Source organism: Sodalis sp. RH22 (genome assembly GCF_047324165.1).
GTDB lineage: Bacteria > Pseudomonadota > Gammaproteobacteria > Enterobacterales > Enterobacteriaceae > Acerihabitans.
Genome location: NZ_CP178731.1, coordinates 2,358,565 through 2,416,235, shown reverse-complemented (window position 1 = coordinate 2,416,235; position 57,671 = coordinate 2,358,565). Strand labels below are relative to the sequence as shown.

The following is a 57,671-nucleotide window of genomic DNA, read 5'->3' as shown; positions in this document are numbered from 1 at the left end:
CAGACGGATAATTCCATCCTGTCGCTTTGTGCTGGCAATGTTGAGCAGGCAGTAAACCGAGCCATTCAGTTTGCCATCCAATTCGCTGGCAGTGGCGAAGCGATTGTTGAGTTGAGTAAGAAATATGAAATTGCGGCATTAGACTCGCAAGGCATAAGCGCGTTAATGGCGGCGGTCCAAAGCGGCAATATGCGCCTGGTTGATTTCATCCGCTATCAACAAAATGTTGGCCTGGCCCCGGCTGATAAGTCGCCGGAGGACATAGTGGAAGAATTGGCCGCTACGGCGCCGGGAATGGGGACATATACCAGTGGCAACGTTACTCCATGATAATTCCATTCTCATCCAATCCCTGATTGAGCGACTCAAGGCCAGCCAGGGAACGGAGCTGACGACGCTATACAACGAATTGCGCACCTCATCCGGCTATGTGCTGCAAGAATATGATGGCGTCATCAATACGATGGGCCAGCGTGATGAAATATCGAAGCAGCTCGCCAAGGCTATGTATAGCCCGGTGGATGAGTATGCAAAGCAGCTTTTAGACTTGTGCGATCAGCTTTCCGGCGACGTCGCACAGCTTGAGCATAATTCTCTGGCGTCCATTCCCGGTATGCCGGGCCTCGTCGTGCCTGACACGGAGAAGATTATCAGGCAGGTCCACAACCGCCCGATGTCTATTCGTAATTGGCGCGGAGAGCTATTACTCGATCCGTTCATCAAAGATTGGGAGTCACTCACTCTCACCGCTGCAAATAACGCCGTTTTGCGGGCATGGCGCGAGGGGCAGACGATACAGCAACTCACTACTGCGCTGCGTGGAACAAGAGCGCTAAAGGGCGCTGATGGGATCATAGGCCAGTATGTTAAGAATGCAGATGCGATAGCCAGGACCTCCATTCAGCATACGGCCACGGTAGCGCGCGAGGCTTTTTTCGATGCTAACGGCGATGTGGTCGATAAGGTCCAGTTCGTCGCTACGCTGGATAGCAGGACAACGGCTGTTTGCCGGTCCCTCGATGGCCGTGAATTCCACGTTAACGCTGGCCCGCGGCCGCCGCTTCATATCCGGTGTCGAAGTACAATTATTCCTGTGCTGGCTGATTCTGCGCTAAACGACATCCTGAGCGAAGGCGAAACGCAGGCGTCTGCCGGCGGCTATGTCGATTCGAGCGAAACCTATTATCAGTGGTTATCTCGTCAACCTGATGCACAGCAAGATATGATTTTAGGCAAGGCTCGGGCCACGCTACTACGTGATGGAGGGCTGAGTGCTGAAAAATTCGCCGCTTTGCAGCTGGATAAGAATTTCGAGGCACTCACTCTGGAGCAGATGCGTCAGTTAGCACCGGAAGCATTCAACCGCGCCGGAATTTAACCAAACCACATCATTACAAGGTCGCCATTGTGCGGCCTTTTTTATTGCCCGCAGTCCGAGACTGCAACATCTAACCCGAGGTTATAGATGCTTAAGTTCAAACTGACTAAAGAAGAATTTAATGCGCTCGAAGATTCCGCCAAGGCCATGTATGCCGAAGCTGGCGAGGGATATCAACTTGCGATTGAAGGGATGCCGGATCTAACTGGCCTGGAAAAAAAGAACTCCGAATTGCTCGCTGAAAAGAAAGCTGAGCAGGAAAAGCGCCGCCTGGCTGAAGAAGAGGCCCGAAAAGCCGCCGAAGAACAGGCCCGTAAGAAAGGCGATCTCGATACGCTCGAAAAGAGCTGGGCAGAAAAGCTTTCCACCCGCGAAAAGGAGTTGTTAGCGCAGATTGAAGAACGCGACGGCAGGCTGCGGACTCTACTAGTCGATAACGTCGCTCAATCCCTGGCTACTCGCCTGGCCGGCGATAGCGCGGCTGTTCTCACGCCACATCTTAAGTCCCGCCTGGTTGTTGAGGACGGGAAGACGCGGATTCTTGACGCTGAAGGCAAACCCTCAGCATCGACGCTTGAAGATTTAGAGAAAGAGTTCCGAAGCAACAAGCTTTTTGCACCAATCATTATCGGCAGTAAGGCATCCGGTACCGGCGGTAACGGTAGCCCGACGTTCGTCAGCGGCGACGGCAAAAAATGGAGCGATTACACCGAAGCCCAAAGGCTTCAGTTATTCAAAGAAAATCCTGACGAGTTTAAACGACTCGCAGCAACACAAAACACTTAAGGAGTCGCCGAATGGCTACCACTCGTCTTACTGATATTTTCGTCTCGGACTATTACCAGACCATTGCGCCGGTAAATAGCCCCGAGAAAACCGCCGTATATAACTCCGGCATTATCACCCGTCTGCCAGCGCTGGATGCAGTTGCCCAAAACGGTCAGGGAACCGCGACTGTCAGCTACTGGCAGGATCTGGACGCAGACGAAGCACCTAATGCGTCCAACGATAATCCGGATGATTTGGGTGAGGTTGGCAAGGTAACCCAAGGCAGCATGAAAGCCCGCACGCTGTACCTGAACAAGGGGTATGGCGTGGCCGACCTGGCCTCTGAGCTGGCAAACAGCGATCCGATGACGCAGATTCGTAACCGCTTTGGCACCTACTGGACTCGTCAATGGCAGCGTTATTTGATTGGCGCAGCGCGTGGCATTATCGCATCCAATATCGCTAATGATGACGGCGATATGGTGGTTGATGCCGGCGGCTCGCTGGCCGAGTCTTTCCAAGATGCTGCCTTTACCGCTGGCGATGCCGCCGACCAGTTCTCGGCAATCGGCGTGCATTCGGTTGTGATGAAACAGATGGTTAAAGCCGACTTGATCGAGTATCTGCGTGATTCAGACGGCAATATCATTCTCACCACGTATCTGGGTAAACCGGTGTTCATGGATGACAGCCTGAAAGATAACTCAGGTCAGTTCCTTTCCGTGTTCTTCGGCTCCGGCGCGTTCGGTTATGGCGTGGGTTCTCCGCATACGCCTGTCGAGCTTCAGCGTAAGCCTGATGGTGGTAACGGTGGTGGCGCCGAGGTGCTGTGGGAGCGCAAAACCTACATTATTCAGCCTGCTGGTTTCTCTTGGATTGGCGAAGATGATCCGAACCTGTCCCCGACCTATACCCAGATGGCCGTAGCAGGCAATTGGGACCGGGTATTCGACCGTAAGCAGGTGCCTTTCGCCGCCGTTTTGTCTGGCGGCGCAGGCTCATAATCATAGAGGGGCTCCGGCCCCTTTTTTCATGAGAGGGAAGCATGGAGGTTATGATCGATGGCGTTGCTTATTCACCGCAGGCTAAAGCAAGTATCGGAATTGCCATAACTACCCACAACCGGCCTGACGTATTAAGGCGTGCAATTGAGCAGCATAAAAAGCATTACCCTGATGGCGCGGTAATGGTCGTCGTTGACGATGGCTCATCACCGCCCGCAGTCGTACCAGATGGTGTAAGACTGATTCGCCATGAGCAATCGTTAGGGATTGTGGCTTCCAAAAACGCTAGCCTTGAAGCGTTACTGGCTATCGGGTGCGAGCATTTATTCCTGTGGGATGATGACGCATGGCCTATCGCCGATAATTGGCAGGTGCCTTACATAGAATCTCCTGAACCTCACCTGGCTTACCAATTCCTTGATTTATCTGGGCCGAAAAAGCTGAAAGACTTGGCTGTTTTGTACCGCGATAACAAACACGTCGCCTACACCGGACAGCGTGGGGTGATGCTCTATTACCACCGGTCGGCAATCGAGAAGGTCGGCGGCTTCGACCCGATATACGGGCGCGGAATGTACGAGCATTCAGATCTCGCCTTGCGAATTAATAATTCAGGACTGACGACGTGGGCATTTGCCGATGTCGTTGGCTCTGAAAAGCTGATTCATTCGCTCGATGAACATGAGTCCGTCGAACGGTCGGTGCCGAAGCACAACCGCGAAGAGTTAGTCCGCCGTAACGTGACAATTCATAACGCACGGCGTGATGCTGGCTTCTCCGGGTATGTCGAGTACCGGAAACAACGTGAAATTGTGATAACCACGCTACTGACCAGCCTGGCCGACCCGCAACGCGGACAAAAATTACCGGCAAGTGCTGCGCTTCTTAGCGCTTGGGCAGCGTCTATTAATGGCGATGCTGTTGTGCTTGCCGATGAACTGGAAACGCCGCCTGATGGCGCTGAGCTTGTCAGAGTCGCCAAGGTGGACATGAACGTTTACTTTCGCCGCTGGCTGCACATCTTCCAGTATCTGCGCGAGCACCCGGAATACCGTTTCGTCTGGTGTACCGATGGTACTGACGTAGAAATGCTTCACTCGCCCTGGGATGAAATGGAACCGGGGAAAATCTATGTCGGTTCGGAGCCTAAGACATACGCCGACGAATGGGCAACAAAATTCCACCCCGAGCGCCTTTACGCTGAATTCATCGCAGCGCACAAGCATGAGCCCATGCTGAACGCTGGTTTGCTCGGCGGCCTGCGCGATGACGTGATGGAATTTGCGCATCACATTATCAGGCTTTTCTACCGCATCGAAAGCTACCGATTCTGGAAGACGGAACAGGCAGGCACAGCAATTGGCGACATGCTCGCGTTCGGTATCGTGGCGAAAAGCTTTGGCGATCGGATTGTCACTGGGCCTCGCGTCCATTCCGTGTTTAAAACCGAGGGCATCGGTAGGGAGTTCGCGTGGTTCAAACACAAATAGCATTTGCCGTTGTTGGTCATCATGCCCGCCGTGAAATGGCAGAAAGGTTGGCTGAAACACTTGGCGCGCACCTGCTAATTGATGAAGGCGACCATGGAGCGAACTGGAATCATCGGCGCGCCAATGAATGGGCAGTCGAACAATCTAAACGCGTCGTGATATTGGAAGACGACGCGATCCCCGTAGCCGGGTTTAAGGAGCTGGCTGCCGATTGGTGCGCAAAACATTCCGACGACCTCCTTAGCTTTTATCTTGGCACCGGCAGACCAAGGCACTGGCAGAGCATCATCAAAAAGAAGCTTGCCGCCGAGAAGCCATTCATCACCCTGCCAACACTTATACACGGTGTTTGCTACAGCATCCCGCCGCAGCACATAAGCCGAATCATTGAAAAGTGGCCGCGTCACTTGGCAGCAGATTATGCAGTCGGCAGTGCTTGGGGGCGAGATGTTATTTATCCCTGCCAATCCCTGGTTGACCATGCCGACGGCGTTAGCGTTGAACGGCATCCAGACGGCGAGCCGAGAACGGAACGGCGCAGGGCGTGGAAGATGGCCGACATGACGAGGGCATTATGATTAATACCGATCCGACTTCACCAGATTTCAACAGCTACGCCAGCGTGGCAGACCTTGACGCGTTTGCGGTTGCACGCGGCTACACTATTCCGCCCACAAACGAGGTGAAAGAGCAATTACTCATGCAGGCCATGGATTACCTGGAGGGTATGGCTTGGCGAGGACTTCCGCTCGATCCTGGGCAGCCGTTGCAGTGGCCGCGCAGCAAAATTTACGCCGGCGGTGTCGTATTGACCGGGATTCCCCGACAGCTCATCCAGGCCCAATGCCGCCTTGCTGTAGAGGCGCAGACCATCGACCTTATGCCATCCTATTCTGGCGGTGGCGAGGTTGTGCAGGAGGCGGTTACAGGCGTTGTCAGTGTTTCATATGCCGAGGGTAGTAGCACGTCCACTCCGTACTTTGCCTGGCTGCCGGGCATGCTTCGCGGCCTTATCGGCGGCGGCTCATCAGTTAACTTTGACGTAATGCGGGGGTGATATGGCAGCTTTTTATCCCCGCATGCAGGCCACGGCCACTCGGTTGCTGACGAAGTACGGCAAAACAATGTCCCTGGAGCGCGCGGGTAGTGCAACAACCGACCCGGTCACTGGTGACGCAGTGACACAGCCGGCGCAATCCTTACCCGTCATTGGTGTTGTGCAGGACTTCAATCGAATCGAAGTAGACGGAACCACAATTCTTTCCAGTGACAAAAAAGTCACCATTACCGCGGCAACAGCTCCACTTATCGGAGACATGCTGCATGACGGTACAACAAAGTGGCGGATCATCAATATTAGCGACAAAACACCGGCTGTCGTGACGCTCTGCTATCAGTTGCAAGTGAGGCGCTAATGGGCTTCTCTGCGTCGATAGGCAAATGGGCTGGAGAAACAATTACTCGCACCGAGAATGTCGGCAAACAGGCAGCCATAGCGTTATTTCGAGGCGTCATACTTGATACGCCGGTCGATACAGGGCGGCTGCGGGCTAACTGGCAGGCCACTGCTGATTCGCCAGTATTCAGCCAGCTTGCATTGGATGATAAAGACGGCGCGCAAACTGTCGAGAAAATGACTACGGTCGTGCTTGCACAGGGCCAGGATTTCACAGTCTACATGACAAACAGCCTGCCTTATGCCCAAGTCGCCGAGTACGGTGAGTGGAAGGACAAAAACGGCAACCCAGCTAATGGTCCGCACACTATCGGTGGTTACTCCATTCAGGCACCGGCCGGTATGGTGCGCCGCAACATGACCCGCATCAATACCAACCTCAACAAGGCTATGTTACTCGTTAAGTGAGGCTACCCCGTGAAGGACATTTCCTCTGCTCTGCGCTCGCGCATGATAGCGGCAGCCGCCGCGTTGTCTTTGCCGGTAGCTTGGCCGCTTGAATCATTCAATCCTCCTGATGGTGACTACCTGCGATTTTACTTCACCGCGGCCGGAGACAATGCGCTGTCGTTCGGTCAAGGCGGGCTTGATTCCATATCGGGATTTATGCAGGTGGATGTGGTTTGCAAAATCCGCGCCGGTGTCAACGGCGTAATGCTCTCTATATTCGACACGCTGCGGTCGCAATTCAAAATTGGTACCGTGCTTACCTACAACAATACCCGCGTCACTATCAAAAACCGCGACTACACCGATCCGCAGTCTGTTGATGGCTGGGCGGTCGCTCATCTGACGTTCTACTGGTCATCATACGAAACACGGAGCTAAAAATTATGGTTATGCTAAACGTGGCCGGCGCCAAGCAGGTCGATTATTACATCGTTGCCGAAACCGTTGAAGGCACTACTCCGGTGACACCTGCATTTAAGCGCATCCCGAAAAAGCCGGGTGAAATTACGCTTACTCGCGATGAATTGAATTCTGAGCAGGTGCGCCGCACCCGAAAGGTTTTATTTTCAGGCCGCGGCTCTGAGAGTTCCACCGGCACGCTGAATACCGAGTTCGCATACGCCGATTTCGATCTGCTACTGCAAAGCTTGATGTTTAACACCTGGGCCGGTGATGTGCTGACAATCGGAACGACCAAACGGCCATTCACGCTGGAGCGCAAGCAGTACGACATCAATACGCTGCGCCGCGCCCCGGGTTGCCTGGCTAACTCCCTTGCGCTGACAGCCGCACCTAATGCCATTGTTTCTGCTGATTTCGGCATCATGGGTGCGACGGTACTCTATAACCAAGCGCCAATCGCCGGGGCAACGTATTCAGAGCCCGATAATAACGACCCGTTCGACTCCACCGGCGAATCGTTCACGCTGACCGCGACGATCAAGGTTAACGGTGTCGCATCGAACGCCGTGACCTCCGTATCTCTGAACATGGACAACGGCATTTCTCATGCGCATGTCTACGGTCAGCGCTCTGTTGCTGCTAGCGGCTCAACTAACGCGGCCACGACCGGGTCTATCACCTTCCTCTACCAGAATGAAGACCTGTCGCAGATGTTTTACGACCATTCAGATGTTGAGCTGGAATTCACCCTCAGCGGCCAGGGCGGGGCATATACGTTCCTGTTACCGCGCATTAAGTTTACGTCCGAAGCCATTGCCGAAGCTGATGCTTTCCAGGCGCTGACATTTGATTTCACCGCTTACGAAGACAAAGATACCGGCATTCTATTGCAGATCACCCGCGCCCCTGTCGTTCAAGGCTCATAACCTGATAGCCCGGTACGCCGGGCTGCCCATGGAGATTTAAATGAAATTAAGCGATTTCGCCACGCGCACCGAAGCCAATGAAGGCAAAAAGCTGTACCTGCTGCTGCCTGATGGTACGCCCACCGAGGAATATTTGCTGGTTCGTGGTGTGGACAGCGACGAATTCCGGGCCGCCAAGACCGCCGCAAGCCGCGCTGTGTTCGAGCTGACCCAGGAACAGTTAAAAGATAAAGCGTTCGTGCATAAATTCGATGAGGAAAACGAATTCAAGCAGTTTCAGGCAATGATCATCGGCTGGTCATTCGATGAAGAATTTAATGCCGCAAATCTGAAATCATTGCTCACCGAATCCCCCTATATCAAGGACCGCGTCAATAACTTCTCGGCCAACCGGGCGGAGTTTTTCAAAAAAAAGCCGCCGGTCTCGTCCAGTACACCGGATACCAGCGAAAACTCGACAAGCGGCAAAAAGACGGCAAAAGCCTAAGAGAGCACTATCAGGCCGCGATGAAACTCGGCATCACGCCAGATGCCATGGTTAACCCGCCAAGTCTGCCGGATGGCTCTGGCTATCTCTGGGGCTGGTTCATCGACCTGATGCGCGGGTCGGGCGGCGAGCTGACGTTTTCCGAAGTGAAAGCCTGGACGGAGTTAACCGGCAACCGGCCGACCCCAGCGGAAGTCGAAATCATTATGGACATGGCCTTTGAGGTCATGAAGGACATACCTAAGTTATAAAATCCATTTAAGAAATTTTCAAAAGAATTCTAAAATTTTGATAAAACGCATTTTTTCCCAATCACTTTCACTCGATAGTAATTCTTAAATTTATTAAGTGGGGGTGACATGAAAGTAAAAATAGTTGGCGTAATCGGCAAAGGGGATTTCGGTAAAGAAACTGTCACTATGCAAGTGCTAGAAGATTGCGATATAGTAAAATATGTGATTTTCGATAACACATATAAAAATAATGGGAATATTTCTGATAAATATAGACATTCTTACTGGTTCCCAAGTAAGAAAGTTAAGGCAGGAGATGTCGTCACGCTTTTAACTCAGACTGGAAAGAATACTGAAACAAAATTACCTGATGGAACCCCGGTTCACATGTTTTATTGGAATCTTCGAGAAGCCGTCTGGAATGATGATGGTGATATAGCCGTCTTACTTGAAATTGCCGATGGGCAGGCTTTCCATGTAAAATAGTGTAAGTTAATTAACAGATTAGTATCTGCATACAACCCACTCCGGTGGGTTTTTTATTACCCGGAGATAAGCACATGACGCAAGAAACAGCCGGCTTAACCATCAAGGTTACGCAAGACGGTGTTGCAAAGGCCGCTGATGCGCTTAATGATTTGACGGCGGCGGCCGTCAAAGCGGAAGGTGTGGCCAGCAATCTTGCGTCAGAATTCGCCTGTACTGACAAAGCCGCTCGCGCCGCTGCGGCCGGCGGTTCTCTGTATCAGCGCCAAACTGAGCAAATGAATCGCAGCAATGCTGCCGCAAGTAAATCTATCAACGGCGTAACGTCTGATTTAGCTTCACAACAAGCGGCTTTGCAATCTCTTCTTGGCAAGATTGACCCAGTGGTTGGAGCATATGGCCGCCTGGATGAAATGGAGAAGCAGCTTAAGGGATTCAATGCATCCGGTCTGCTCGCCGATGATGATTATGCCGGTTATGCCGAAAAAATTAACACCTACCGGGTCCAGTTAGAGCAATCTGCCATGGCCGCAACCGCGGGCCATAAAGCTGAAGCCGCGGCAGCGCGAGAAGCTGCCCAAGCGGAAATGAAAGCTCAAGCGACCAAAGAAGCTTTCATCGCAAGCCTGCGTATGCAGTCTGAAACCATGGGCATGACCACTGCCGAGTTGCTGCAATACAAGGCCGCTCAGCTTGGAGTTACCGCGCAAGCATCGCCATACATCCAGAAGCTCTACCAGCAGGATGGCACCGTTAAAGCGGCAACGCTGAGCACTAAGCAGTACGCCCAGGCAATGCGCATGCTGCCTATGCAGATGACCGACATCGTTACCTCCCTAGCATCAGGCATGCCGGTATGGATGATAGCCATCCAGCAGGGCGGGCAGATTAAGGATTCGTTCGGCGGCATCGGTAACGCTGCAAAGGCACTGATCAGCTATATCAATCCTGTAACGATTGGTTTGGGTGCGCTCGCCGGGGTCGCGGTAGCCGTGGCTCTTGCCTATAAGCAGGGTAGCGATGAAACCACTGCTTTCAACAATGCCATAACTCTGACCGGCGGCTATGCGGGTAAAACATCCGGTCAGCTTGAGGATATGGCAAAGTCGATAAACTCATCTATCGGCACTACCTCAGCGGCAGCTAAAGCGCTGACATCGGCGTTATCTACCGGCGCATTCAGCGGCGACTCACTGCAAGAAATCGGCAAAACCGCTGTAGCCATGCAAGTGACTACCGGCAAGGCGATTGATGAGTCAATAGCCGACTTCAAAAAACTATCCGATGATCCGCTGCAAGGCTCGGTAGCGCTGAACAATCAGTACCATTATCTGACCCAAGCGGTTTACGACCAGATTTACGCTCTCCAACAGCAGGGCAATACCCAGGCAGCGCAGAAGGTTGCCGAAGATGCCTATGCCTCAGCCATGCAAAGCCGCGCTTCAGCCATCCATGACAACCTAGGATTCATTGAGAGCGGTTGGCAGGCCGTATGGAACTCCGCTAAAGGCGCATGGGATGCGATGCTGGGCATTGGCCGCGAGAAGTCGCTCTCTGAATTGCTGTCCGAAGCGCAGAAGACGGCGAACGGTTACCAGATGGGTAAACTTACCGTCACTGGCGGGCCGCAGGCGCAGGCGAATGTATCCATCCTGCAAAGAGCGTTAGATCTGCAAAAAGACGTTACTGGCGCGCAAGCCATAGGCCGGGAAGAACAAGACCAGGCAATCAAAGCACAGGGTTATGTAAACACGCTGACCGAACAGTCCCTCAGCAACGCCCAGAAGCGCACCAAGGAACAACTCGCGCTGACGCGCGCCATTCAGCAGGGCGCAAAAATCAGCGCGGCAGAAGAGGCCACGCTTCGCAAAAACATTGATGACCGATATAAAGATCCAAAAACACCGAAGGCCAAAGCTGTTACCGACGACCAGGCCACCAGGACGCTGTTGCAACTCAAGGAACAGCAGGCAGCAATGGAAGGTGAGGTCGCAGTAAATGACAAGCTGACGAAGGGGCAGCAGGATTTAGTTTCCTTCAATCAACTTATAGCCGATTTGAAAAACAAGCAGATCCTTACCGCTGACCAGAAAAGCCTTTTGGCGAATGAGTCGGAATTAAGGACGCAATATGAAGTAAATTCCGCGCTGTCGGTTAGGGTAAAACTCCACGCCGATTTGCTGAAGCTTCAAGAGCGTACCGCGCAGCTCAACGAGTCGATGGCGTCGGCTTATAGCGGGGCCGGGGATCAGTACCAGCGGCAACTTAACGCCTACGGCAAGGGCGACAAGGCTGTCGAGCGCACGGATAGCACGGCCAGCATCTACAAGGAATACCAGCGCTACCAGGAGCAGCTTGATAAGGCCACGCCGAAAGAACTATTAGGCTCGGATGCTTATAAGACGGAAACGGCCAATATCAAGACCCAGCTCGACGCCCGTTTGCAGCAGCAAAGCGATTATTATGCTCAACTCGATGCACTTCAGGGGGATTGGACGAATGGTGCCACCGCGGCGTATCAAAACTATATCGACTCTGCGAAGGATATCGCCGGCCAGACGAAAGAGGCTTTCACCAACGCCTTTGGCAGCATGGAGGAGGCATTGGTTTCGTTCGTCACTACCGGAAAGCTAAGCTTCCGCAGCTTCGCAACGTCTGTGCTTGATGATATGGCGCGGATCGCCATTCGTACCGCTTCGTCCTCGGCGCTTTCCAGCATATTCGGATTTGTGGGTAGCGCTGCTTCAGCTTATGCCGGTGGGACAACCGCGAGCACCGGATCGGCGGGGGCTTATTCAAGTGCTGCAAATAGCAGCCTTAGCTTTAATGCCAAAGGTGGCGCGTATGATTCCCCGGGCCTCAGCGCCTACAGCGGGCAAGTGGTCAGCAGGCCTACCTATTTCGCGTTTGCCAGTGGCGGCGGCGTTATGGGTGAGGCGGGGCCGGAAGCGATCTTACCACTCACCCGCGATTCGAGTGGCTCCCTGGGTGTTCGGGCAAAAGGCGGTTCGGCAGCAGCAATGACGTTTGCTCCTACCATCACATTGACTGTCGATCAACGCGGCAATGACAACGACCAGCAGCAGCAAAACAACACCTCGCTTCTGAAGGGATTGAGCAAGTTGATGGACGCAAAGTTGGCTTCTTTCAAAATGGAAATGACACGGCCTGGGTTCAATTAAGCGGAGCATGCTATGTACGAGTTTAAATGGATACCAGACCAAGAGGGGACGACCGCTAAGGCTCAACCAAAGATCCGCCTCGTCACCTTCGGTGATGGGTACGAGCAGCGGCAGAAAAATGGGATTAACCACGATCTGCGCAGCTACTCGTTGTCCTTCACTGGCGATGCCGACTACATTAAGGAAATACTTGATTTTCTCGAGGATAGAGGCGGTGTTGAGGCGTTCATCTGGAAAGCGCCGGATAAGTGGATCAATCGCACTTTCAAGGCCACGGATTGGTCATACCCCCTGAACGGGATATGGGAAACCATAACAGTGACTGTTCAGGAGGTGGTGGCTTAGCAGCGAAGCGGATCCGGTTGTTTATGAAGATTCCTAAACTATCGCATATACCTTCTGGTAACGATCATGCAGCGATTAAGTCAAACATAGCCTTTATCATGATGCTAAATGGTTGACATCGTGCTTTAAACGTCCACGAACGTGCATGCAAATAACACAAAATGAACGCTCATGGACTTGCGGGGATTACAACTGAGGTAATACACTGCGTATAGATAGCAAGAGCTATCGTATCTGGGATGGTTCCATTCTAGACGGGTATTCGTTGGAGAAATTTATGATTATTGGCATCACGGCGATGGCGGCGACTTTTGCATCCTTGCTATCTGACGCGCAAGCGGCAGTTTTTGGTGCTTTCAAACCTCTCGTGGCAACGGGCTTTGTTAGCCAGAGGGTTATGACAGTTGAAGATGCATTTGAGCGTTGTCAGCGTATTCGATTCTACTCTGAAAAGATACGAGCATCGGCAGACGAAGGACTTGCACACCTAGCGGCGATTCGATCTGGTGAGATTAATGTTAGAGATTTGCCAGAAGGTTTTATCTTAACGCTGGCCACTCTATCCGAGTCGACAACGAATGGGATTAACCTCCTTAATGATATGTTTGACCAAGCTGAAAAGTCAGAGTTTTGGGTAGGACATGTCACCATGCTAATGCCCATCAGACGTGAAATGTTAAGAAACTTGGCAGTTTTAAGAAATTGTGCCAACCAGATTTCTGTTGAAATCATACAATCAAATGAAATTGTTGATAACTCAAAAATTATTGATGATGCACCTTTGGATTCAAATGTCAGAGAGTTAATTCGGAAATCACATTTACTCCTAAACGTAGGGACGCCTCGTTGGTTATAGCATGGTATATGTCAGCATCACTGACGGCTTAAGAAGCGATCAAACTGCGCAGTACTTTGCGAGTATGCTTGCAAAGAATCTGTCAGGCCTGCCGTCATCCCCACTTTTTGGCGCAAGAGGTGGGTTCGAGCGCAACCGAGCCTCAGTCGAAGCAGGTATAGAAAAATTTCATATACGAATGCCAAATACCAAGCCATGGGCTTCGAACATTTCATTGAGTAGAAGGACCAGCAATAATTACCTTGTATTTGCTCGGCATTTCTATAAAGATAATTACTATCAAATACTTGCACTTATATCCCCTAATGCACACCAGCGCATTGATGACATGCTACCGGCACTTATTGAGTTGGCTGAAAAATATTTCATCGAACTATCTGATAACGAACTGGCAAACCTTCAGCACTTCACTTGTTAAATGACGCATTTTGCGTTTCTTTGCGTCCCCCTGGTGATATGCTGTTGCGAAATGTAACGGGCGGGGGAAGGGCGTGAAAAGACTGGCCATTGTTGTATTGGCTGCTATTACTCTTGCGGGCTGCAATCCTAGCGGAAGCGATGCCGTCAGAGTTGCAAAAACAGAGATGTCATCTGGCCTTAAAGATCCGGATAGTGTGCAATTCAGAGATGTATTTTTTCATCCAGATAAAGAACAGCCAAAATCAGGGACCAGCGGGTATGTATGCGGGCAATTGAATGCAAAAAATTCTTATGGAGCATATGTAGGTTTTGAAAGATTTTACATTCATATTTCAGCCAAAGCTAAATGGTTAATGCCTCTTCTGGGTATTTCATACGATGTTGGTGATGCAGGGATGGTCGATGACGGTGATAAGGTGCAAACCAGACTCGATAAACTGTTAATGTACACAGCAAGATGCGAAAAATAAGGAAAATGTAAATGAGAAAAATTATATTTTCATTCATCATTCTACTCCTGTCATCTTGTGCTACGGTGAGTGATTTGCGGGAAAACGCCCCGATAGTTACCGGAGAAAGTAGTAAGTCATCAAGCGATTATGCCGCTTGTGTTGCCGCGAAATGGGGTGAAACTCATTATACAGTTACCTCAGTGCCAATAAAAAATGGCATTGCCATTATGTTGCCCAACTCGACGGCAGGAGTTGATGCAGTAGTTGATATTGTTAATGTCGATAAAGGTGTATCGTATAAATTATATGAGCGCGCTCCGTCACTGACACCGAAACGGATAGACGACGCCATAACTAGCTGCAAATAATAAATCTCATCAGCTACAAATATAACCCGGCCACCGTGCCGGGTTTTTTTATGGGAGTAATTCATGCGAGACATCCCGGCGTCAATGCGAATTGATGTCACACAGATAGAGCAGCCTGCGGAACTGGATTTATATGAAGTCGATCTAACAGAGTACGGCGGCGATATCTACCGATTTCATTCCGGCATGAATGAAAGGTTGCAACCGGTTGTATGGCAGGGCCATACATATCAGCCTTATCCGGTAGAGGCGTCGGGCTTCGAGGTCAGCGGTACTGGTACCAGTAACCGGCCAACGCTGACGCTTGCCAATATCAGCGGCCTTATCACCGGTATCAACCAAGATTATGACGACGCAGTGGGCGCCATTGTTACCAGGCGGCAGGTGTATGAGCAATACCTCGACGCGGTGAACTATGCCAACGGTAATCCCCAAGCAGATCCGACGATGGAGGCCGTGACGCGTTACATCATTGAGCAATGCTCCGGCCAGCAAACCGAATTCGTTACATACACCCTATGCCTACCAAGCGAGAGCGACGGCGCGCTGTTGCCTACGCGCACTATCCTGGCGGACGTCTGCCCCTGGGTATATCGCTCGGCAGATTGCAGCTACACCGGCGGCGCGGTGGCTGATGAGTTCGACGTTCCGACATCGGACATCAGCAACGATAAATGCGGCAAACGCTTAAAATCGTGCAAGTTACGGTTCGGTAGCGCTGGCGTCCTCCCGTTCGGCGGCTTTCCGGCAGCGAACAAGATCAAATAGCAGGCTCCCATGATAGAAGATGACATTTTGGCTCACGCCTCGGCTTGCGCTCCGGCAGAGTGCTGCGGTTTGGTTGTGTCCGGCGAGTATTTCCCGTGCCGCAATATCTCCTCCGATCCCAATAATTATTTTGAAATCGACCCGGTTAGCTGGGCGGCAGCGGAGGACAAAGGCGAAATAGAAGCCATTGTCCACAGCCACCCTGGCGGCGTGCCATTTCTCAGTGAGGGCGACCGGGTAGCTCAATTTCAGTATGGGATGCCTTGGTGGCTAGCTTGCGGTGAAACCATACGAAAATTCCGCCCCGTGCCGCCTCTGCTGGGCCGCAAGTTTGAACATGGCGTGATGGACTGCTACACGGTCATGCGCGACGCCTATCACTTGTGCGGCCACGATTTGCCCGACTTCGAACGCCCGGATGATTGGTGGGAAGGTGAGCAGGATTTATACATCGAAAACATGGAGGCTGGCGGGTTTTCCCGGCTGGCTGATGATGCTGAAATTCAAGTCGGTGACGTTTTCCTGATGTGCCTGGGTACCACTGGCCAGAACGTCCCGAAAGCCAACCATTCCGCCATCTACATTGGCGATCAATTCATCCTACACCAACGGCCAAACACACTCAGCAAGCGCGATGTTTACGGCGGGTATTGGCAGCGATTCACTCATTCAGTCTGGAGATATAGCGCATGGCAAAAGTCAGATTTTACGGGGATCTCAAACGATTTGGCAGCGTCTTCCAGCTTGAGGTAGATACGGGCGCGGAGGCAATTCGGGCGTTGCTCTTCCAAATCCCTGGTCTGCGAAAGCACCTTAGAGAGGGTCGCTACAAGGTTAGGGTGGGTGAGAACAAGCTCGACATGGACACGCTGGAGAAAGGCATGCATGTGCGGCTGAAACAAAATACTGAAATCAGGATCACCCCGGTGGTAGCCGGCGCGAAAAATGCCGGCCTTTTCCAAACCGTACTCGGGGCGGCCCTAATCGCAGTCGGCGTGATTGTCGGCGGAATGTCGTTTGGCCTCGCAGCGCCAATAAGCGCAGGCCTGATTTCAGTAGGTATCGGCCTTATGGCCGGCGGCGTCGCCCAGATGCTAACCAAGACTCCAAAAACAAACTCGTCCTCATCCAGCACAGACAACGGCATAGCCAACAACTATTTCTCATCACTTGAGAACGTAGTCGGTCAGGGTGATCCGGTGCCGCTGCTCTACGGCCGCATGCGCGTAGGCTCGCATGTCATTTCCCAGGGCATTACCACTGATAAAACGGAGTAGCGCATGGGCGGCAGCAGTAGCGGCAGCAGCAAAACAGAATCGGCGACTGAGAAGCCCGATAACCTGAAATCACTCCAGCAGCTAAAAATAATCGATCTGATATCAGAAGGGCCCATTTACGGGCCAGTGGACGGGCTTAAATCTGCTTATCTCAACGATACTGCGGTTGTCGATGCGAACGGCAACGAGAATTTTACCGGCGTCGCTATGAGTTGGGTGAGCGGCACCCAGGACCAGGCATATCTCCCCGGCTACTCAGACGTTGAGAACGAAATCGGCGTCAGCACCCAGCTTGTTTATGCGACGCCAATTGCGCGCACGGTGACGGATTCGGATGTAAACCACATTCGCTTATCTCTGGGCGTGCAGTCGCTGCTACAGCAAAACGGTAACGAACTTGGGTACGCAACGGTCAACATGCTTATCCAGGTACAAAACACAGCGGGTGGCTGGGATACCGTTAAAACAGTTACCATCACCGGCAAGACCACGTCGCAGTATCTTGAGGCTCACGTCATTGACGCGCCGGCGCACTCGCCCTGGTCGTTCCGAGTCTCTCGTGTTGAGGTAGATAGCACGTCGAGCCAGTTGCAAAACTCGACCTATTTCAGCAGCTACACCGAAATCATTGACGCCAAGCTGGCTTATCCCAACAGCGCGGTTATCGGCACCACAATTCAGTATACCGGCCAGTTCAGTGGCATCCCGACACGCACCTATGACATGAAGGGGCTAATCGTTAAGGTGCCGGACAATTACGACCCGGTGGCACGGACTTATTCCGGTATCTGGCTGGGCACTTTTAAAAACGCCTGGACGAACAATCCGGCATGGGTTTATTACGACCTGGTCACCAATACCCGGTATGGCTTAGGCAAGCGCCTTGGGTCATTTGGCTGCGATAAATGGGCCTTGTATGCCATTGCACAATTCTGTGACGCCCTGGTAGATGATGGTTTCGGCGGACAAGAGCCGCGCTTTACTTGCAACACGTACATCACGGACCAGCGGCAGGCTTATGACGTGCTCTATGATTTAGCGTCAAGCTTCCGGGGGATGCCAGTCTGGGATGGTCTGCAGATGACCGTCGTTCAGGACAGGCCCAGTGATCCGGTGTGGAATTATACCAACGCTAACGTGGTGGATGGAACGTTCAAATACGCCTCCAGCGCCCGCAAGGCGCGCCATACCGCTATCCAAGTGGAGTGGGTTAACCCGAATAATGACTGGGCCTCGGATTTTGAGTATGTCCCAGACGATACGTTGATTGGACGCTATGGACTGAACGTGACGAAAGTCACCGCGTTTGGCTGTACGTCAAGGGGACAGGCTAACCGGGTAGGGCGGTGGATCCTCAAAACGGAGCAACTCGAAACCCATACGGTAACGTTTGATGTTGCTCGTGAAGGTCTCAACAATCTTCCCGGTGATATTGTCACCGTCGCGGACAATGGTTATGCCGGTGCTCGCATGGGTGGCCGCGTCATAGCTTTTTCAGGGACGTCAGTTACGCTTGATGCGCCAGTTGAGATAGCATCAACAGAAACGGCCTACTTCTCGTATCTGAACGCCTCCGCTGAAATGGTGAAAATCCAGATCAACGCGCCGGTGTCAGGGGCTGTTATTACGCTGCATAGCGCGCCGGCGGGCTTGAAGAAGTGGGGCATCTTCACTATTTCAAAAAGCAGCCTGGCAACCAGGCTTTTCCGCTGCCTGGCGATAACCGATAACGTTGACGATGGTACCTACAGCATCACAGCGCTGGAGCACAACCCGCATAAACAAGCCGAGGTAGACGAGGGCGTCTTATTCGATGACCCAACCACAACGCTTTACGGCAGCTCCATACCGGCCCCGGAACACATTTCTATCGATGACTCTGTGGCGAATGACGTTTACCAGATCCGCATTACCTGGGACACGGCAAAAATCTACACCGGCATTACTTTTAATCTGAAGCTGGTGCGCCATGACGCCGGCGGCGATGTGGTTGTAGTCAGGGCCAACACAGCGGACATGGAATATACCGTGGGTAACCTTTCCCTGGGTAGCTATACGGTTTATCTCCGGGGCATGAACGCTGCCGGCCAGCTCGGCGAAGAGGCCGAAGTCGATATGACCATTGGGCCGCCGTTGGCTCCGTCCTCTTTATCGCTCTACAGCACCAATTTCAGCATTAAGATTGTCCCGGTTGTAAACGGCGTGGTGACGCTCGGCACCCGGTATCAGTTCTACCGCGGGGCCAGCCAAAGCGAAGCCTTGGCAATGGCGAATTATGTCGGGCAGGGGTACGAATTCCTTGATGATGGACTTAAGCCGCAAACAACATATTGGTATGCGGTGAGGGCATTCAATAATGTCGGTAAATCAGCATTGGTAACTGGCAGCATCGCTACCAAAAAAGACGCCACTGACATCATGACCGTCATCAGCGACGCCATACCTGATATTGAATGGGCACGAAATCTATCACAGGAAGTGGAGACAAACACCTCGGCTGTAGGGCTGCTCAAAGACCACGCCTATCTCGTCGTGAATAACGAGGGCAGGGTCTCAGGGGTGGCAATCTCAACCACCCCTGGCGCTTCGGTGGTCGACATTCTGGCAGACTATTTTGCAGTTACCGACCCCGACACATTGCAGCGGAAATTATACTGGGATGGCACAACAAACAGGCTGGTAGTGAATGGTGAACTAAACGCTATCGCGGGTGTATTCCAAAACGTCACCATTAGTGAAAACTGCGAAATTCTTGGGACGCTAACCGCTGCTCAAATATCAGGAGGTACCGCAGCAAACTCCAGTATGGACTTGTCTGGAGTAACGGACCCAGACGGCTCATCCGTGCACACGGGGAATTTCTATAAAACGCTGACGGCCAATCCCTACGTCAACCGGGTATTAACAGTTGTTGGGCCAATGAGTATAGGCGTGATCGGCGCGGACGGTGTCGGCTCATTGCAGGTAGACATTTTTGCAAATGAGACTTTAATTGGCACGGCAACAATTGCATCGCGGAAAATAAATGAAGTTTATATACCAGCTAACGGCGCATTCGGCGCTTCAGTATATGTGCCCATTGGGGTCGAGATGACTATACGGATACTGGTAACCAAATCACAGCGCGGAACTATGCTTGCTGGCCCAGCATTATTATCCGCATGTCGTGATACCGGCGGCGATTGGTCGTAAGAAATTAACTAAATATACCCGCTCAGGCGGGTTTTTTATTGGAGCAAGCCCATGACGGTTATCTCAGGCGTTTTAACTGCGCCCGACGGCAGCGTATTACCTAACGTCAGCATTATCTTGAAAGCGATCTCCACGTCTTCGCAAGTCGTTGTGCAGACAGAATCAACAACTGTAACCGGTTCGAATGGCGCATATTCCATATCTGCCAAAGTAGGCGAATATCAGGTGTCGATTTCTGCCTACGGGCAACCGACGGTTTCCGTGGGTAACATTCAAATCTTCCCAGATTCAGCTAACGGAACATTAAATGATTTCCTGACCACGCCCGGCGAAGATGCATTAACCCCTGTTATTGTGGCCACGGTCGAGAGCATGCGCATTGCTGCTCAGTCAGCGGCCACCGATGCCATTGCTGCCCGCGATTTGGCACAACAAGCAGCGGCACATGCTGAAGCTGTCACCGATGGTGGCGCCACATATGCGTCGGACGCTGCCGGTCTTGTTGCAACCACATCAGGCCAGTACTTCCGCGTTCCGCAAGGAGTTGGCGCACAGGCGAGTTTTAAATATTTCCTGAACAATGACGGAGTTGCGGTAGAGGTAGCCGAGGCTGTGGGTAAGGCTGCGGTGGACGCTGTGGCGGCGAGTGTGAGTGCAATAAAAACTAAAACAGACGCGTTGCCAGCTGATTTTATCGGGTTCCAAATCGACGCCAATTCAGTGGCCCTTGGCGCTTATGATCCAATAACTAAAAGACTCGCAGGCATTTTACGCAATAATGGTAGATTAATTGAATTAAACAATTCAGATGGATTATATTACGAAGTTTTAACCACACCAGAAAATCAACTCATAGCGCTAGGGACTCCGACCAAAGCGCCAGCTTTTGTTCAGGGGGAGCAAGTCTGGCGCGCAGTAGTTGATAACACGACGAAGCAAATGGTTGAGGCGTATACAATCAAAGGCGGCCATTTCATTAATAGCGACAGGGGGCTAGTGAGGGCAAACGATCAGTATTTTGGTACTGGAGGTTCCACTCCAGTCGCCGATACATTGCCAATTTACGGTACGCAGGGATCGGCGTTTATTTATCCGTATTCTGACACTGTCCCTATAGCATTTATATTTATACATTTTGGACAGTCTATTAGGCGCGGCTTCGTCCCTACTGGCGCAAATGATACGTTAATTGCCAGTGTTGCAACCTATCCAAATAATGCGTTTATGTTATCTGGGGGAGTCAGGCGGGATGGCGCACGGACCACTACGCTCGTTCCATTAGTTGAAACATCTGTTGCAACAACCGGTGGCGCAGACATGGAAACGCCGGCCAGTGGTTGTGCTAACCACTTTATCCGGGATATGGCGGCGGCAACCGGCATTACACCGAGAACAATAAGTATAGTCTGTGCAAAGGATGGGCAGACATATGACACCTTGAAACGCGGAACTGCAAATTATCAAAATATGCTGAATGCCGTCACTGACGCTACAGCCGCATGCAAGGCCAAGGGCTGGTTGCCAATCTGTCTGCTTGTGGATCATGAACAAGGTGAAACCGACGAAACTAATAACGCTCTGAGAGCGGGAACGCGTGAAGCGTCATTGAAGCAATTTGAAAAGCAAGCATCGAGCGATATAGTGGCAATCACAGGGCAAAAAGAAAAACCTATATTTTGTTTGTCGCAGATTGCTTATGTAAATGACACGGTAGACATATTTAGGCAAGAGTATATAAGGATGGCTGTAAATAACCTACATGGAGTGGGAAATTTTAGAGTTGTAAATACGTTGTATCAGTACCCGACGAATGCCGTAGATGGATTGCATATGACGTGCGCAGCCATGAATCAAAGTGGCGCGAATATTGCGAGATACATAATTCAGGAATGGTTTAATCAAGGTAACGCTGGGATGTTACCCAGCAGCGTCAGATGGAATTCGCCAACACAAATAGAGTTCCCTATACCATCCGCCACAGATTTGATGCTGAATACAGCGATTATAAATCAAACAACACTGGTAAATCATGGGTTCAATTATACCGATGAGTCTGGAACGCCTCCAGCTATTGCTAGTGTCGGGGTATCGAGCAAAAGTATCTACGTCAATTTAGCATCAGCGCCAACGGGAAAATATGGCAGAATTGCATATGCCTGTTCTAAAAGCCCATTGCAAGCCGGAGCGACATTTAGACCTAACGGCAATCAATTAGGGGCAAGGGGCAGTATAAGCGACAGCGGTAACTATGTATGGTTATATGATTCTTCAGTAAATCTTTATAATTTTGTCCCCGCATTTCAAATGAATACTTATTGAGGTTATGAAATGAGACTATTAATTACAAATACTGGACTTGTTAACCCCCTTTTACCCGTTTATAACCCCTCTGACGCGGAGTTGTCAGTAGCGGCTCTAAATCCTGCCGTATGGGCAATTGGTACTGCGAGCTATATTAAAAATGGGCTATTGCAAAAGGTTTCTGCTCTGGCAAATCGCGTCAATGGGAGTTTATTTAATGCAGTAACAGGACTCGAACCTGTCACCGCTTCTAATGCGGCTGGAGTGATTGGCATTAATTTTTCTGGAGCAAATGGGCTGATTGGTGATACTGCCGTCATACAAGATGCAAACATTAACAGCTATGCATTTTTAATTAAATTGCCGAGCGGTGCCTTATCTTCCTCACCATCGCAGCGTGTCGTTATAGCCACCTCAGACGCAAGCTTTATGGGAGTAGGGATTAATACGACTGGATCCGGCTCCTACCCAGTTATCTTTCGTGCAGGCACGACAAATCAGTTAGCATTTACGGGATTAAATATGGGAACAACTGCACAATTTGCAGTTGTAATTATATCTGTGAATGTAACGACAAGTACATGCCGCGCCATCTGGAAAACGGCTACAGGGACCGGTAATCAAACAGCGGTAAGCCAAGCTTTAGTGGCATACCAAACTAGTAATAAATTCAACATCGGTGCGGGTTTAGCTGACGGGTCGTCGAGCGTGTTTGCCTCAATTATAGCTGAAGCATTATTTTTCCCAGGCCTATATCTGGGAGGGACCACCGCCGAAACGACCGTTTTAAATTACCTCTATGCGAAAGTAGCGGGTCTTTCATAGACTAATATGCGTATGGCGCTCAGGGGTGATAGGTAGCTCACAACCACTTGTATTTAAATATTTCTATTTTTGTACCAATCATATTCAGCATGCAGCCATAAGCAAATCATAAATATTTCAACTATTAGTAAAGAATATATTCCTTGACTCACATTATAAATCAAGCCAATAAAAGATAATAGGGCCGCAAATCTAATTGTAAATTTCATTATATATTGAATCATAATACAAATCCTATGCATTTATCAATAAATGATGGGTGCTATTAATCATGCTTTAATCTTGAAAATATCCGAGACTAATAATTCGCTACCAAGATCATTCAAATGTTGCCCGTCGTAATAAATAGTTTGTCCATTACTTAATATTCTACAACCGTTTTTGTTACAAAGGCTTTCAAATGGGTCGATTACATGCGATTGAGGACTTGAAAGAGAATCTATGAACATATTTATTTGCACGTGAGGTGGCCTGTATTGCGTAGTGAATTCCGAAAAAGGCATTTCATTTTCTATCATTGCATGAACTTTTCTTCTTAACAAAATCTCATGATTTATTAATGAATCTAAAACATTGAAACTTATAAATGGTGCATCTTTTATTATATAAACTTCCTTTCCGGCAGCCCTCAATCTATCAAGTGATGAAGACATTCCTAATTCAAGGGCCTCAATTCCTTTTAAATTATTATTTTTCTCTGATACATAACCTGAGGATATGCTTTCATTTTCGAAACCAGCAGACCAGTATCCACCTACGAATACCTTTTTTATGTTTTTATTGCCTATGATGAAATTTAATGTTTCTTCATTAAACTTGGAGCACTCGTATCCATGATTGGGATAAGCAGTGGCATTTCTGCGCACACCAATTAAGAAAGGGCAGGACGATTTTGTTATCTGATATACTTTCAATTTATTCTGTTTAGCATAAATATCTATGCCGGCTCTTAATGCTGCTGCGTGGCTATCACCTATTAAGGCCAGCCCTTCAGATGAATCATCCATGGGTATGCATTTAGAGTCTCTAGAAAATGATGATACCCCATAGCCAGCTAAGCACGTATCTTTCATGCTTTTTAATTTAAGGCTTTCAGAAGCAGTAATATTATCATTTACTCGACTAGGAATTCCGTTTTGATTAAAAACTAGAATTAGAGGAACCAATAGTATAACGCAACTCACTAAATACATTAAAACTGTTTTCCTTGCAGACTTCTTTTTGTTTGACCTGAAAGGGCTTTCAATATATTTATATGATAGGCATGAGATGGCGAAAGTAACTGCGCATATCACCAAAGCTGCCGGTACTGATAGATCATTTTCAATACTAATCCTAAAAAAAGACAGTATTGGCCAGTGCCACAAATACCATGAATATGAAACTAAGCCTATATTCGTAAGTAGCTTGTTTCCAAGGATTATATTGCTTAATGAACCGTTTCCTAATATTATTAAAAACGTTCCAACCACAGGAATGATTGCAAGTGATCCAGGAAACACAGTTTTATTATCGAAAAAGAAGACAGACAGACCAAGCAAAATCATCCCTGTCGTAAAGAATAAATTCTTGAACCGCAAATTATCTTCATCTATTAATTTATTCTTCAATATAATAGCAAGAATTACCCCTACTCCCATTTCCCATGCGCGGGTAGGTAAAAGGAAAAAAGCAAATGATGGGTACATGTTTGTGATAATAACACTTGCTGATAATGATATTGCAGTAATGGCGGAAACAATTATTAATATGTTAATTTTACGTCTTGCTAAAAAAGTGAATATTATGGGCAAGAATATATAGAACTGCTCTTCAACTCCTAATGACCATGTCATTAATAATGGGTTCAAATCGGCGTTAGGCGAAAAGTAATCCAATCTATGCCATAACGCTATATTTGGCACGCTAAGTAGGGTGGATATAGAAAAATAAGAAAAATCCTTTAGTTCTAATGGCGACAAGTAAAAATATGCTATGGCGGAACAAATTATTAGCATAAATATAAGGGCAGGGGCAATTCTTCTTATGCGCCTCATATAGAAGTTATAAAAAGAAAAACTATTTGTCATTACTTCACTATAAATAATTCCTCCAATTAAAAATCCTGAAATCACGAAAAATACATCTACCCCGATGAATCCACCTGGGAATATAGACATCCCAGCATGAAAAAAAACAACAACCAAAATGGCTATTGCCCTCAGTCCATCAATATCTTTTCTATGCTTTTTTGTATCCGTTGCTAAAGCATCAATCATAAGAAAACCTCAAAATGCCGTAAAGAATCTTAATGATAATGTAAAATTAATTACATATTGCGGTTTGAGCTAATCAATGTAAAGAAGTGTTTCAAAAAAATAAGTAACACACCCGCAAATCTAAATCTCCCCACCGCTCAACACCCTACGATTTACCGCCTCACTCGCCCTTCACAATCTGCTGGCATCATGCTTATACTGTACAAAACAACAGTAATGATCCATTTGAGTATGCGAACATGATTTTTTATCGGGCCGTTGAACTTGCCGAAGTAATTCCCCTCCCACTTTTTTTGGAGCGGGTGCCCGCTGGCTTTCCCAGCCCAGCCCAAGATTACATTGAAAACCGTATAGATTTAAATCAGTTATGTGTGAGCCATCCAGCCGCCACCTATTTCGTCCGGGTGACCGGCGATTCGATGATCGAGGGATTTATCAACGAGGGCGACATGCTCATCGTGGACAGCGCCCTCACGGCACAGCATGGGCAAATTGTTATCGCGGCAGTAGACGGCGAGTTTACCGTCAAGCAACTGCAACTCACCCCGACGCCACGCCTATTACCCATGAATACGGCTTATCAGGCCATCCCAATCCGTTTAGAGGACAACGTCGAGATATTCGGCGTAGTGACGTTTATCATTCACTCGGCACCCTGACCATGTTTGCCCTGGCGGATGTGAACTCATTTTATGCATCCTGCGAAACGGTATTTCGTCCAGATCTGAAAGGTAAGCCCGTCATCGTCCTGAGTAACAATGACGGCTGCGTGATTGCGCGCTCGGCTGAAGCAAAGAAGCTCGGCTTCAAAACCGGGAACCCTTTTTTCGAGATTAAAGACATCGTCAGGAAACACCACGTGCATGTGTTTTCCAGTAACTATGCTCTGTATGCTGATATGTCCAACCGGGTTATGACGACACTCGAAGAGATGGCCCCGTCAGTGGAGATTTACTCCATTGATGAGGCTTTCATGAATTTGTCGGGGGTCAGCAACTGCATGAGCCTGGAGCAGTTTGGCCGCGATGTCAGGGAACGGGTAAAGCAGCGCACTAAGCTCACCGTGGGCGTGGGCATTGCCCCGACCAAAACTCTGGCGAAACTCGCCAACCATGCTGCCAAACAGTGGACACAGACAGGCGGAGTGGTAGACCTTTCATCATCGGTCAGGCAACGAAAATTAATGGCCCTGGTGCCTGTAGAGGACGTTTGGGGCATTGGCCGGCGCATATCGAAGAAGCTTAATGCTATGGGGATTTATAACGCTCTCCAGTTGGCAGACAGCCACCCGCCATTTATCCGAAAGCATTTCAGCGTTGTGCTGGAGCGCACCGTCCGGGAACTCAATGGCGAATCATGCATGCAGTTGGAGGAGTTCGCACCCACTAAGCAAGAGATAGTCAGTTCGCGATCATTCGGTGACCGGGCAACCACCTATCAACAGGTAAGGGAGGCTATCTGCGCATATGCTGAGCGCGCAGCGGAAAAACTGAGGGGCGAGCGGCAATACTGCAAAAAAATATCCGTATTCATCAAAACAAGTCCGTTTGCGGTGGATGAGCCCTATTATGGCAACCAGGCGACCGGAAGTCTCACCATCCCGAGCAATGACACCCGCGACATTATCCGCGTCGCTATGGAGTGCCTGGACAGAATTTTCTTGCCTGGCATGCGCTATCAGAAAGCCGGTGTGATGTTGGGGGATTTTTATAGCATCGGAGTAGCGCAGTTGGCTCTATTCGATGAATATAAACCGCGGGCCAACAGCGAAGCGCTCATGCGTGTACTGGATGGGATTAATCACTCTGGGAAAGGTAAGGTCTGGTTTGCGGGGCAGGGCATACAGCAGGCGTGGCAAATGAAGCGGGCGCTTCTCTCGCCGGCGTACACGACCAGATACAAGGATTTGCCGATCGTGAAAGCAAAGTGATGCAACTCAAACGACAGGGTTATCGATGCGTTTGATGATCCCTGCGTTGTCGTTGTGAATATTCCCCACGGCCTTAGCGACAGGGTGAAAAGAAAATTCATCTGCCGGTATGGCGAAATCATGTGCCAGTTCTTCGGCGCGTTCCGGCGTTATCTCGGGTGATAGCCATTCGAGGGAAGCCTCTCTCGTCATAACCAGCGGCCGGCGGTCATGGATATCGACCAAGCCCTTGTCACTGGCCGCAGTGACGATAACAAATCCATCGTCATCCGGCGCATCCAGGGCGTCGGGATGAAATCGACCTATAGCCGCAAAGAATATAGGAGCCTTGCTTTCATGATAAATGAAATACGGCTGTTTAATTTTTGCGTCGTCCGGATCTTTCTTCCATTCGTACCCGCCGTCTGCCATGACCAGTGCGCGCCCAGTATTCCAAAGTGGCTTAAACATGCGCCCCGTAGCCGCCGTCTCGACGCGCGCGTTGATGAGGGGAGGGCGGCCAGCTTCTTTGGCCCAAGCCGGCTGATATCCCCACATTACGGGGTCGAGGTGCAATTTATCATCGCGCTGGTTTAACAGTAGAACGCGGGTGCCTGGCGCAACGTTGTAGCGTCCGATTGGCTCGCCATCGAGGGCGCCAACGAATTCGACGTCAGGCTTAAGTGATTCGAGATATTGTTCTCTGGTTTCTATCTGGGCAAATCGGCCGCACATGATGGTTATCTTCGTTGCAGGGGGGATCTTAAGTTAAGTATAGGCGGGAGTTTGATGATAATCCGGTGATGTGATGTGATGGGTGGTGACATATTAGTGACGTAACTGTACTGTCAGAGTAGCGTCAGCGATATGTCAACGTTCGCCTAATGTCACTTGTGAACGCAGATTAGGCCAGTTAAAACAATGTGTTAGTTGTACCCCGACGTTCTTCTAAGCCGTAGGTCACTGGTTCGAATCCAGTAGGGCGTACCATTTGGATTCAAATTATCCGCTGTGATACTGAACACGCTGCGAATCAATGGACGATACAGGTGCGTAGCCGCCGCCATAAATTTTGCTTTATACCTGGTAGCGGTTGACTCTTATAGGTTTCCGCATCCCCGCGAGTCACCCACGATACTGCCCCGCGGTTCAATGAAATCACAGTGCCAGAACCCGTACCGCTATTTTGCGCCATTGATTCCCCCCATTAATAACGGCAAGACTAAATCCAGCCAATGCCACACCGTGGCAATGTATAAAAATTACAGGCAGTCAGCCCACATCAAACTTTCAGCTTCTTGCATGATATCGGGATTATCCCGTCCTGCCGCTAAAGTAACGCTTATGCTTGAAGCCTGCATTCCGATGGCTTGATTTTTTTGTAAAAAACATCTAAAAACATCATGTTGTAATATGTTATTAAACAAAAAGACATGAGTGTTATCCATTTATAGGTGAGCTTATGGATATAAGCATTTGATATAAATGTATTTTTAGGTCAGCGGTACTGCGTTTAGGGACGGGTTTTCTTCGGCGCAGAAACTAAAAAATGGGGTATCAACGCGGGTTTGTTAGGAACAGTAAAAGCAATATGCCAGTCTCTGGAATAGGGAGGTAAAATTGTCTGGTAAATCCCGGTGGATAAAATTCATATGTTTTATGTGCCTGATGTCTTGCTTTTCACAAGCATTTGCGAACGATTTGGATCTCTATTCATTAGATACCGCCTCCTTTGCGTATCACATTTATGCCCCGAAGGAGGGGGATAACCAGTACTTTAAGAACCAACTGGTTGCCATAGAAAGAAAAGTGCATAAAAATTCGGATTACAGTTTTTTTGCCGGTACTTTTATCAATAGTGAAAGTAATAGATGCGTATTGCTGGGTATGGGAAAAAACTGGGTAAGGCGCAACCAGTGGAGCTTTGAAGGGTTATACGCCTACGCGGGGGAGTTTGTATTTACGCCCTTTGAGCGTTGTGGCGATGATGGGTTCTACCAGGATATTAAACGGGCAACGGGTATAGGCTTCGCTCCCTATATATATCATGGCGTTAAGTATGATGTGAATAGCCATGTCAGTGCAAGGTCGGGGATTCTTCTGCCTGGTATTGTTGTCATAAGCCTACAGCTAAGATTTTAATCGTGAGGTTAATCGCGCAGGTCTGGTCGACATCTCCGCGTCATTCAAAATGATGCGGAGGTGTTCATGCGCTGTCCATCGTATCCCAAGATGTTTAATAACCAGGGCTCCCGCCTGAGGTCCGTTTTTTCCGGCGACAACGGCCAAGGCAGGCGGGTTCACCTGCTTTGTCTTGTGCAGGGTGTCCATTCCAGCGACTATTATGACTGGCGGCTACAGCCGCGTTTTTTTATTGGAAAATGTCGATGCGACGGAATAGCCTAATTAAGAAAGGCAAAAGCGTCTCTACGGAAATAACGTAGCGGAAGAGGCTGAATAAGATCCTTTACAATAAATAGGCGACAATGTTAAGCCAAAGAATAAGGCGTTTGCCGTGCTCGAGGCAGACGCTGTCTCCTTTCACCACCCACATAGGTTTTCCTCTTTGCCCATCGGGTTGCCGAGTTCAAAACGCATCCTATACGCAACGGCAACATCACGTTTGCAATAGGTTAACCTTCTACAGAAAACTGCGTTGCCGGTAACGTCAGGCGGCAGATGCACCATCGCGTGCCGCCGGCGAAGACATCGTCTATAATGCCATGGTTTTGATGGTAGGCAGTACAGGATTTTGTGGGTAATATCGTCGGATGTTGCTTGATAACACTGAAAAACCTTTAGGCTTTTAGCCCGTTTGGCGAAACCACTGCGCAGGGCTGTGGCGGCTGTGCTTCACTACCGGCCATAGGTTTTTAACGGCGGTCTGTAAATGATTTTCGGCATGCCAGCCAGCCAGCGGTGCAGCGACAATAAAGATGATTATACTGGTAGCACGACTCTTTTTACTTTGGACACAGCCATGAGCAATTATGCACTAATACAAAAGGCCTATGAAGACTATATCATTTCGCGCACACATTATTGGGACCATCTCCATGGCGCTTTACGCGGTTTTGTCCCGGGATTCCTCGATTATTTAGGTATTGAAACAAACCTTTTTTATCTTCCTGATGGGTCTGAAGGAAGTTATATCGCCATCGGCGAGGGGATAAACAAGGAGTTCTTAGTCAAGGACGCCCAGGAATTAAACAAGTCGAAAGAGTTGTCTATCGCTTTTACCATACGCATCGCATTAGAAGACACCAATGATAAAAGCAACAACTCTTATTATTATTTTGCTTGCAAGTTTTTGAAGCGAAATGATAAGTTTTTTTTCTTTTTCACCGATCAAACCATTGGTGAAGTGAATGTGGATGTGAGGGAGGATGAGACCGGGGAGTTTAATCCGGTTTATAAAAAAATAGTAGATAACCTTTTGGATAAGCTGCATACAAGCACCCTAGTATAAAGAAGCGCGTGCCGGAGACTGCGTTATCTTTTCACCCACTCGCGCAGCCGTTGGATGTGCCAATAGAGCGCGGGGATGATAATGATGCCGAGGGCGGTGGCCAACAGCATGCCGCTAAAAACCGTTACCCCGATAATGCGCCGGCTCATCGCGCCGGCGCCGGTTGCCAGCACCAGCGGCATGACGCCGAATATAAATGAAATGGCCGTCATCATTACCGCGCGAAAACGTTGGCGGGCGCCGTCCAGGGCCGCGTCGGAAATGCTGGCGCCTTCTTCCCGCCGGGCTTTGGAAAACTCAACGATCAGTATGGCGTTTTTCGCCGCCAGCCCGATCAAAAGCACCAGACCGATCTGGGCGTAGACATCGTTGGCGAAGCCCATGGCAAAAAGCCCCGCCACCGCGCCGGCCATGGCAAACAGCACTGATAACATCACTACCAGCGGAATACTCCAACTTTCATACTGCGCCACCAAGAATAGATAGGCAAAAACCAGTGCGGCGGCGTAGATAAATACCGCCTGCCCGCCGGCATACTGTTCCTGCCAGGACATGCCGCTCCAGGCATAGCCATAACCCGCGGGCAGCGTTTGCCGCACAATCTTTTCCATGACGTTCATCGCCTGGCCCGAGCTTATGCCCTGCGCGGCCGAGCCGTTGACCGTCACCGCCGGAAACTGGTTAAAATTGGCGATAAACGGCGCGCCCAGTACCGGACTCAGACGGACCAGATTTGCCAGCCTCACCAAGGCGCCGCTATCGCTGCGCACGCTGATCTGCCCGATTTGTTCCTGCCGCTGGCGAAAATCCATGTCGTTTTGCAATTGTACGTTAAACATACGGCCGTTATGGGGGAAATCGCCTACGTTCACTCCGCCCATCGCGCTTTGCAGCGTGGTGAAAATGCGGCTCACCGGCACTTGCAGCAGGGCGGCCCGCTCGCGGTCAATACTCAGGCCTACCTCAGGCACCGAGGCGCTGAAGGTGGTAAATACCCGGTTTAGCCTGGGATCCTCGTTGGCGGCCAGGATCACGGCGCCGGCCACCTGCGCCAGCGCCTGCGGTGATTGGCCTTCCAGCGCCTGGATGCGCAAATCAAAGCCGGAGGCGCTGCCCAGGCCGCTGATGGCCGGCGGATTAAACGCCATAATCATTGCCGCGGGTAGGGTGGATAACTGGGCCTGGATTGTCGGCAACACCTGGTCGACATGCGCGCGTTCGCCCCAGGGTTTCAGCAAGACGAAGGCGAAAGCGGTATTGGGCGCGCCGCCGCCGCTAAGCAGGCTGTAGCCGGTAATTTTAATGACATCCGCGACGGCGGGATTCGCTCGTATCAATTGATATGCCTGGTCCATGACCCGCTGCGTACGGGACAACGAGGCCCCGTCCGGAAGCTGTACGTTAACAAAGAAAAATCCCTGGTCTTCATCAGGCAGGAAAGCGCTGGGCAAGCGGCTATAGCCGAACCAGGTGAGCGCGCCCACCGTCAGTAATATCACCACGCTGATCGCGGCGTGTCGCCCGGTCATCCGGGCGAGGCGGACATAACCGTCGCGAATGGCGTTCAGGCCGCGATTAAAACCGCCAAATATGCCGGTTACCGGCGGTTCGCGCCGTGATAGCAAGACGGCGCACAGTGCCGGGGTGAGGGTGAGGGCGTTGATGCTCGACAAGATGACTGCAGCGGACAGCGTAATGGCGAATTGCCGGTATAGCTCCCCGGTAATGCCGGGCAGGACGGCGATAGGCACAAATACCGCCAGCAGTACCAACGTGGTGGCGATGATGGGACCGGCGATTTGTATCATTGCCTGGCCGGTTGCCGTCGACGGCGTCAGCGTTTCATCCTGCGACATCAGGCGCTCCACGTTTTCCACCACCACAATAGCGTCATCCACCACTACCGTCAGCGCCAGGATAATGGCGAACAAACTGAGGGTGTTGGCGGAGTAACCGAAGATAAACAGCACGGCAAAAGTGCCCAGCAAGGACACCGGTATCGTCAGCGCCACGATAAAGGTCGCACGCAGGCTTTGCAGGAATAAAAAAACCACCGCCAGCACTACCACCAGCGTCAGTCCTAGCGAGATCACGATTTCATCGAGGGTGGCGGTGACCGTGACGGTGGAGTCATATTTAATTTCATAGACCAGGTCCGGCGGGAAGGTGTGCGCCAGCCGCGCCATTTCCGTCCTGACCGCATTGGCCACATTCAGCGCGTTGGAGCCCGGCGCGGCGTACACGCCCATAAAGGCCGCGTCCGTTGAGTTCAGCGCTGAGTTAACCTGGTAATTCTGCGCGCCCAGGTCCACCCGCGCCACATCGCTAAGCCGCACCATGCCGCCTTGGGAATTGGTGCGGATAATGACCTGGGCAAACTGCGCCGCGCCCAGCAGACGTCCCTGGCCGCTGATGGTCAGGGTACGCTGCTGGCCGGAGCTGATGGGCGGCGAGCCGATTTGACCCGCGGCGGCCTGGATATTCTGATCGCGCAAGGCCTGGATGATATCCTGTACGCTGACGTTAAGCGCCTCCATGCGCTGCGGATCCAGCCAGATGCGCATACTGTAATCGCGAGCGCCGAAGATTTGCACGTCGCCGACGCCGTTGATACGGGCGATGGCATCACGGATACGCAGGCTGGTAAAATTACTGACGAACAGATTGTCATGGCTATGCTTAGGCGAAAATACGTTCACGCCCAGCAAAATATTCGAGGAGCGCTTACGTACCGTCACGCCGTTATTATTCACTTCGGCGGGCAGCTGCGCGCTGACCTGGGCAATGCGGTTTTGCACCTCCACCGCCGCCATGTCGGGATCGGTGCCGGTGGCGAAAGTGATATTGAGCTGGTAGCCGCCGCTATTCGCGCTGTTGGATTCCATATAGAGCATATGGCTGACGCCATTGACCTGGGCCTCGATGGGGGAGGCCACGGCTTCGGCCACATCCCGGGCGCTGGCGCCGGGATAAGTGGCGCTGACCGAGACCACCGGCGGCGCGATAGTGGGAAATTGTTCTACCGGTATGACGGTTAAGGCGGTTAGCCCGACAATTGCGGTCACCACCGCGATAACAATAGCGAACTTCGGTCGCCGGATGAAAAAATGCAGCATGGCGCGTCCCTTACCTTGAGGTATCGATTGATGGGGCGGCAAGGGTGGCGTCGACCTCCATGCCAGGCCGTACGCGCTGCAAGCCGTCGACGATAACCCGTTCACCGGCGGTCAATCCTTCTTTAATCTCATATTCCTGCTCAAACTGGCTGCCGGTAACCACCCTACGCACTTCCACCCGCTGGCGGCCGTCGACCACCAGGACAAAAAAACCCTCCCGGTCCTGCTGTAGCGCGGCGATAGGCGCCATGACCACCGGCTGCGCGGGGCCGGCCACCAGCGCGACGTTGACCACGCCCCCGGGCAGCAGCAGATGACGGGGATTGGCAAAACGCGCCCGCACGGTGATGGTGCCGGTCTGGCTGTCAATCTGGTTATCCACCGATTCAAAAACCCCGGGTTCCGCATACTCCTGGCCATTGGCCAATTGCAGGCGGGGGGTATAACCGCTGGCGGACAGATCTTCGGCGTCGCCGGTATGCCGGTAGGCAACGGTGATATAGTCACGTTCATTGATGGCCACCGCCACCCGAATGGGGTCAAGCTGGACGATATGCGCCAGCGCACCGCTCGCCGGGTTGATGAGGCTGCCGGTATTGAAATGACTGTGGCCGATGCGCCCGCCGATGGGCGCAAGGATGCGGGTAAAACCGAGCTGCAGTTCCTGCAGGCGCAGGGTAGCCTGCGCCTGTGACAGCGCCGCGTTGGCGGTGTCCCGCTGCGCCACCGCCGCATCAACATCCGCGCGGCTTACGGATCGCTGTTCCCCCAGGCGCTGTATCCGCGTCAGATTGACCTGGGCGTGCCGCGCGCCGGCATTGGCGCTGTCCACTTGGGCCTGGGCCTGCGCGACCGAGGCCTGGTGCAGGGCGGGATCGATCTCGAATAAGACTTCGCCAGCCGTGACCAATTGTCCGTCGGCGAACTCCCTGCGGGCGATAAACCCTTCGGTGCGGGTCAACACATCCACCGCTTGGATGGCCTCGATGCGCCCCAGGTAATAATGGACGCGCTGCGGCGCCCGTTGCTCAATCATCGCGATGGTAACAGCCGGAGGCGGCGCGGCCGATAACGGCAATATCGTCATGGCGGTGGACAGAAACGCAGCGATATTAAACAACACCACATATTGTTTATTTGACATTATTTCTACACTCATTAATTCATAAGTTATATTTTTGGAAATCGAGATGCTATTCACACTTCACTATTTCATTACACTGGTTATAAAGAGAACGTTAAACTTACCGATAGATAAACGCTGGCTTGCGGTTATTACCAATAAAAACTGTTCGCCTGCCGCGGGCGCCGATCAGGTAAAAGGGAATAAGCTTCGCGCTAATCGGTTTTATTGCGCGTCCATAACAATTTTGGCGTTAATCCTTTTCAACATATAGGGATAAAAGGGATTGGACGCGAGCCGCATTAAGGAGTCCAAACCTACTACCAGCACCGCCCTTTCGCCGCGGGCGGCAAACGCGCCCAGACTGATGCCATATTGATCCTTCGGCTGCGGAAAGCGCCCGTAGAGCGAATCGTTCATCGGGAAGGGCAGCGCCACGTGCGAGAGGGAAAAAATATCCGCCGGATACTGAATGCCCAACAGCTCGGTCGACTCTTCCGTCTGGCCGGCGAGCGTAGTGCGTGCCAGCGTATCAAGGCTATCGGAGGAGACATTGGTGACAATGGTGGTGGTATAGCGGCGCGGCGGCGGCGGTAACAGGCGCGACAGCGCCAGGTAGGAGGAGGTGCGCAGCAAGGGACCGAAGCTTTCTGCCTGGTTCAAATCGAACAGCACCACTTCACTGCCGTTCGCCGGCAGATGCTCAAACAGCGCGGTAATCACGGCGCGGGTGCTGACGGTAGAATCCATTACCGACTGGAAAGCCAAGATAGGCGGCAAGGCGTCCAGGCGGTTATTCGCGGCGTCCTGGGTGATCTGCTGCTGTAGCGCGCGTGTCAGCTCAAAGGATTGCCGGCCGCCATTGACCGGAAAAGAGTTATATTTAAACGGGTTGAATTCGGGGACGATACCCAGCCAGGCCGCCTTGGCGAACGCGGGGAACAGGGCCGGCCAACCCGCCACGCCGGCGAAGCGGGCAAAACGGGTTACGCCTATCATGGGCGATAGCAAAATGATCCGTGTTGGTTTCGTCAGGTGCGGATTCTCCAGCGCGTCGAGCGCGTATTTCATGGCCAGCGCTCCGCCGTTGGAAAACCCGACGATATGTAACGGCGCATCGCCGCCTAGCACCCTGGCCTGGCGTACCGCCAGGCGGGTAGCCGCCATCCAGTCTTCCCATCGCACATCGGTCAGCGCGCCGGGCACCGTGCCGTGCGCGGGCATACGGATGCCGATGGCCACAAAACCCTGCCGGCGGTAGCTTTCCGCGATATGGCGCAGGCTATAAGGCGTGTCGGTCAGGCCGTGCAGCAATACCACCGCCCCCTTGGGCGTTCCCTCCGGCATCAATATATAAGAACGGTTCCAGTTAGTGGCAAACCGATCGGGGAAAATCGGGCTGCCGGAAAAATAGCGGTTTAAGGGTGTCTGCTGGCTGATATCCAGTTTATCCGTTACATTTTCCCGCACGGACTGGAAGAGTTTATTCTCGGCGGCGATATAATCGGCCCAGGTCGCCTTATCAATCTCATCGGCGTGCATATCCTGTGGCACGTACGTGTGCCACAGCTGGAGTTCCGGACCGCGTTCGGTCTCATAGATCCTGATGGCAAACGCAGCGAGACCGAGAATAACCGCAACCATGAGCAAACGGACCATCCATCGGCGGAACATGCGCAAAAGCATAATGATAACTCCCTATAAAACGACATCGCCCCGGCAGTGGGGCAGTGGCCGGGTTAGCGTGGTGAAACCGTGACCCTGCCGCCGCCCGAGGCAATGGCGACACGCTGTCCGACAAAAAACTGGCTGGGGCCCTGTGCCTGGGCGACAATAATCGTCGAACCGTCGTCGCGGCGGATTTCAAGCTCTACGCCCGCGCTGCGATTGGCGGCGCTTTGTATCCCCGAGCCTGCCGCCGCTCCGCCTACGGCACCCGCGGCGGTGGCCAGGCCGCGGCCCGATCCGCCGCCGATGGTGTTGCCTAAAAAGCCGCCGATAACGCCGCCGCCGATGGTGCCGGCAGCGTTTTCGCCATTACCGCCCTGTATCGTGATGGGGCGTACGGAAATTAATGTGCCGTAGGTGACGGTATGGATCTGCCTGGCCTGCGCGGCGGTGAAGGTATCGCCGGATGAGGTGCGGTTGGCGGCGCATCCGCTCAGGACCGCCAGGGAGACGGCAATGATGAGTGATATTCTGGTCATTATGCACCTCTGTTATTTTTGACTTTATACGGCATAGGCGAAATTATGCGTAGGGTTATATTCATATTAAATAGTTTTAATAAAGCACGCGTCGTATAGGTTATCCATAATAGACGTTGGCTTTAGTCATGATGGCCAGGCGCCTGCGGTGCTATCCCTAATATAAAATGTTCCGGCAACGGCGAAAAAAGCCAGCCCCCCGTCCATGACAAAGGATGATAATATGGCTGTGTATGCATCAGATTAATTAATAAATAGGATTATGTAATTATTGTTGTCGGCGAGTAATACTCGCGCTTGCCACTATATAAGCATTATTTATTACACGGTTGTGAGATATTGATCATAATAGCGGGTGAGATGCCGCACTATTTTGCCTCGGTCGGCGCCGGGGAGACGGGCGGCGAATATGCCGCTGTCCTTAGCGTTTAAACGCGGGGCCGGGTGTTATCTGTCGCTTGCCGTGGCGGCGGCGATAATTTAGAATCGATCGTTATGAAAACCTTAAAACCCTCTGCAGGCAAGCCGCGCGGCCGGCCGCGCTCTTTTGATCGCGAGGCGGTATTGGATCGGGCGATGCGTCTGTTCTGGCTGCGCGGATATGAGTCCACTTCCATGGCCGAGCTGCTGAAGGTCATGCAGGTTACCACGCCCAGTGTTTATAGTGCTTTCGGCGATAAAGAGCATCTGTTCCTGGAGGCTATCGCACGTTATATCGATGGTCCGGCCCGGTATCAGGCCGAGGCGTTGAAGGAAAAGACCGCGCGGGCGGCGGTTGAACGCATATTGAGCCAGGCGGTTGAGAGTATTGCCGATACCAGTACGCCGCCGGGATGCATGCTGGCCCTCTCGGTTATCAACTGTTCCGCTGCGTCGGAGCCGGTGCGGAAAATCGTTAACGAGGCCCGACAGGAGACGGAGCGCGCGCTGTGCCGGCGCATCGCGCAGGGTATCGCCGAGGGCGACGTCCCGGCGCAGACAGATGCCGGCGCATTGGCCGGCTTTTTTGCCACGGTGCTGTATGGTTTGTCCATTAAGGCCAAGGAGGGTATTTCGGCGCATGAAGCTCGCGCCGTGGTGGATACCGCCATGCGGGCATGGCCGGCAAACCCGCGCTCCCTTTAACAACTTTGCATTGCGTTCGGTGTTGGCGGGCCTAGCGCGCCATGGGGCGCTCGGTCGGGCGAAAACCCCACGCCCGATTCGACCCCATCGGCACGCTCTCCCTTGAACACGTCTGAGTTGAGTTCGGTGTTGGCGGGCCTAGCGCGCCATGGGGCGCTCGGTCGGGCGAAAACCCCACGCCCGATTCGACCCCATCGGCACGCTCTCCCTTTAACACGTCTGAGTTGAGTTCGGCGTTGGCGGGCCTAGCGCGCCACGGGGCGCTCGGTCGGGCGAAAACCCCACGCCCGATTCGACCCCATCGGCACGCTCTCCCTTGAACACGTCTGAGTTGAGTTCGGTGTTGGCGGGCCTAGCGCGCCATGGGGCGCTCGGTCGGGCGAAAACCCCACGCCCGATTCGACCCCATCGGCACGCTCTCCCTTTAACACGTCTGAGTTGAGTTCGGCGTTGGCGGGCCTAGCGCGCCATGGGGCGCTCGGTCGGGCGAAAACCCCACGCCCGATTCGACCCCATCGGCACGCTCTCCCTTTAACACGTCTGAGTTGAGTTCGGCGTTGGCGGGCCTAGCGCGCCACGGGGCGCTCGGTCGGGCGAAAACCCCACGCCCGATTCGACCCCATCGGCACGCTCTCCCTTGAACACGTTTGCATTGCGTTCGGCGTTGGCGGGCCTAGCGCGCCATGGGGCGCTCGGTCGGGCGAAAACCCCACGCCCGATTCGACCCCATCGGCACGCTCTCCCTTGAACACGTCTGAGTTGAGTTCGGTGTTGGCGGGCCTAGCGCGCCATGGGACGTTCGGTCGGGCGAAAACCCCACGCCCGATTCGACCCCATCGGCACGCTCTCCCTTTAACACGTTTGCATTGCGTTCGGTGTTGGCGGGTGTCAGATTTGCGCCTGGCCGCCGTCGACGAACAGTTCGGCGCCATTGACGAAACTTGCCGCATCCGAGGCGAGGAATACTGCCGCCTTGCCGATTTCATCCGGGTGGCCCACTCTTCCCAGGGGCACCAGCGCCGCGAAGCTGTCCACCAGTGCCTGCTGCTGATCGGACTCCACCAGGCCCAGCAATCCCGGTGTTTTGACCGGACCGGGACTTAAGACGTTAACGCGGATATCCTGTCCTTCCAGATCCTGTATCCAGCTGCGGGCAAAATTACGGATGGCGGCTTTTGTCGCGCTATAGACGCTAAAGTTTTTCCCACCGATAGCAGAGGTGGTTGAGCCGGTAAGGATCACCGACGCGCCTTTTGCCAGCAGGGGCAACGATTTTTGTACGGTAAATAGCACCCCTTTCACGTTGATATTGAACGTGCGATCGTAGTGTTCTTCGGTAATATCGGCCAGCCCGAGTAGCTCACCGCCGCCGGCGTTAGCGACCACGATATCCAAGTGTCCCTTGTGTTCCTTGATGCGGGCGAAAAGGTTATCAAGCGCGCCGAGGTCGGCGACGTCGGCCTGGATGCCGAAGGCGTTAGAACCCAGTTCGGCCAAGGCGTCATCCAGCTGCGCCTGGCGGCGCGCGGTGATAAAGACAAACGCGCCTTCATTGATAAACTGCCTGGCAATGCCCAGTCCGATTCCGGTGCTGCCGCCCGTGACCAACGCTATCTTACCTTGGAGTGATTGACTCATGCTGTCACCTTGGTTGTAAGTTAAGGGAAAATCCCGGTTGTGGTTCCGTATAAGGAGATACTTTAATTTCGTAATTAACGTTACGAAATTAAAGGGTGGGAATGTGCACGTCAAGGCTTTTCATATCAAATGTTATGAAATTAGTGAGAATGCTTTGTTAAATAATGAGCAACCCTTCCCGGCCATAACGGCGGTAGGCGCTAACGAGGAAAGGGCGTCAGACGGCGGGAGAATGATGGGGCGCCGCCTGTGTCAGTATGGTGGCGCAATCGATGATAGCCGTTAACTTTTGGTTTCCCGGGTGACCCAGCCGGCAATTTCCTGGTAGGGAACGAACATCGTCTGATTCCGCTTGGGATGCGTCGCGGTGAAAACCCCGACTATCGCGCCATCCTGTGCATAAACCGGACCGCCGCTCATTCCCGGCACGCCGCCGGCGTCGCTCAGGCCGACCAGGCAACTGGTGCCGGGTTTATCCCACCAGCCGAATTCCTTTAACTCGCCGCTTGAAGAGGTTGGCATCGCGGTATAGGCGTTGTACCCATAGAGTCTGAGTTTATCGCCTTTGCCCGCCGTCTCAAGCTTGGGCAAGGCGCGTCCGGTATTATCGTGGTAGATAATGGCCACATCACACAGAGGGTTGTAAGCCTTTACCTTGACCATCATCATCTTCGCTACATGTCCGGCGGTCAGGCTGTACTTCGCGGTGAGGGGAAAGCTGGATCCGATGGCTCCCGCCAGGACGGGAATGCCGATAAAATGGAAGTCCGCTTTATTTTCCGCGGTCTGATCAACTTTGTAATGGCCGACACCGGTACATGCCGATAACAACAAAGGAAATAAAGTAAAAAGAATGTTAATTTTCATCGTTGCCGCTTCATCATTGTTCTGGTGATAAAATTGATCGGCGAATTGATCAAGCCTGGCTAATATGTCTTGCCAGTAGGATTAACGGCTTAAGGTGAGAATTCTTTAGCCTGAAAATCGTAATTATTATTTTTTTATATTGGCGTCATAAAAAATGATGGCGATAGCGTATAAAGAATAAATAAAAAAATTAACTTAAGTCAAATAATCAAATCATAAAGTCCTGTCGCGCCTTCTTATCGCTGCCATAGGAAATTTAATCTATGCCAAAAAGTGTAATATTATGATTCAAATGACTTTTAAGTGAAGATGCCAATGATGAAAATCATTCTATGCTGGAATAATAAAGACGTTGCCATCGCTGGTTACGGATAGTGCGAAAAAACATGCCGGGGATAACGTTAATAACATTTCACAGGAAAAGGCGGCAAGGTGAAAATTAATATTCCCGTAGTGGATAGGTTAAATCGGCAGTGGCTAATGCTGAATAAAGTCAAATTTTTTCTCTATCTGCGGGAGTTTATTCCCAATTGGTTATCACAATGATAATCGCTTCACCCTTCTTTTTTATCGGGTGGAGACTTCAGTAACAAGGGGATTGGCAACGGGATTAACCGGCCATATCAAATAGTGTTTAGGCGGAGTTAAGGACGGGAAGGCTAAGATTTTTGTTTTAAGGTGAGACCAAGGTGATAAATAAAAAATCTTTCTCGGGCCGGTCCCTGGCGGTGGCGTTGATGCTGGCCGGCTGCGCCGACAGGGTGGGGATAACCGATCGCGGCGGCTATGGGGTCGATACGTCTATAGCGTCGTTAAACCAGGATGAGAGAGTGCGCTATCTGGTTATGCATTATACCGCCGTTGATGATGGGGCGTCGCTGGCTTTGCTGACACGGGGCACGGCAAGCGCGCATTATCTGGTATCGTCCGCTCCCCCGCTGATCAACGGCAAGGCGGTGGCGCAGCAGCTGGTGCCCGAGGACAAGCGCGCCTGGCATGCAGGGATAAGCGAATGGAACGGGCGTAGCAATCTTAACGATACCTCTATCGGTATCGAAATCGTCAATCCGGGTTTCACCGAATCGGCCGCGGGGAAGCGTTGGTATCCCTACGCCCCCGAACAGGTCGAGCTGGTGGCGCGTTTGGCTGAAGATATTATCCGGCGCTACCAGATACGCCCCGATAACGTGGTGGGGCATAGCGATATCGCACCGCTGAGGAAAACCGATCCCGGCCCGCTGTTCCCCTGGGCCCAACTGGCCGAGCGCGGCATCGGCGCCTGGCCAGATAAACACGTAGTGGATAAATATCTGGCGGGCAGGGCGCCGGAAGCTGACGCGCCGGTGGCTAACATCCAGCGCGCCTTAATTAAATACGGTTACAGCCTGCCGCTCCATGGCAAGGCCGATGAGGAAACCATCCGGGTTATCAGCGCATTCCAGATGCATTTCCGCCCCGCAAATTTTTCCGGTCGGGCGGACGCTGAAACCGAGGCCATTGCCCTGGCCTTACTGGAAAAATACCGTGCATAATTATCCTGCCCCGTCCGTTAGTCCAGCCCGGGCGGGGATACAGCATGCGCAGGCACAGTGCAGGCGACGGGTAAATGCTTTCATCTTGTCCCCTGCAGCGGCGGATCAGCCGCCTTATCGGCATAATTCTGCGCGATACTTACACAATCACTCACACAAACGGTGTGTAATCAGGTAAAATAGAATGTTGTTTCAGGCGAAAAATGAAAATGCGGAGGTATACCTGTCATGAATTCGAGTAATCAGCAACCTATCGAAACCAACACCAAACCCATCACCACAACGTTGTCAGGCGTCATTACCAAGTCCCCGAGCCGTATCAAAGGCAACACCGGCCGCCCTATGGTAAAAGCGACCATCCTGGCGGAAAGCGATAAGCGCAGCTCGTATCCCCTCACCGTGGTCGGCTTCGACATCATGGCGCTGGAACTGATGGCGCATTTACGTGGGGAACGTCTGACCATTACCGGACGCATGGAGTGGAACGGCGGTTATTCCATCGTCGCGGATCAAATTATCGCCGTCTGATGAACTACCCCTTCGGGGGCACTTCTTCAGGTCTGGTAGTCAGTGCTGTTGTCCCTACTGCGTTTGTTTATCCTGCAGCAACCTTCAGGCTTCCAACTATAAAAAGTGTTCACCGCCACAGCGAAAGAGGCCGTTTGGCCACGAGCCTTCTGTTATCCCGTGGCGTGGGATAAATTATTTTTAGCTTGCTTATTAATGATTTGCACGGCTTCGTTTCGATGTATTTAGCATATATGTTCATTTATGCAACATTTAGTGGTTGAAAAATTAATAATAGAAAAAGTGCTTGCTATCACCATCGCACTATGTGTAAATAGCGTCATCGGTTTGTAGTACAGACCTATTTATGAATGTCATTTTAGTAAAGTTGTTCCGGTAAAGACGATATTTCAATATACCGTATCTCCGAGGAATTTCCTTCTCTAGTGCTCCCATAAGTAAATCCTGACAAGCAGACCACAATCGCCTTATGGCGGCCCTATTAAAAGGAAACAACAATGTCTAATAAAATGACCGGTTCAGTAAAATGGTTTGATGCTGGTAAAGGTTTTGGTTTCATCACCCCTGCTGACGGTAGCAAAGATGTGTTCGTTCACTTCTCTGCAATCCAGAGCAATGATTTCAAAACCCTGGACGAAGGCCAACAGGTCGAGTTCAACATCGAACAAGGCCAGAAAGGCCCGTCTGCAACTAACGTCGTTGCGCTGTAATATACAGCTGAGGCTGTGGTAAGGTTCTTGCGATAGCGATGATGGCCCAGGCCGGAGCAGTCAAGTAACCCTAACCCAACCCAAAGATTCCGAACCCCGACTCTGTCGGGGTTTTTTTATGTCTTCGCGAATTTTAATGCTAAAATTCCGCTTCGACTTAATAAGGATATGGGTATGACGAAAAATTGTGTCTGGGGTCTGCTGGCATTGACCCTGAGCGGGTGCGCCGGTTATACCGACTATCCCTCTGCGGCCAAAACCGCCGCGCCTGCGGACGTGGCCGGCGTGTGGATGACCACCGGGCCGCAAAAGGAGCTGGCCGATCCGGCCGCCATCGCCACTTTTATCGTGACCCGGTCGGGCGACACCCTTGATTGCCGTCAATGGCAGCGCACCATCGCGCGGCGGGGCAAGCTGACCTGGCGCGGCGACAATCTGTACAACGTCAATGTCAAGAACGAGTACAGCACGGTGACCGTAAACGACGGCGTCATGAAATTCAGCCGCTTAACGCTGCATCGCGTGCAAAAGCCGACCGTTGAATGCCAGGCCTTTGTGGTTTATCACGATGGCGACTATGCCTTTGCCGATGAGGCCGTCGCCAAGCCGCAGCCGGCTAAGACCCATAAGAAGGCCAGCGGCGTGGAAAGACGGCAAAAATAGTCATCAGCGGCTATGGCTTCCCATAGCGCCGATGCAGGCGTTATGGCGCGCTAATGCTGCAGCCGGCGTGCGGGTTCTTAACCCGCACGCCCTAATGCCACTGCTTCAACACCCCAGCGCGCCGCCGGGTCCGGCCCTTTTTGCATCCCATCTTCCTTAAGGCCATTCAACCAAGGGTGATCACCAGCTTGCCCGTGGCATGTCCTGCGGCGCTGCGTTTATATGCGTCTGCGGCTTCTTCAAGCGGGAACGTCTTATCCAGAGGCATGCGGAACACGCCTTCCGTATACAGCCGCGCCGCTTCGGACAAGACCCGTTCAGGATGGTTCTGTGGCGCGAAAGATCCCTGCGCCCCGTGCAGCGGCGCGGTGGCATCAACAATGGAAAGAACGCGGGAAGGATCGCCGACCAGCGCGAGAAGCGTGGGAAGGATGCCCGGGCCGGCCAGATCGAGCGCGGCATTGACGCCGGCCGGCGCGATGTGGCCGATTCTTTCAACCAGGCCCGGGCCATAGGTTGTCGGGACGGCGCCGAGCCCGCGCAGGTATTCATGCTTCGGGGCGCTCGCGGTGCCAATGACGATGATCCCGCGGTAACGCGCGAATTGGATTACCGCGGAACCAACGCCACCGGCCGCTCCGTTTACCAGCAGCGTTTCGCCGGCCTTCACGCCAATCTGCGCAAGAATGCGCGTCGCGGTTTCGACCACCACCGGGAAACCACCCGCCTGCGCGAACGGCAGGCCGTCGGGCTTGCGGGCCCAATGAGTCAGAACCGCGTATTGCGCCGCCGTGTTAATGCCGTAGCCGAAGACGGCATCGCCAAGGCTAACGTCGGTACTGCCTTCGCCGACTTCATCCACCACGCCCGCGCCCTCGACACCGATGCCCGAAGGCAGCGCAATAGGCCGGCCGCGCCAGCAGCCGGCCCGAAGCTTCATGCCGTCCGAAGGGTTGACGCCGGCGGCCCGGACGGCAATCCGCACCTGGCCGGGACCGGCGTGGGGTTCGTTAATATCCGCCACCTGCAGGACTTCGGGACCGCCGTATGCGCTGAATTGCACTGCTTTCATAAAAAACTCCCCTGGAAAAACGCAAGGCGAGCGGCCTTGGTTATGCGTTGACGGTAAAAAAAACTGGCGGCACCAGACGGATTTGCGCACGCAGGTCTGCGGCGCTTTTGGCAATGTGCGGTCGCCTGGCGTGCGCGCGATTCCCTGGCGGACGCGCGGGTTACACCTCTCTGTCGGTATTTTATATACTCAGTATAAATAAATACTGAGTATATATAAAGGCCTGTGCAAAAATCAGCCCGGCCGGGGTTTCTGGCCAGCAACCGTAAACGGTCTCCCATAGTGCAAACCAGGGCCGTGTCGAGGTGGCTAAAATTTAAATTTGAATAAAATTATTTAAAATCAATAAATTATAATAATGGCATTCAAATTGCTTCCACGAAGGAGGGCTTGCCAATAAAAGGACATTACGATGAAAGCGATTATCATTGGTGCGGGGATGGGGGGCGCCAGCGCGGGCATCGCGCTGCGCAATGTCGGCTATCAAACCGAAATCTATGAAGCGGTCACGGATATCAAGCCGGTGGGGGCGGCCATTTCCATTTGGCCTAATGGTGTTAAATGTCTGAATTTTTTGGGTCTTGGCCCACAGATAAAAGCCCTTGGCGGCGATATGGCCACTATGGCATACGCGGATTATCGTACCGGGCGAATCCTGACCCGTTTTCCCCTGCGCCCGCTGGTGGAGCGCGTCGGTGAGTTCCCGTATCCCACCGCCCGCGCCGAGCTGCAAGCCATGTTATTGGATGAATTCGGCCGCGAGCGCGTCTTTCTCAATAAACGCCTGACGCGCATTGAGGATAATGGCTCCCAGGTAACGGCATGGTTTGCGGACGGCAGCGCCGCTACCGGCGATCTGCTTATCGGTGCTGATGGCACCCACTCTCTGGCGCGGGATTATGTGCTGGGCCACCGGGTGGCGCGGCGCTATGCGGGCTACGTCAACTGGAATGGCCTGGTAGCCGTCGACGAGGACATCGCGCCGGCTAACCAATGGACCACGTTTGTCGGCCAGGGCAAGCGGGTATCGCTGATGCCGGTGGCGGGCCGGCGCTTTTATTATTTTTTTGACGTGCCGCTGCCAAAAGGGCTGGAACAGGAGCGCGGCCGGGCGCGGGAAGCTTTACGGGAGTATTTTTCCGGCTGGTGCGCGCCGGTGCAGCGGTTGATAACGCAGCTGGATCCCTTGGGCGTCAATCGGGTGGAAATCCATGATATCGAGCCGTTCAGCACCTTTACGCGCGGTCGGGTGGCCCTGCTGGGCGACGCGGCCCATAGCACCACGCCTGACATCGGGCAGGGAGGCTGCGCGGCGATGGAAGACGCCGTGGTACTGGCGCTGGCGCTGCGCACGCATTCTCTCGGCATTGAAGATGCCCTGCTGCGCTACCAGGAAAAGCGGGTGGAGCGGGTCAGGTCGCTGGTGCTGAAAGCCCGCAAGCGGTGCGATATTACCCATGGCAAAGATCCCCAGGCCACCCGCCGCTGGTATCAAGATCTGGAAAATGAAACCGGGGAAAATATTCTTACCGGCCTGGCCGACACCATCTTAGGCGGACCGCTGTAGGGGCAGGGGGCTTGCCGTGACGGTCTGAGGCGGAAAACCGTGGCGACTGAATGTCGGTTTTTCGCCTGTAATCGTTATCAATTATGTCCGGCCAGGCGGGACGGGAAGATAACCTATTGTCATTTTTGGTAAATCCGCCGCCGGCGTATGGTAATATATCTGCAGAATCGCTAGGCTGGGCAGCCTAAGAAAATAAGCGCCTTTTATCGTTACCTCCTGTGCGGATGTCTGATGACTGAGAATACCTGTTTTGGTTTGCCCGCGCGCTTGGTGGGATGCTTAAGGTCGCCGTCAATGCCGCTCTTCGCCTCCTTTAGCAATAAACCATGAGATCTTCGCGCTGATAGCATCCGGCGATTATTGGCTTAACGATCAGGACCAGGATTGATGGAGCGCCTTGAATGGTGTTCCCAACAACTTTATGAAGAATCAATGAAATGGCATACCCGCAAAAATTTTCGCTTTCGCTCCTCCACCCGCGTTACTGGCTGACCTGGTTCGGCCTGGGAGTGCTTTTCCTGCTGGTGCAACTGCCTTATCCGGTGTTACATACCCTGGGCGGCTGGCTTGGCCGTTTATCGATGCCATTCCTGAAACGCCGGGCCGCGATTACGCGCCGTAACCTTGAACTCTGTTTTCCCAATATGGATAAGCAGAAGCTCGAGCGGACTATCATCAATAATTTCACCTCCGCCGGCATGGGCTTAATGGAAACCGGCATGGCCTGGTTCTGGTCGGATGCCCGCGTTAAACGCTGGTTTGACGTCTTCGGCCTGCACAATCTGCAGCGGGCGAACGAACATAACCAGGGGGTTATGGTCATCGGCATCCATTTTATGTCCCTTGAGCTGGGCGGACGCGCCATGGGGCTGTGCCAGCCGATGATGGCCATGTACCGTCCCCATAATAATAAAGCCATGGAACTGGTACAAACCTGGGGCAGGATGCGGTCCAACAAGGCGATGCTGGACCGCAAGGATTTACGCGGCATGGTCCATTCGCTCAAGCAGGGCGAAACGGTCTGGTTTGCTCCCGATCAGGATTATGGCCCGCGCGGCAGTATTTTTGCCCCTTTCTTCGCGGTTGACCAGGCGGCTACAACCCGCGGCACCTATACGCTGGCCCGGCTGGCACAGCCCAAGCTGGTGCCGGTGGTGCTGATCCGTAAAAAGAACGGTAAGGGGTACCGTCTGCTGATCCAGCCGCAGCTGGAAAATTATCCGCTGGACGATGAAATGGCCGCAACCTGCTATATGAATAAAATCGTCGAACAGGAAATCATGCGCGCGCCTGACCAATACCTCTGGATGCACCGTCGCTTTAAGACGCGTCCGTTGGGCGAATTGTCCCTCTATATATAAGTGCGGCGTGGCCGGGCACGGCGTCAGTTTTGCCTCCCGGCCGGTGACGCAGGCCGATCGTTTGAAATAACGCCAATTCACCTCTTTTATCCTGCCATCGCGCCCTGCGGATGTTCTTATACTAGCGGCTTTAATATCATGAGTTCATGGATCCGCGAAAATGCATATTACGCACTATAGGGCCTGGGCAATGGTTTTCCTATTCAGCGCGCTATTCTGGATGACGATGATAAGCGCAATTTATTTGTTGCTTAAAAATTAATTTTTGTAGAGCAAAAGCGATAATTGTTGCCGAGAAGGCGGTGTTGACGACATTATGCTGCGGCGACAGTGAGATGGCTTCTTTTAGGATTAATCCTAAAATATAGTCCGGATCCATTGTAAGCGCCAAGAGTGCGAAATCAGTGCCAAAATACTAAAATTTATTTTATAAGTACGCTGAAAAGACTCGTTTTTTTGTGTTTATCCCGGCTGGGGACCCGTAGGCGGGTGATAAGAAAACCGCGGTGTATTAATTTTTGTTACCAATATTACAAAAAATTACCAGTACACCTGCCGTGTCGATTCGTTACACTATCAGCCTTTCGTTACTCGCTGGTTTAAAAACCTCAAAATCATTTGATAGGTAAATTATGTTACGCAATGGCCGCTCTCGGGCAGTATGGCTTCTGACTATCCTGGGAATGTCCCTGGCTAGTTTTTCGACTTTTGCTGATACGGATATCTTTACCGCGCTGGACGATCCTTCCACTGCGAAAAAAAGTTTCGACGGCAATCTTCAAGCCGGCTACAACGCGCAGTCCGGCAACTCCACCAGCTCTTCACTGGCGGCAAGCAGCACCATGACCTGGTTCCAGCCGACCAATGCCTACAGTATCTGGGCCGAAGCGGCAAATAACTCAACCGATGATGAACGCTCTTCGGAAAAGTATCAGGCCGGTGCGCGTGCGCGTCATAATTTGGATGATGATAATTTCCTGTTTACGCAGGGCAGCTGGTTAAGCGATCGTTTCAACGGTTATCGCTCGCGTTCAACCCTGACCGCGGGTTACGGCCGGCAGGTCTTGAACGGACCGGTCAGCCACCTGCGGTTGGAAGCGGGTCCCGGCGTAAGGCACGATGAATTCCAGGGCGGCGGTCGCCAGACCAAGGCATTGGCCTACGGTGCGGCATCTTATGCTTATCAGCTGACCGACAGCACGCAATTTATCCAGGGCGTTTCCATTCTTGGTAACGAGGATATCACGGCGAATTCCGAAACCGGGCTGAGCGTGGCCATCAATAGCCATTTTGCGTTGAAGATGACCTATGATGTCACTTATAACAGCACCACGCCGGATAGCGCGCCGAAACACACCGATACCAAGACGGCGGTTTCCCTGGTCTATAATATGCAATAGCAGGCTGATGCCTGGTTAAAATCTTATTTTACTATTTCTTGTCACGTTTTAGCGATCTTAAGCTGGACAAAGGGCTTGCCACTTGCTGTACTACTACCCGACACAGAGTTTGTGTCTATCATTTATTGAAAGGTAAGTTTGATGTCTAAGATTAAAGGTAGCGTTAAGTGGTTCAATGAATCTAAAGGATTCGGTTTCATTACTCCTGAAGATGGCAGTAAAGATGTGTTTGTTCATTTCTCCGCCATCCAGAGTAATGGTTTCAAAACGCTGGCCGAAGGCCAACGCGTTGAATTTGAAATCACTAACGGCGCCAAAGGCCCATCGGCTGCTGACGTTACAGCTATTTAAGATAGCCAGTATTCTGAAAAACCCGCTTAATGCGGGTTTTTTTTATGCCTGAAATCCCGTAATCGCCGAACTGAGCGACAAGGTGTTAAAGGGAAAGCGCCCCATGGCACGGCAGGCCCGCCAACACAGAACGCAATGCAGCCGTGTTCAAGGGAGAGCGTGCCGATGGGGCCGAATCGGGCGTGGGGTTTTCGCCCGACCGAGCGCCCCATGGCACGGTATGCCCGCCAACACAGAACGCAATGCAGGCGTGTTCAAGGGAGAGCGTGCCAATGGGGTTGAATCGGGCGTGTTTTTCGCCCGACCGAGCGCCCCATGGCACGGTATGCCCGCCAACACCGAGCTCAAAGCAGACGTGTTCAAGGGAGAGCGTGCCAATGGGGTCGAATCGGGCGTGTTTTTTCGCCCGACCGAGGCCCCATGGCGCGGTAGGCCCGCTAACACAAATCCTGCAACGAGCGTGTCAAAGGGAGAGCGTGCCGATGGGGTCGAATCGGGCGTGGGGTTTTCGCCCGACCGAGCGCCCCATGGCACGGTATGCCCGCCAACACAGAACGCAATGCAGCCGTGTTCAAGGGAGAGCGTGCCAATGGGGTTGAATCGGGCGTGGTTTTCCCGCCCGACCGAGGCCCCATGGCGCCGGTAGGCCCGCTAACACAAATCCTGCAACGAGCGTGTCAAAGGGAGAGTGTGCCACCTTATAACGGCACCGGCGGGCCGAACAGATTCACCAATCCCACCGCCAACAACGTCATGGCAAGCGAACCGACCAGATTCAGCAGAATATTCACCCCAGCCCAAAGCATCTGCCCGGTCATCATCAGGGTAACCACTTCCGCCGAAAAGGTAGAAAAAGTGGTCAGGCCGCCGCAAAAGCCGGTGGTGATAAACAGTTTCCAGAACGGGTCGATATGAGTGAGACGGAGAAACAACGCCATAAACAGGCCGATGATAAAGGCGCCGACCAAGTTAACCGCCAAGGTGCCGACAGGAATGGCAAAACCGCTGCCGCTGAGCTTCAGGCTGAGCCACCAGCGCAATACGCTGCCGATCCCCCCACCAATAAACACGGCTGATAAAAGGGTAAACATAAGAACCTTTTTAATTAATTTAAGGAATGAAAAACTCAGCAGGGCGAACACAATGACTACGTCCCCCAACCCGAGCAGGTAAACGTAGACATCATCAGCCAAAAACGGCGGTTAAAGGAGGAATGTCATCTCCTGGCGCGATTATACATTACTTTCCTTTACTGAACAGTATTGTCGTCGCCATGGCGGCAGGCCAACTGGATGGCATCGGCCACCAGCTCGACCCGATCGGCTTCCAGCAGGGATGTCGATACCCGGATAAAGCGGCTGGGTCCGATACTATGCCGTTTGCCGGGCATCACCGCGATACCGTGAGCCGCCAGCGTCACCAGGGCATATTGCTCTGACGGCACCGGGATCTGGATGCTCAGCCCGTCCCGATCCGGCAACACCACCCCACGCTGCGCCAGCGCGCGCAACAGCGCCCGGCGGCGCTGGGCATAACAATGCCGGGCGGCGGCAAGCGTCTGCTGGGTCATGCCATCTGCCATCATCCAGGCCACCGCTTCCTGCAATATCCTGCTGGTCCAGCTGGCGCCGAAGTTACGTACCGACTGAATACGCCGGATGATATCACTGGAAGCGGAGATAACCGCCAGCCGCAAATCCGGGCCATAGGCTTTGGAAAATGAACGTACATGCACGGTACGCTGCGGGTAAATATTGCCCAGGCTGTGGACCGGATGCGCGGACAGCTCGCCGATGCCGTCATCCTCAATTATCAGCGTCGCGCGGGCGCGCAGTAAATGCGCCATATCGTCGGCGCGCTGCCGGCTAACCGTATGGCCGGTTGTGGAATGGGTGCGCGGTTGGTAGATAAAAGCTACCGGACTACGCCTGAGCGCCGCCTCAAGCCCCGCGGGGGTAGGGCCTTGCCCATCGCAGGGGACGGCGATAATGTCCGCGCCCACATTATCCAGCATATCCAGCAACCGCGTGGCGGTGGGATCTTCAATCGCCACCGGGGCACCGGGCATAATCAGGGTTTGCAATGTTTGGTACATGGCGTCAAAACCGCCGTCCGCCGCGAGGTAGGCCTCGGCGGGATAGGGCCAGCGCGGCGCGATGGCCTGTTGCAATACCTGGCTTATCGGTTCGCGCCGGTAGCTGTTGAGGTTTATCGCCCTCCCGCCGCGCAGCAGCGCCTCGCGCAGATCCGGCAAATAGGCCGGATCGGGCGCGGCCAGGGTCAGGTCGGCCATGATATTGTCGCCGAAATTGCCGATGGCCTCGAACCGCACCGGCCGCGGCGTGACGATATTGCCGCACACCCATACGCCGTTGCGCCCGGCGCCGGCGATGACTTTTTGCCGCCGCAGCTGCCCCCAGGCGGCGGATACGGTTGCCGGGCTGACATCCAGCAGGCCGGCAAGTTCGCGCACCGCCGGCAGCTGTACGCCTACGGCAATGGCGCCGCTGCCGATAAGCGCCGCGGTCGCCAGCGCAATACCTTTAATCGTCCGATCCTCGATGCGTTCGGCCAGCCAGCCGGCCTCAAGAGCATTATCCATAAGAATAAACTTTGTACAGTAACAAAGTTAACATTGTACATTGAACAAAGTGGTTTTAGTATCGAAATTAATCAATCGAAACCAAAATGGTCTACAACTGTTAATGTCCGGTAAAAGAAAGCACGCCGGCATGGGGGAACAACGTGGCATACACTATCAGGCTGGCGGTCAGGGATTGGGATTATTTTACTCCCCTGGCATTGGGCGATCTCAGGCCGCAAGGTTTTTCCCTGGAAATCCATCGCGTGGGCACGCTGGTGGACTCCATCGCCACCAGCGCCGACTTTGACGCCGGCGAAGTCTCGTTCAGCCGGTATGCCCAGGCGGTCGCCCGCGGCGATAATTCCCTGCTGGCGCTGCCGCACTTCCTGATGCGCGGGTTCCGGCAACGCTGCATCATCACCACCAAGACCAGCCCGCTGACCACCCTCGGACAACTGCGCGGCAAACGTATCGGGCTGACCGGCTGGCAGGATTCCGGCAATACCTGGACCCGTACCCTGCTGAAGCGCGAAGGGGTGGGTATCGATGACGCCACCTGGTATGTGGGCCGTTTGACAGACGATCATCCTGTGGTCGACCGACTGGCCGGCTTCGGCCGCACGGGGCGTATCGAGGCCGCGCCCGGGGAGCGGCCGCTGCTGACCTTATTACGGGCGGGGGAGCTGGACGCGGTATTCACTCCCTTTATGCCGAACGGATTTTTTTCCCCCGCCTCGGATCTGCGCCAGTTGCAGGAGGATTTTCGCCAGGCGGAACTCGATTATTTTAACGCGGTGGGGTATATCCCGGGAATCCATGTGCTGGGCATCAAGCCGGCGCTGGCGCAAGCCCATCCGGAGCTGCCCCAGGCGCTGAGCGATATCATTACGCAGTCGGCCCGTCTGTGGCACGACAAGCGGGTCAAGTATGCCGATACCACGCCCTGGCTGATGGACGATCTGGCGCGTACCGCACGCGACCTGCCGGCGGACTGGAATCGAAACGGTTTTGACGCCAACCAGCGGATGGTGGCGGACTTTGCCGCTGAGCTTTTTGAGCAGGGACTGACGTCACGTTGCCTTACGCCGACGGAACTCTTTCCTTACCCATTATCATAATCTGCAGGAGGACGGACAATGAAAGTCGCATTAGGACAATTTGCAGTGAGCCGGGAATGGGAAACCAATTTAGCAACCTGCCTCGACCTGATGGACCGCGCTCTGGCGGGCGGCGCGGATTTGCTGGTGCTGCCCGAGGGCATCCTGGCGCGGGATATCGCCGACCCGGATTTAGTGCTTAAGTCGGCCCAGCCGCTGGACGGGCCGTTTGTCAGCACGTTGTGCGCCGCCAGCCGGGGCACCCAGCTTACCACCATGATGAGCGTGCACACGCCCACCGGCGACGGGCATGCGTTTAATGTACTGATCGCTATTCGCCACGGCGAAATTATCGCCCGCTATCGCAAACTGCATCTTTACGACGCGTTTGCCGTGCAGGAATCGAAAAACGTCACGCCCGGCAGCGAGGTGCCGCCGCTGGTGGATGTGGCGGGCATGAAAGTAGGGCTGATGACCTGCTATGACGTGCGTTTCCCCGAACTGGCGCGCCGGCTGGCGCTGGATGGCGCCCAGGTGCTGGTGCTGCCTGCCGCCTGGGTCAAGGGGCCGCTGAAGGAAATGCACTGGGAGGTGCTGGTCACCGCGCGGGCATTGGAGAACACCTGTTATATGGTGGCGGTGGGAGAATGCGGCGAGCGCAATATCGGCAACAGCATGGTCGTCGATCCGCTGGGCGTTGCCATTGCCCATGCCGCCGAAGCGCCGGCGCTGGTGTTCGCCGAGCTGGATGCCGAGCGGGTCACCCACGCGCGGCGGGTATTGCCGGTGCTGGAAAACCGCTGTTTCGCCGCGCCGCAGCTGCGTGAGCGCTAAGACGCGAGCTGCAATCATCACTAGGTTATCGACATCAGGGGAAATGTAATGAATGTAATGAAAAAACGGCTGGTTGCCCTGTTCTGCCTGGCGCTGTCGGGCGGCGCGCTGGCGGATGACGCGCTGCCGGTGCAGGCCCTGGATACCGCGCTGCACGCTAAGTTACCCCAGGATATCCAGCAGTCGGGCCGGATTATATCCGTTAATAACGGATCGTTCCCTCCTTATGAGATTGCCACCAGCACCCATTCCCTGGACGGCGCCAGCGCCGATTTAGCCCAGGCGCTGGGGCAGCTGCTGGGCGTTAAGATCGAACACGCGTCGGTCAGCGGTCTGTCAGGCGTGTTGAGCGGCATTAATTCCGGCCGCTACCAGATGGCTATCGGTCCGATCGGCGATTTTCCCGACCGGGAACAGAAAAATGATTTTATCGATTTTGTGCAGGAATTCGTGGTGTTCGCCGTGCCTAAGGGCAATCCGGCCGCCATCAACGGCCTGATTGATACCTGCGGCAAGCGCATCGCGGTCATGGCGGCCGGTTCAGCCGAGCAGGTCATCCGCAAACAGTCCGCCACCTGCGTCGCGGCGGGCAAGGCGCCGGTGACCGTCGCCTCCTTTACCGATCAGCCCACGTCGGTGCTGGCGGTGCGTTCCGGCCGGGTCGACGCCTTTTTCTCCTCCCAGGCGCCCCTGACCTATTTTGTGGCGCAAACCAACGGGCAGTTGGAATTAAGCGGACAGGGTAAAGCCAATGGCTTTGGCGATCTGTTCCAGGGGTCGGTAGTGCCGAAGGATTCGCCGTTCGGCGCGGTGGTGCTGGAAGCCTATCAAAAATTGTTTGCCAACGGCACCTATGCCGCCATCATGAAAAAATGGCATCTACAGGACAATATGCTCAAGGCGCCGGGCCGTAACCTGGCCAGCAATCCAGGTGCGAAACCATGACCGGACGTGCTACCGATGCCACGCCGACGCCCGCGGACACCGAGCGCGACGTGCGTTATGCGCGTCCGCCGGGGCGGCTGGGCCATATAGTGTTATGGGTAGTGGTGTTGTTGATTGCCGCCGATGTGGTCTGGGTGGTCGCCAACAACAAAAACTTTGAATGGCACGTGGTCAGGGCCTGGTTTACCGAGGCGTCGGTGCTGCGCGGTCTGGGCGTGACCCTGGGCCTGACGGTGATCTCCATGGTGCTCGGGGTGCTGCTCGGGCTGCTGCTGGCGGTGGCCCGTCTGTCCGATCACCGGCTGTTGCGCGGGCTGGCGGGCCTGTATATTTGGTTCTTCCGCGGCACGCCGCTGCTGGTGCAACTGATTTTTTGGTACAACATGTCGACGCTGTTCCCGCATGTGACCCTCGGGTTGCCGTTTGTCGGCCCGGTATACGCCAGCTGGAACACCAACGATCTCATTACTCCCCTTACCGCCGCCATTGCCGGCCTGGCGCTCAACGAGGCCGCCTATATGGCGGAGATTATTCGCGCCGGGCTGCTGTCGGTGGATACCGGCCAAGTGGAAACCACCCAGGCGTTCGGCATGAGCCGCAGCCGGGCGTTGCGGCGCATTATTATCCCCCAGGCCATGCGGTCGATTATTCCCCCCACCGGCAACCAGCTGATCAGCATGATTAAAGCCACGTCGCTGGTGAGTGTCATCGCCATGGGCGATTTGCTCTATTCGGTACAGTCGGTCTATAACCGCACCTTTGAAGTGGTGCCGATGCTGATGGTGGCGGTGATCTGGTATCTGATCATTACCTCGGTGCTGAACGTGGCGCAGTCCGCCATCGAGCGTTATTACGCCCGCGGCACCCGCCGCAGCGAGACGGTGACCCGGCGGCGCCAGGCCGCGCCGGCGGATAGCGTGGCAGGAGAAAAATAATGGTTCAGCAAACTTCCGTTCCGCTGGTACGCGCCCGGGACGTGCACAAGAGTTATGGCGATCATGAGGTGCTTAAGGGTATCAGCCTGGACGTGTTGCCGGGCGAGGTGGTGGTGATCCTGGGACCGTCCGGATCGGGGAAATCCACCTTTTTGCGCTGTATTAACCATCTGGAAGATATGAACCAGGGCTCGATTATCGTCGGCGATCACCAGGTGGGCTACGAGCTGCGCAAAGGCGTGTTGCATAAATTGTCCCCGCGGGCCATTGCACGCCAGCGCCAGGAAATCGGTATGGTTTTCCAGCAGTTTAATCTTTATCCCCACATGACGGTGCTGCAAAATATTATCGAAGCGCCGATCGGCGTACATAAACAGAGCCGCCGCGACGCCGTGCGTTACGCGCGCGAGCTGTTGCAAACGGTGGGACTGAGTGAAAAGGCCGACGCCTATCCCCGCCATCTTTCCGGCGGCCAGCAACAGCGGGTGGCTATCGCCCGGGCGCTGGCCATCCGGCCTAAGCTGATGCTGTTTGATGAGCCGACTTCGGCGCTGGATCCGGAGCTGGTGGGCGAGGTGCTGGCCACCATGCGCAGCCTGGCGGATCAGGGATTGACGATGATCGTGGTCACCCATGAGATTGGCTTTGCCCGCGAGGCGGCGGATCGGGTGGTGTTTATGGATCAGGGCGTGGTGGTGGAGGCGGGGCCGCCACAGGATGTGCTGGTCAATCCGCAGCATCCGCGCACCCGCGCTTTCCTCAGCCGGTTCCTGTAACCGGGCCGGGGCGTAGCGGGAATAACGCCCCGGTATGTAAATCTGTTACAGATATCTCTTGTAATGCAGGGGCAATAGCGGTAAAAAGCGATTAACATGTATCAATCGCTGGTTTTATCAGCAAGCGTTAAGCAAGAAGGTGAGTATGGAAGGTTTAAGTATTACCAAATTATTAGTCATCGGCGCCTTGATTGTGCTGCTGTTCGGCACCAATAAGCTGCGCAGCCTGGGCGGCGACCTGGGCGCGGCTATCAAAGGTTTCAAGAAAGCGATGGGTAGCGATGATGCGGTCGCGCCGAAAACGCAGGCTGATGATACCGTGGCGCCCCAGGTTACAGAACGTAAAGAGTAAACCTGGCGCGGAAAAGGATGGTTATCGCAACCATCCTTTTTTATTGGCCGCAGTCAGAATGTAACCGGATATGTCGCCGGTTATTTTACCTCAATGCCCTTGGCCTGCAGGTCCGCATGGTAGGACGAGCGCACGAACGGACCGCACGCCGCATGGGTAAAGCCCATGGCCATGGCTTCCGCTTTC

At 53.1% G+C, this 57,671-nt stretch carries 58 protein-coding genes and 1 riboswitch (2 of these 59 only partly in view); of the genes, 45 read left to right on the top strand and 13 right to left on the bottom strand.

The window, feature by feature from the left end:
- The 26 genes from ACL2XN_RS11010 to ACL2XN_RS10885 all read left to right on the top strand — a co-directional run.
- On the top strand, positions 1-330 hold the 3' end of the coding sequence (locus ACL2XN_RS11010; RefSeq protein WP_413730806.1) for a DUF4055 domain-containing protein. 1,080 nt of this gene lie to the left of the window's left edge; only the last 330 of its 1,410 coding nucleotides appear in the window; the start codon falls outside the window, past its left edge; the stop codon is at positions 328-330.
- On the top strand, positions 311-1,378 hold the full coding sequence (locus ACL2XN_RS11005) for a minor capsid protein (protein WP_413730805.1): 1,068 nt from the start codon (positions 311-313) through the stop codon (positions 1,376-1,378). The genes ACL2XN_RS11010 and ACL2XN_RS11005 overlap by 20 nt, the downstream gene beginning before the upstream one ends.
- An 87-nt stretch (positions 1,379-1,465) precedes the next feature.
- Complete coding sequence (locus ACL2XN_RS11000; RefSeq protein WP_413730804.1) at positions 1,466-2,164, top strand: hypothetical protein; 699 nt, start codon at positions 1,466-1,468, stop codon at positions 2,162-2,164.
- A gap of 11 nt (positions 2,165-2,175) precedes the next feature.
- The gene (locus ACL2XN_RS10995; RefSeq protein ID WP_413730803.1) at positions 2,176-3,150 is read left to right on the top strand and encodes a phage coat protein; all 975 of its coding nucleotides are present in this window, start codon (positions 2,176-2,178) and stop codon (positions 3,148-3,150) included.
- A 41-nt stretch (positions 3,151-3,191) separates the two neighbouring features.
- Positions 3,192-4,640, top strand: coding sequence for a glycosyltransferase family 2 protein (locus ACL2XN_RS10990; protein ID WP_413730802.1), 1,449 nt, complete (start codon positions 3,192-3,194; stop codon positions 4,638-4,640).
- On the top strand, positions 4,622-5,218 hold the full coding sequence (locus ACL2XN_RS10985; protein ID WP_413730801.1) for a hypothetical protein: 597 nt from the start codon (positions 4,622-4,624) through the stop codon (positions 5,216-5,218). Before ACL2XN_RS10990 ends, ACL2XN_RS10985 begins: the two co-directional genes overlap by 19 nt.
- A complete protein-coding gene (locus ACL2XN_RS10980; RefSeq protein WP_413730799.1) occupies positions 5,215-5,697 on the top strand; it encodes a DnaT-like ssDNA-binding protein in 483 nt (160 codons plus the stop codon). The genes ACL2XN_RS10985 and ACL2XN_RS10980 overlap by 4 nt, the downstream gene beginning before the upstream one ends.
- Position 5,698: 1 nt before the next feature.
- Complete coding sequence (locus ACL2XN_RS10975) at positions 5,699-6,055, top strand: hypothetical protein (protein WP_413730798.1); 357 nt, start codon at positions 5,699-5,701, stop codon at positions 6,053-6,055.
- Entirely contained in the window at positions 6,055-6,504 is a 450-nt protein-coding gene (locus ACL2XN_RS10970) for a hypothetical protein (protein ID WP_413730797.1), read from the top strand. The genes ACL2XN_RS10975 and ACL2XN_RS10970 overlap by 1 nt, the downstream gene beginning before the upstream one ends.
- Before the next feature lie 9 nt (positions 6,505-6,513).
- A complete protein-coding gene (locus tag ACL2XN_RS10965) occupies positions 6,514-6,924 on the top strand; it encodes a phage tail terminator-like protein (RefSeq protein WP_413730796.1) in 411 nt (136 codons plus the stop codon).
- 5 nt (positions 6,925-6,929) lie between these two features.
- Entirely contained in the window at positions 6,930-7,874 is a 945-nt protein-coding gene (locus ACL2XN_RS10960) for a phage tail tube protein (protein WP_413730795.1), read from the top strand.
- Between the two features lie 40 nt (positions 7,875-7,914).
- The gene (locus ACL2XN_RS10955) at positions 7,915-8,361 is read left to right on the top strand and encodes a phage tail assembly chaperone (protein ID WP_413730794.1); all 447 of its coding nucleotides are present in this window, start codon (positions 7,915-7,917) and stop codon (positions 8,359-8,361) included.
- A gap of 20 nt (positions 8,362-8,381) precedes the next feature.
- Entirely contained in the window at positions 8,382-8,612 is a 231-nt protein-coding gene (locus tag ACL2XN_RS10950) for a hypothetical protein (protein ID WP_413730793.1), read from the top strand.
- A gap of 108 nt (positions 8,613-8,720) precedes the next feature.
- A complete protein-coding gene (locus ACL2XN_RS10945) occupies positions 8,721-9,080 on the top strand; it encodes a hypothetical protein (RefSeq protein ID WP_413730792.1) in 360 nt (119 codons plus the stop codon).
- Between the two features lie 74 nt (positions 9,081-9,154).
- Complete coding sequence (locus ACL2XN_RS10940) at positions 9,155-12,262, top strand: phage tail tape measure protein (protein ID WP_413730791.1); 3,108 nt, start codon at positions 9,155-9,157, stop codon at positions 12,260-12,262.
- 12 nt (positions 12,263-12,274) lie between these two features.
- On the top strand, positions 12,275-12,607 hold the full coding sequence (locus ACL2XN_RS10935; RefSeq protein ID WP_413730790.1) for a phage tail protein: 333 nt from the start codon (positions 12,275-12,277) through the stop codon (positions 12,605-12,607).
- Positions 12,608-12,884: 277 nt separating this feature from the next.
- Positions 12,885-13,463 carry a hypothetical protein gene (locus ACL2XN_RS10930; protein WP_413730789.1) on the top strand — a complete coding sequence of 193 codons (579 nt, stop codon included), beginning with the start codon at positions 12,885-12,887 and terminating at the stop codon, positions 13,461-13,463.
- Between the two features lies 1 nt (position 13,464).
- The gene (locus tag ACL2XN_RS10925) at positions 13,465-13,881 is read left to right on the top strand and encodes a type II toxin-antitoxin system YafO family toxin (protein ID WP_413730788.1); all 417 of its coding nucleotides are present in this window, start codon (positions 13,465-13,467) and stop codon (positions 13,879-13,881) included.
- A 73-nt stretch (positions 13,882-13,954) separates the two neighbouring features.
- The gene (locus ACL2XN_RS10920; RefSeq protein WP_413730787.1) at positions 13,955-14,353 is read left to right on the top strand and encodes a hypothetical protein; all 399 of its coding nucleotides are present in this window, start codon (positions 13,955-13,957) and stop codon (positions 14,351-14,353) included.
- Positions 14,354-14,364: 11 nt separating this feature from the next.
- Complete coding sequence (locus tag ACL2XN_RS10915) at positions 14,365-14,703, top strand: hypothetical protein (protein WP_413730786.1); 339 nt, start codon at positions 14,365-14,367, stop codon at positions 14,701-14,703.
- A 63-nt stretch (positions 14,704-14,766) separates the two neighbouring features.
- Positions 14,767-15,471, top strand: a complete 705-nt coding sequence (locus tag ACL2XN_RS10910) for a phage minor tail protein L (protein ID WP_413730785.1) — start codon at positions 14,767-14,769, stop codon at positions 15,469-15,471.
- A gap of 9 nt (positions 15,472-15,480) precedes the next feature.
- Positions 15,481-16,224 (top strand): C40 family peptidase, encoded by a 744-nt coding sequence (locus ACL2XN_RS10905; protein WP_413730784.1) that lies wholly within the window; start codon positions 15,481-15,483, stop codon positions 16,222-16,224.
- Complete coding sequence (locus ACL2XN_RS10900; protein WP_413730783.1) at positions 16,161-16,748, top strand: tail assembly protein; 588 nt, start codon at positions 16,161-16,163, stop codon at positions 16,746-16,748. The genes ACL2XN_RS10905 and ACL2XN_RS10900 overlap by 64 nt, the downstream gene beginning before the upstream one ends.
- 3 nt (positions 16,749-16,751) lie before the next feature.
- On the top strand, positions 16,752-19,940 hold the full coding sequence (locus tag ACL2XN_RS10895) for a host specificity protein J (RefSeq protein ID WP_413730782.1): 3,189 nt from the start codon (positions 16,752-16,754) through the stop codon (positions 19,938-19,940).
- Between the two features lie 51 nt (positions 19,941-19,991).
- Positions 19,992-22,259, top strand: coding sequence for a prophage tail fiber N-terminal domain-containing protein (locus ACL2XN_RS10890; RefSeq protein ID WP_413730781.1), 2,268 nt, complete (start codon positions 19,992-19,994; stop codon positions 22,257-22,259).
- Between the two features lie 9 nt (positions 22,260-22,268).
- On the top strand, positions 22,269-23,066 hold the full coding sequence (locus ACL2XN_RS10885; protein WP_413730780.1) for a hypothetical protein: 798 nt from the start codon (positions 22,269-22,271) through the stop codon (positions 23,064-23,066).
- A 269-nt stretch (positions 23,067-23,335) separates the two neighbouring features.
- On the opposite strand, the gene ACL2XN_RS10880 is transcribed toward ACL2XN_RS10885, so the two are convergent.
- Entirely contained in the window at positions 23,336-25,324 is a 1,989-nt protein-coding gene (locus tag ACL2XN_RS10880) for an acyltransferase family protein (protein ID WP_413730778.1), read from the bottom strand.
- A gap of 239 nt (positions 25,325-25,563) precedes the next feature.
- Between ACL2XN_RS10880 and umuD the strand changes: the two genes are divergently transcribed.
- Both umuD and umuC read left to right on the top strand, forming a co-directional pair.
- Complete coding sequence (umuD, locus tag ACL2XN_RS10875) at positions 25,564-25,983, top strand: translesion error-prone DNA polymerase V autoproteolytic subunit (protein WP_413730776.1); 420 nt, start codon at positions 25,564-25,566, stop codon at positions 25,981-25,983.
- 2 nt (positions 25,984-25,985) lie between these two features.
- Positions 25,986-27,254: a translesion error-prone DNA polymerase V subunit UmuC gene (gene umuC, locus ACL2XN_RS10870; RefSeq protein ID WP_413730775.1), complete on the top strand. Its 1,269-nt coding sequence runs from the start codon at positions 25,986-25,988 to the stop codon at positions 27,252-27,254.
- A gap of 6 nt (positions 27,255-27,260) precedes the next feature.
- Here umuC and ACL2XN_RS10865 read toward each other — a convergent pair whose 3' ends face one another.
- A complete protein-coding gene (locus tag ACL2XN_RS10865; protein ID WP_413730774.1) occupies positions 27,261-27,968 on the bottom strand; it encodes an SOS response-associated peptidase family protein in 708 nt (235 codons plus the stop codon).
- A 527-nt stretch (positions 27,969-28,495) separates the two neighbouring features.
- Positions 28,496-28,681: a hypothetical protein gene (locus tag ACL2XN_RS10860; protein WP_413730773.1), complete on the bottom strand. Its 186-nt coding sequence runs from the start codon at positions 28,679-28,681 to the stop codon at positions 28,496-28,498.
- A 172-nt stretch (positions 28,682-28,853) separates the two neighbouring features.
- Between ACL2XN_RS10860 and ACL2XN_RS10855 the strand changes: the two genes are divergently transcribed.
- Together ACL2XN_RS10855 and ACL2XN_RS10850 are read left to right on the top strand one after the other, a co-directional pair.
- Positions 28,854-29,375, top strand: a complete 522-nt coding sequence (locus ACL2XN_RS10855) for a hypothetical protein (RefSeq protein WP_413730772.1) — start codon at positions 28,854-28,856, stop codon at positions 29,373-29,375.
- 748 nt (positions 29,376-30,123) lie between these two features.
- Entirely contained in the window at positions 30,124-30,702 is a 579-nt protein-coding gene (locus tag ACL2XN_RS10850) for a hypothetical protein (protein WP_413730771.1), read from the top strand.
- A gap of 23 nt (positions 30,703-30,725) precedes the next feature.
- Here ACL2XN_RS10850 and ACL2XN_RS10845 read toward each other — a convergent pair whose 3' ends face one another.
- The 4 genes from ACL2XN_RS10845 to ACL2XN_RS10830 form a co-directional block, all read right to left on the bottom strand.
- On the bottom strand, positions 30,726-33,818 hold the full coding sequence (locus tag ACL2XN_RS10845; protein WP_413727065.1) for an efflux RND transporter permease subunit: 3,093 nt from the start codon (positions 33,816-33,818) through the stop codon (positions 30,726-30,728).
- A 10-nt stretch (positions 33,819-33,828) separates the two neighbouring features.
- The gene (locus ACL2XN_RS10840; protein ID WP_413730969.1) at positions 33,829-34,905 is read right to left on the bottom strand and encodes an efflux RND transporter periplasmic adaptor subunit; all 1,077 of its coding nucleotides are present in this window, start codon (positions 34,903-34,905) and stop codon (positions 33,829-33,831) included.
- A gap of 261 nt (positions 34,906-35,166) precedes the next feature.
- Positions 35,167-36,600, bottom strand: coding sequence for an alpha/beta hydrolase (locus ACL2XN_RS10835; protein ID WP_413723407.1), 1,434 nt, complete (start codon positions 36,598-36,600; stop codon positions 35,167-35,169).
- Between the two features lie 80 nt (positions 36,601-36,680).
- Positions 36,681-37,148 carry a glycine zipper 2TM domain-containing protein gene (locus ACL2XN_RS10830; protein ID WP_413727064.1) on the bottom strand — a complete coding sequence of 156 codons (468 nt, stop codon included), beginning with the start codon at positions 37,146-37,148 and terminating at the stop codon, positions 36,681-36,683.
- Between the two features lie 495 nt (positions 37,149-37,643).
- Between ACL2XN_RS10830 and ACL2XN_RS10825 the strand changes: the two genes are divergently transcribed.
- Entirely contained in the window at positions 37,644-38,273 is a 630-nt protein-coding gene (locus ACL2XN_RS10825) for a TetR/AcrR family transcriptional regulator (RefSeq protein WP_410016122.1), read from the top strand.
- Between the two features lie 888 nt (positions 38,274-39,161).
- On the opposite strand, the gene ACL2XN_RS10820 is transcribed toward ACL2XN_RS10825, so the two are convergent.
- Entirely contained in the window at positions 39,162-39,911 is a 750-nt protein-coding gene (locus ACL2XN_RS10820; RefSeq protein ID WP_413722279.1) for an SDR family oxidoreductase, read from the bottom strand.
- 282 nt (positions 39,912-40,193) lie between these two features.
- Positions 40,194-40,778: a trypsin-like peptidase domain-containing protein gene (locus ACL2XN_RS10815; protein ID WP_413730769.1), complete on the bottom strand. Its 585-nt coding sequence runs from the start codon at positions 40,776-40,778 to the stop codon at positions 40,194-40,196.
- Between the two features lie 737 nt (positions 40,779-41,515).
- Here ACL2XN_RS10815 and ACL2XN_RS10810 point away from each other — a divergent pair.
- From ACL2XN_RS10810 to ACL2XN_RS10795, 4 genes are all read left to right on the top strand, one after another.
- A complete protein-coding gene (locus ACL2XN_RS10810; protein ID WP_413730968.1) occupies positions 41,516-42,310 on the top strand; it encodes an N-acetylmuramoyl-L-alanine amidase in 795 nt (264 codons plus the stop codon).
- A gap of 228 nt (positions 42,311-42,538) precedes the next feature.
- Positions 42,539-42,838, top strand: a complete 300-nt coding sequence (locus tag ACL2XN_RS10805) for a hypothetical protein (RefSeq protein ID WP_410016119.1) — start codon at positions 42,539-42,541, stop codon at positions 42,836-42,838.
- A 497-nt stretch (positions 42,839-43,335) separates the two neighbouring features.
- Positions 43,336-43,548 (top strand): RNA chaperone/antiterminator CspA, encoded by a 213-nt coding sequence (cspA, locus tag ACL2XN_RS10800; protein ID WP_131864725.1) that lies wholly within the window; start codon positions 43,336-43,338, stop codon positions 43,546-43,548.
- A gap of 174 nt (positions 43,549-43,722) precedes the next feature.
- Entirely contained in the window at positions 43,723-44,211 is a 489-nt protein-coding gene (locus ACL2XN_RS10795) for a hypothetical protein (RefSeq protein WP_410016118.1), read from the top strand.
- 166 nt (positions 44,212-44,377) lie between these two features.
- Here ACL2XN_RS10795 and ACL2XN_RS10790 read toward each other — a convergent pair whose 3' ends face one another.
- A complete protein-coding gene (locus tag ACL2XN_RS10790; RefSeq protein ID WP_413730768.1) occupies positions 44,378-45,283 on the bottom strand; it encodes an NADP-dependent oxidoreductase in 906 nt (301 codons plus the stop codon).
- 412 nt (positions 45,284-45,695) lie between these two features.
- Here ACL2XN_RS10790 and hpxO point away from each other — a divergent pair, with 412 nt between their 5' ends.
- From hpxO to cspE, 4 genes are all read left to right on the top strand, one after another.
- The gene (gene hpxO, locus ACL2XN_RS10785) at positions 45,696-46,850 is read left to right on the top strand and encodes an FAD-dependent urate hydroxylase HpxO (RefSeq protein ID WP_413722282.1); all 1,155 of its coding nucleotides are present in this window, start codon (positions 45,696-45,698) and stop codon (positions 46,848-46,850) included.
- Between the two features lie 437 nt (positions 46,851-47,287).
- Positions 47,288-48,211: a kdo(2)-lipid IV(A) palmitoleoyltransferase gene (lpxP, locus tag ACL2XN_RS10780; RefSeq protein ID WP_410016115.1), complete on the top strand. Its 924-nt coding sequence runs from the start codon at positions 47,288-47,290 to the stop codon at positions 48,209-48,211.
- A 632-nt stretch (positions 48,212-48,843) separates the two neighbouring features.
- A complete protein-coding gene (locus tag ACL2XN_RS10775; protein WP_410016114.1) occupies positions 48,844-49,611 on the top strand; it encodes a YdiY family protein in 768 nt (255 codons plus the stop codon).
- 141 nt (positions 49,612-49,752) lie between these two features.
- Positions 49,753-49,962 carry a transcription antiterminator/RNA stability regulator CspE gene (cspE, locus tag ACL2XN_RS10770; protein WP_331118480.1) on the top strand — a complete coding sequence of 70 codons (210 nt, stop codon included), beginning with the start codon at positions 49,753-49,755 and terminating at the stop codon, positions 49,960-49,962.
- 698 nt (positions 49,963-50,660) lie between these two features.
- Here cspE and crcB read toward each other — a convergent pair.
- Positions 50,661-51,053: a fluoride efflux transporter CrcB gene (crcB, locus tag ACL2XN_RS10765; protein WP_410016113.1), complete on the bottom strand. Its 393-nt coding sequence runs from the start codon at positions 51,051-51,053 to the stop codon at positions 50,661-50,663.
- 78 nt (positions 51,054-51,131) lie between these two features.
- A riboswitch (Fluoride riboswitch) is annotated at positions 51,132-51,195 on the bottom strand.
- A gap of 16 nt (positions 51,196-51,211) precedes the next feature.
- Positions 51,212-52,564, bottom strand: a complete 1,353-nt coding sequence (locus ACL2XN_RS10760) for an aminotransferase class I/II-fold pyridoxal phosphate-dependent enzyme (RefSeq protein ID WP_413730767.1) — start codon at positions 52,562-52,564, stop codon at positions 51,212-51,214.
- A 143-nt stretch (positions 52,565-52,707) separates the two neighbouring features.
- Here ACL2XN_RS10760 and ACL2XN_RS10755 point away from each other — a divergent pair, with 143 nt between their 5' ends.
- From ACL2XN_RS10755 to tatE, 6 genes are all read left to right on the top strand, one after another.
- Positions 52,708-53,664: a nitrate ABC transporter substrate-binding protein gene (locus tag ACL2XN_RS10755; RefSeq protein WP_413722285.1), complete on the top strand. Its 957-nt coding sequence runs from the start codon at positions 52,708-52,710 to the stop codon at positions 53,662-53,664.
- A gap of 18 nt (positions 53,665-53,682) precedes the next feature.
- The gene (locus ACL2XN_RS10750) at positions 53,683-54,477 is read left to right on the top strand and encodes a deaminated glutathione amidase (protein WP_413730766.1); all 795 of its coding nucleotides are present in this window, start codon (positions 53,683-53,685) and stop codon (positions 54,475-54,477) included.
- 57 nt (positions 54,478-54,534) lie between these two features.
- Entirely contained in the window at positions 54,535-55,422 is an 888-nt protein-coding gene (locus ACL2XN_RS10745) for an ABC transporter substrate-binding protein (RefSeq protein WP_410016601.1), read from the top strand.
- Positions 55,419-56,357 carry an amino acid ABC transporter permease gene (locus ACL2XN_RS10740; protein WP_410016109.1) on the top strand — a complete coding sequence of 313 codons (939 nt, stop codon included), beginning with the start codon at positions 55,419-55,421 and terminating at the stop codon, positions 56,355-56,357. Before ACL2XN_RS10745 ends, ACL2XN_RS10740 begins: the two co-directional genes overlap by 4 nt.
- A complete protein-coding gene (locus tag ACL2XN_RS10735) occupies positions 56,357-57,133 on the top strand; it encodes an amino acid ABC transporter ATP-binding protein (RefSeq protein WP_413730765.1) in 777 nt (258 codons plus the stop codon). The genes ACL2XN_RS10740 and ACL2XN_RS10735 overlap by 1 nt, the downstream gene beginning before the upstream one ends.
- A 145-nt stretch (positions 57,134-57,278) precedes the next feature.
- The gene (tatE, locus tag ACL2XN_RS10730; protein WP_413722288.1) at positions 57,279-57,485 is read left to right on the top strand and encodes a twin-arginine translocase subunit TatE; all 207 of its coding nucleotides are present in this window, start codon (positions 57,279-57,281) and stop codon (positions 57,483-57,485) included.
- A gap of 80 nt (positions 57,486-57,565) precedes the next feature.
- On the opposite strand, the gene lipA is transcribed toward tatE, so the two are convergent.
- Positions 57,566-57,671, bottom strand: partial view of a lipoyl synthase gene (gene lipA / locus ACL2XN_RS10725; protein WP_413730764.1) — the 3' end only. 860 nt of this gene lie beyond the right edge of the window; only the last 106 of its 966 coding nucleotides appear in the window; the start codon falls outside the window, past its right edge; its stop codon occupies positions 57,566-57,568.

Excerpts from the sequence above, each read along its gene's own strand:
- ACL2XN_RS10980 (WP_413730799.1), top strand. The coding sequence starts at position 5,215 with ATGATTAATACCGATCCGACTTCACCAGATTTCAACAGCTACGCCAGC.
- ACL2XN_RS10835 (WP_413723407.1), bottom strand. The coding sequence starts at position 36,600 with ATGGTCCGTTTGCTCATGGTTGCGGTTATTCTCGGTCTCGCTGCGTTT.
- ACL2XN_RS10865 (WP_413730774.1), bottom strand. The coding sequence starts at position 27,968 with ATGTGCGGCCGATTTGCCCAGATAGAAACCAGAGAACAATATCTCGAA.
- ACL2XN_RS11000 (WP_413730804.1), top strand. The coding sequence starts at position 1,466 with ATGCTTAAGTTCAAACTGACTAAAGAAGAATTTAATGCGCTCGAAGAT.
- ACL2XN_RS10990 (WP_413730802.1), top strand. The coding sequence starts at position 3,192 with ATGGAGGTTATGATCGATGGCGTTGCTTATTCACCGCAGGCTAAAGCA.
- umuC (WP_413730775.1), top strand. The coding sequence starts at position 25,986 with ATGTTTGCCCTGGCGGATGTGAACTCATTTTATGCATCCTGCGAAACG.
- ACL2XN_RS10900 (WP_413730783.1), top strand. The coding sequence starts at position 16,161 with ATGGCAAAAGTCAGATTTTACGGGGATCTCAAACGATTTGGCAGCGTC.
- ACL2XN_RS10910 (WP_413730785.1), top strand. The coding sequence starts at position 14,767 with ATGCGAGACATCCCGGCGTCAATGCGAATTGATGTCACACAGATAGAG.
- ACL2XN_RS10885 (WP_413730780.1), top strand. The coding sequence starts at position 22,269 with ATGAGACTATTAATTACAAATACTGGACTTGTTAACCCCCTTTTACCC.
- cspA (WP_131864725.1), top strand. The coding sequence starts at position 43,336 with ATGTCTAATAAAATGACCGGTTCAGTAAAATGGTTTGATGCTGGTAAA.
- ACL2XN_RS10925 (WP_413730788.1), top strand. The coding sequence starts at position 13,465 with ATGGTATATGTCAGCATCACTGACGGCTTAAGAAGCGATCAAACTGCG.
- ACL2XN_RS10960 (WP_413730795.1), top strand. The coding sequence starts at position 6,930 with ATGGTTATGCTAAACGTGGCCGGCGCCAAGCAGGTCGATTATTACATC.
- ACL2XN_RS10795 (WP_410016118.1), top strand. The coding sequence starts at position 43,723 with ATGACGAAAAATTGTGTCTGGGGTCTGCTGGCATTGACCCTGAGCGGG.
- ACL2XN_RS10945 (WP_413730792.1), top strand. The coding sequence starts at position 8,721 with ATGAAAGTAAAAATAGTTGGCGTAATCGGCAAAGGGGATTTCGGTAAA.
- ACL2XN_RS10790 (WP_413730768.1), bottom strand. The coding sequence starts at position 45,283 with ATGAAAGCAGTGCAATTCAGCGCATACGGCGGTCCCGAAGTCCTGCAG.
- ACL2XN_RS10760 (WP_413730767.1), bottom strand. The coding sequence starts at position 52,564 with ATGGATAATGCTCTTGAGGCCGGCTGGCTGGCCGAACGCATCGAGGAT.
- tatE (WP_413722288.1), top strand. The coding sequence starts at position 57,279 with ATGGAAGGTTTAAGTATTACCAAATTATTAGTCATCGGCGCCTTGATT.
- ACL2XN_RS10810 (WP_413730968.1), top strand. The coding sequence starts at position 41,516 with ATGCTGGCCGGCTGCGCCGACAGGGTGGGGATAACCGATCGCGGCGGC.
- umuD (WP_413730776.1), top strand. The coding sequence starts at position 25,564 with ATGATTTTTTATCGGGCCGTTGAACTTGCCGAAGTAATTCCCCTCCCA.
- ACL2XN_RS10890 (WP_413730781.1), top strand. The coding sequence starts at position 19,992 with ATGACGGTTATCTCAGGCGTTTTAACTGCGCCCGACGGCAGCGTATTA.
- ACL2XN_RS10950 (WP_413730793.1), top strand. The coding sequence starts at position 8,382 with ATGAAACTCGGCATCACGCCAGATGCCATGGTTAACCCGCCAAGTCTG.
- ACL2XN_RS10915 (WP_413730786.1), top strand. The coding sequence starts at position 14,365 with ATGAGAAAAATTATATTTTCATTCATCATTCTACTCCTGTCATCTTGT.
- ACL2XN_RS10820 (WP_413722279.1), bottom strand. The coding sequence starts at position 39,911 with ATGAGTCAATCACTCCAAGGTAAGATAGCGTTGGTCACGGGCGGCAGC.
- ACL2XN_RS10830 (WP_413727064.1), bottom strand. The coding sequence starts at position 37,148 with ATGACCAGAATATCACTCATCATTGCCGTCTCCCTGGCGGTCCTGAGC.
- ACL2XN_RS10845 (WP_413727065.1), bottom strand. The coding sequence starts at position 33,818 with ATGCTGCATTTTTTCATCCGGCGACCGAAGTTCGCTATTGTTATCGCG.
- ACL2XN_RS10955 (WP_413730794.1), top strand. The coding sequence starts at position 7,915 with ATGAAATTAAGCGATTTCGCCACGCGCACCGAAGCCAATGAAGGCAAA.
- ACL2XN_RS10995 (WP_413730803.1), top strand. The coding sequence starts at position 2,176 with ATGGCTACCACTCGTCTTACTGATATTTTCGTCTCGGACTATTACCAG.
- ACL2XN_RS10750 (WP_413730766.1), top strand. The coding sequence starts at position 53,683 with ATGAAAGTCGCATTAGGACAATTTGCAGTGAGCCGGGAATGGGAAACC.
- ACL2XN_RS10860 (WP_413730773.1), bottom strand. The coding sequence starts at position 28,681 with ATGGATAACACTCATGTCTTTTTGTTTAATAACATATTACAACATGAT.
- ACL2XN_RS10975 (WP_413730798.1), top strand. The coding sequence starts at position 5,699 with ATGGCAGCTTTTTATCCCCGCATGCAGGCCACGGCCACTCGGTTGCTG.
- ACL2XN_RS10905 (WP_413730784.1), top strand. The coding sequence starts at position 15,481 with ATGATAGAAGATGACATTTTGGCTCACGCCTCGGCTTGCGCTCCGGCA.
- ACL2XN_RS10940 (WP_413730791.1), top strand. The coding sequence starts at position 9,155 with ATGACGCAAGAAACAGCCGGCTTAACCATCAAGGTTACGCAAGACGGT.
- ACL2XN_RS10805 (WP_410016119.1), top strand. The coding sequence starts at position 42,539 with ATGAATTCGAGTAATCAGCAACCTATCGAAACCAACACCAAACCCATC.
- ACL2XN_RS10970 (WP_413730797.1), top strand. The coding sequence starts at position 6,055 with ATGGGCTTCTCTGCGTCGATAGGCAAATGGGCTGGAGAAACAATTACT.
- ACL2XN_RS10840 (WP_413730969.1), bottom strand. The coding sequence starts at position 34,905 with ATGACGATATTGCCGTTATCGGCCGCGCCGCCTCCGGCTGTTACCATC.
- ACL2XN_RS10735 (WP_413730765.1), top strand. The coding sequence starts at position 56,357 with ATGGTTCAGCAAACTTCCGTTCCGCTGGTACGCGCCCGGGACGTGCAC.
- ACL2XN_RS10825 (WP_410016122.1), top strand. The coding sequence starts at position 37,644 with ATGAAAACCTTAAAACCCTCTGCAGGCAAGCCGCGCGGCCGGCCGCGC.
- ACL2XN_RS10740 (WP_410016109.1), top strand. The coding sequence starts at position 55,419 with ATGACCGGACGTGCTACCGATGCCACGCCGACGCCCGCGGACACCGAG.
- crcB (WP_410016113.1), bottom strand. The coding sequence starts at position 51,053 with ATGTTTACCCTTTTATCAGCCGTGTTTATTGGTGGGGGGATCGGCAGC.
- lpxP (WP_410016115.1), top strand. The coding sequence starts at position 47,288 with ATGGCATACCCGCAAAAATTTTCGCTTTCGCTCCTCCACCCGCGTTAC.
- ACL2XN_RS10935 (WP_413730790.1), top strand. The coding sequence starts at position 12,275 with ATGTACGAGTTTAAATGGATACCAGACCAAGAGGGGACGACCGCTAAG.
- ACL2XN_RS10930 (WP_413730789.1), top strand. The coding sequence starts at position 12,885 with ATGATTATTGGCATCACGGCGATGGCGGCGACTTTTGCATCCTTGCTA.
- ACL2XN_RS10850 (WP_413730771.1), top strand. The coding sequence starts at position 30,124 with ATGATTTTCGGCATGCCAGCCAGCCAGCGGTGCAGCGACAATAAAGAT.
- ACL2XN_RS10775 (WP_410016114.1), top strand. The coding sequence starts at position 48,844 with ATGTTACGCAATGGCCGCTCTCGGGCAGTATGGCTTCTGACTATCCTG.
- ACL2XN_RS10895 (WP_413730782.1), top strand. The coding sequence starts at position 16,752 with ATGGGCGGCAGCAGTAGCGGCAGCAGCAAAACAGAATCGGCGACTGAG.
- hpxO (WP_413722282.1), top strand. The coding sequence starts at position 45,696 with ATGAAAGCGATTATCATTGGTGCGGGGATGGGGGGCGCCAGCGCGGGC.
- ACL2XN_RS10880 (WP_413730778.1), bottom strand. The coding sequence starts at position 25,324 with ATGATTGATGCTTTAGCAACGGATACAAAAAAGCATAGAAAAGATATT.
- cspE (WP_331118480.1), top strand. The coding sequence starts at position 49,753 with ATGTCTAAGATTAAAGGTAGCGTTAAGTGGTTCAATGAATCTAAAGGA.
- ACL2XN_RS10815 (WP_413730769.1), bottom strand. The coding sequence starts at position 40,778 with ATGAAAATTAACATTCTTTTTACTTTATTTCCTTTGTTGTTATCGGCA.
- ACL2XN_RS10745 (WP_410016601.1), top strand. The coding sequence starts at position 54,535 with ATGAAAAAACGGCTGGTTGCCCTGTTCTGCCTGGCGCTGTCGGGCGGC.